The organism is Achromobacter sp. MYb9 (assembly GCF_002975275.1).
Taxonomy (GTDB): Bacteria; Pseudomonadota; Gammaproteobacteria; order Burkholderiales; family Burkholderiaceae_B; genus Achromobacter.
Genome location: NZ_PCOQ01000007.1, coordinates 168,844 through 225,198, shown reverse-complemented (window position 1 = coordinate 225,198; position 56,355 = coordinate 168,844). Strand labels below are relative to the sequence as shown.

The following is a 56,355-nucleotide window of genomic DNA, read 5'->3' as shown; positions in this document are numbered from 1 at the left end:
CCGGCATTGAAGGGCTTCAACTTCGTCGGCGGGCTGACGCTGTCGCCGGAATTTGTCGCCTTGTTCCTGGGCCTGACCGTCTACACCTCGGCATTCATCGCCGAAGTGGTGCGCTCGGGCATCCAGGCGGTGAACAACGGCCAGTGGGAAGCCGCCGGTTCGTTGGGCCTGCCACGCGCCAAAGTACTGCGCCTGGTCGTGCTGCCGCAGGCCTTGCGCGTGATCATTCCGCCGATGACCAGCCAATACCTGAACCTGCTGAAGAACAGTTCGCTGGCGGTCGCCATCGGCTACCCGGACATCGTGTCGGTGGTGAACACCACGCTTAACCAGACCGGCCAGGCCATCGAGGGCATCCTCATCATCATGGGCGCCTACCTGACGGTCAGCCTGTCGATCTCGATATTCATGAATTGGTACAACAAGCGCATCGCGCTGGTGGAGCGTTGAGATGAGCAGCACTACGCATTCCTTCACCGACGCCCTGCCCCCACCCAGCACGCAGGTGGGCGCGTGGGCCTGGGTACGGTCCCGCCTGCTTTCGTCGCCGCTGAACATCCTGATCACGGTACTGCTGGCGTGGTTTCTCCTGATGTCCTTGCCGGCGCTGGTGGAATGGGCTTTCCTGAAAGCCAACTTCACCGCCACGAATGCCATGGAATGCCGCGCTTCCGTCGGCGGCGCCTGCTGGGCGTTCATCGTTGAAAAGCATCGGCTGATCCTGTTCGGCACCTATCCGTTCGACGAACAATGGCGGCCGTTGATCGCAACGCTGATCCTGGTTGGCGTGATCGCGTGCAGCGGCATGCGACGCTTCTGGAACGGCAAGCTGGCCCTGATCTGGACCGCGGGCCTGACGGCCGTGGCGCTGCTGATGTGGGGCGGCGTGTTCGGTCTGACCTATGTCGAGAACTCGCGCTGGGGCGGCCTGCCGTTGACGCTGATCCTGGCCACCTTCGGCATTGCCTTTGCCTTCCCGATCGGCGTGATGCTGGCCCTGGGCCGGCGGTCGAAAATGCCCGCCATCAAGGCGCTGTGCGTCGTGTACATCGAACTGATACGCGGCGTGCCGCTGATCAGCCTGCTGTTCATGTCGTCGGTGATGCTGCCCTTGTTCCTGCCGGAAGGCTTCACCATCGACAAGCTGCTGCGCGCGCAGATCGCCATCATCATGTTCGCCGCGGCCTACATCGCGGAAACGGTGCGCGGCGGCTTGCAGGCCATCCCGAAGGGGCAGTACGAAGGCGCCGATTCGCTGGGCCTGAACTACTGGCAGCAGATGCGCAAGATCATCCTGCCGCAAGCGCTAAAGATCGTGATTCCGCCCCTCGTCGGTATTTTCATCAGCCTGTTCAAGGACACGTCGCTGGTCGTCATCATCGGCATTTTCGATTTGACGCTGGCGGCCAAGGCGGCCTTGTCCGACGCGGCGTGGCGGGGTTTCGGGGTAGAGGCTTATCTCTTTATCTCGCTGATCTACTTCGTCTTTTGCTATTCCATGTCCAAATACAGCCAGGCGCTGGAAAAGCGCCTGGCCACCGGGCACGCGCGCTGATCGCGCGGCGTCAACCCGGTAACCCTTACGGAGACCAAGCATGCCGGATTCCATTATCCGATTGCAGGGCGTGAACAAGTGGTACGGCCAGTTCCACGTGCTGCGCAACATCAACCTGGACGTCGCGCCCGGTGAGCGCATCGTGGTGTGCGGCCCGTCGGGCTCGGGCAAGTCCACGATGATCCGCTGCATCAATCGGCTGGAAGAGCACCAGCAGGGGCAGATCATTGTCGACGGCACCGAGCTGACCAACGACCTGAAACACATCGAGACCATCCGCCGCGAGGTCGGCATGGTGTTCCAGCACTTCAATCTGTTTCCCCACCTGACCGTGCTGGAAAATCTGACGCTGGGCCCCATGTGGGTGCTGAAGCAGCCGCGCGCCGAAGCCGAGGCCACGGCGATGAAATACCTGGAACGCGTGCGCATCCCCGATCAGGCCAAGAAGTTTCCGGGCCAACTGTCGGGCGGCCAGCAGCAGCGCGTGGCCATCGCACGCTCGCTTTGCATGAACCCCAAGGTCATGCTGTTCGACGAACCAACATCCGCGCTGGATCCGGAGATGGTCAAGGAAGTACTGGACGTGATGGTGACGCTAGCCCAGGAAAGCGGCATGACGATGATCTGCGTGACCCACGAAATGGGCTTCGCGCGCAAAGTCGCCAACCGCGTGATCTTCATGGACCGCGGCGAGATCATTGAACAGAACAACCCGGACGCGTTCTTCGATAACCCGCAGAACGAGCGGACACAGCTGTTCCTGAGCCAGATCCTGCATTGATGCGAAGACGCCGCCTTCGCATCAATGCAGGCGGCGTGCCCCGGCGCGACGCGCGGGCGGCGATATCCATGTATGCCCATATACATATGTGATATCAGTATTTTCCAGGCGGACGCGGGTCTTCTAGGATGCCCGCATTGTCCTTCCCTTCCGCTGGAATCGCCTTGCCCCGCCTGAGTCCCTTCGATCCCGCCAAGCTGGATCCCGCCACTTCCGTCCTTTTCAATCAACTGCTTCAGGACTACGGCCCCTACGCCAACATGCTCAGCGCGTTCGCGCCGCGCCCGCCGGCGTTGAAGCACTTTTTCTCGTATCTGGTGCAGTCGCGCGAAGACGGGTTGATCTCGCCGCGCCACCTGGAAATCGCGTTGCTGACGGCATCCAAGGCCCACGCCTGCCACTATTGCGTCACGCTGCACACGCCGAAGCTGGCCTCGCACGGGATTTCCCAAGCATCGATCGATCGCCTGCTTGAACCCGAGGTGCCGGGCCTGGACGAGAAAGACCTGGTCGTGCGCGACTACGCGGTGCGGGTCACCCTGACCCCGTCCCAGGTCAGCGACGCGTTCTACCGCCGGCTGCAAACCTTCTTCAATGAAGAACAGATCGTCGAGCTGACCATCCGCATCGCGCTGTGCAGCTTTTTCAAGCGTTTCAATGAAGCGCTGGAAGTGCCCCACGAAGACGTGGTGGCGCTGGAACTGGACCCTGGCGCGGCCTAGCGCGGCGTGACACGTTTATCGTCATGAGCCTCGCCCCCGCTTTAAAGCTGGAGATCCGCAACCTCTCCAAGCGCTTCGACACCACGACCGGCCCTGTCCAGGTGCTGGACGACATCAGCCTCAATGCCGCCAGCGGCGAGTTCATCAGCATCATCGGACCGTCCGGCTGCGGAAAGTCCACCTTGTTCAACATCCTGACCGGCCTGCTCGACCACGATGCCGGCACGATCCTGCTGGACGGCAAGACGCTGCCAAACCTGCGCGGACGCGTCGGCTACATGCTGCAGCGCGACTTGCTCATGCCCTGGCGCACCGTGCTGGACAACGTGCTTGTCGGCCTGGAGTTGCGCGGCACGCCACGCGCTGAAGCCGTGGAACGCGCGCGCGACTACCTGAACACCTTCGGCCTGCTGCCGTTTCAGGATAGCTACCCCAAGGCGCTGTCCGGGGGCATGCGGCAGCGCGTCGCGCTGGCCCGTACCTTGTTGCCCGATCCGGACGTGCTGCTGCTGGATGAACCGTTTTCCGCCCTGGACTACCAGACCCGCCTGTTCCTGGAATCCATGCTGGCCGACACCGTCAGCCAGAAGGGAAAAACGGTCGTGCTCGTGACCCATGACATCGATGAAGCCATCGCCTTGTCCGAGCGCATCTTCGTATTGAGCGCCCGTCCTGGCCGCCTGAAGAGCGTGCACGACATCGCGCTGGGCACGCGCTCTCCGCTGGAAGCGCGCCACGACAGCCGCTTTCCCGCCTACTTCGACCTGCTTTGCCAGGAACTCGACATACAGACCGGCCGCAAGGACGGGACCCACGCATGAACCCGCCTTCCGCTTCCGTCGCCCAACCCCTTCCCGCCAACAGGGCGTCCGCCGCGCGCACGGCGGGATTTCGCCTCCCCGTGCTGGCGACCCAGCTACTGATCCTTGCCGTGATGTTCGGCGCGTGGGAGGCCGGTGTCCGGTCCGGCGCGGTGTCGGGCTTCTTGTTCGGATCGCCCGCCGGGGTGCTGGAAGCCGCCTGGAAGATGATCCAGTCAGGCGAACTGTGGGAACACGCCAACTACACGCTGTGGGCATCCGCCGTGGGCTTCGTGGCCGGCACCCTGCTGGGCACCGCGCCCGGCCTGGCGCTGTGGTATTCGCCCTATGCCGCCCGCGTCATCGAGCCTTTCCTGGTGGCGATCAACAGCGTGCCCAAGATCGCCTTCGCGCCGCTGGTCATCCTGTGGTTTGGCACCGGGGTCATCTCCAAGGTGGCCCTGTCCGTGTCGCTGACCTCCATCGTGGCGCTGCTGGCAGCGTTCCAGGCCGCCAAGGACGCCGACCCCGACATCCAGAAGATGATGGTGTCGCTCGGTGCGAGCCGCCGGCAGATCTTTCGCAAAGTCGTCGTGCCGTCGGCACTGCCCGCCATCATCAGCACGTTCCGCATCAACATCGGCTTTGCGCTGGTGGGCACGGTGGTCGGGGAGTTCATTTCGTCCAAGTATGGCCTGGGGCATGTGATCTTCGTCGCCTCGTCGCTGTATGACCTGAACACCGTCTGGGTCGGCATCTTTTCGCTGATGCTCCTGGGCTTTGTCTTGTACGCCGGCGTGGATATCGCCGAAAAACGCCTGCTGCGCTGGAAAGATCAGACGTACGCCACCCAATTCAAACTCTGACGGCGCGCGCGCCCCTGTCTCTCTCATGAAAACAACGCTCTCCATCCGGCTTGCCACTGCCGCCGCCGCCTCGCTGCTCTCCATTACGGCCGTCGCCGCCAACGACAAGGCCGTCGTGTCGGCCGCATTCAAATCCGTCTTCTACCTGCCGGTCTATTTCGCCCAGGAACATGGCTACTTCCAGGACGAGGGGCTGGACGTGCGCATCGATGTCGCTTCCTCGTCGACGAACGCGCTGGCCGCCGTCATTTCCCGCAGCGCGGACTTCTCGCTGCACGGCCCCGAGTGGACCGCGATTTCGTTCGGCCGCGGCGCTCCCGTCAAAGTGGTGGGCGGCACGCTCAATCGCCTGGGCGTCTGGCTGACCTGCAAGCCAAGCTTTGCGTTCGACGGGTTCAAGAGCCTGAAAGGCGCCACCGTGGCCACCGGCGCCATGCCCACGACCAGTTCGTCGGCCTTCTTGAAGCTGGTGAAGAACGCGGGTTTGGACCCCAAACGCGACCTGGACCTGCTGGAGGTGCCGCTGGGCAACGAGATCGGCCCACTGAGTTCCGGCAAGGCGGACTGCGCCGTGCTGTACGAGCCGGGCGCATCCCAAGCGCAAGCCCAGGGTTTCAAGGTCGTGTCCGCGTTCTCCCGAGAGATTGGCCCGTACACGTTCTCGGCGATCTCGACGCGCCAGGACATTGCGCCGCAGGTTTCCCGGAAGTTCGTGTCCGGCATCGACCGTGCCCTGAAAACGATCCGCAAGGACCCGGCAGCAGCCGTCGCAAGCGGGCTCAAGTTGTTTCCCAACCTGGAGCCGGCCGTGGTGCGCGCCTCGGTGCAGCGCCTGATCGATGACGGCGTGTTCGCCGATTCCGTCGCGGTGCCCGAACAGGCGCTCCGGGACGCGTTGCAAACGCAGATCGACCTGGGCAACCTGGACCGCATCCCCCAGGATCCGAAGTGGCTGGACCTGGGATACGCCCAGCAGATATCCGGCAAGGCGTACTAGGCGCCGTGCGGCGGGTGGGACACGGGGTTACGCAAGAAGGGATGTGCCAAGCCGGTATATAGTCACCCCTCAGCCCACCCGGAGTCCCCGATGTCCAGAGGCCGCACCATGGCATTTTGTCTCAGCATGCTTGCCGCCCCCGCAAGCGCGTCCGTGATCTACGACAGCCATGGCCTCGTGGTGGACGTCACGACCGGCGGCCGCAGCGACTGGAACACCGGCCAGCGCCAGAACACCCGCACAACGACCATCACGTTCCAGGGCAACAAGCTCTGCGGCCGGGACGTCGGCCAGCTGCTGTACCCGGACGGCAAGGACCCCGCCGCCAATACCTTCTTCTGCGCGGGGCCCGCCAAGGCGTTGGAAACCGACGCGGTGCTGGCCTTCTTCAACAGTTCAAGCACGGATCCCGTGCTGGCTCACCTGCAGGTCGTCAACGGCGCCCTGCGCGTGGAGCGGCTGGCGCTGTCCGCCACGCGCGACCGCGACCGCCCCAACGGCACCCGTTTCGAAGCGGCCCGGCTGCCGGGCTGGACACGGGTCGAGACCGCCTGGAACGAGACGGTGATGATCCGCCACGCGCCGCTCAAGGCCTTGAACCTGGGAGCCGGCAAGCTGCTGGATGTGGACGGCGATGTGGCCTATCTGGCCATTCCGCCCGGAAAGGACGCGGTCGAGGTGCAGCCCGCCACCCAAGTCAAAGACGCCCACGGCTACCCACAGTACGTACCCGCAATCACCAAGTTCGTGGATACGCCCGTTGCGTTTCGTGCCGTGCGGCTGCGCGACGGACGCGAATTGGCACGGCTGGACGTCAAGGACAACTGCCTGGGTCTGCCATTGCTGCAATTCAATCAGCCCGACCCGCTGTATCCGTCTTCGACTCGCCCTGAGGTTGCCTTCGACGACGTGCCGGCATGGCGCGCCCGCACCCTGGAACTGGTCCAGGGCCAAGGGCGCGCCACGCTGCGATTGCAGCCGGGCGTGACCTTGCCGACGCGGGCAAACTGCAAACCGGGCTGACGGCCGGCTTGGCGCTTAAATCAGAAACTGCCGATACGCCTCGTTGTCGGTTTCCTCGAAGTGCGCGTAGCCCAGTTGCAGCAGGAAGGCGTCCAGCGCCGCGCTGTCGGCCAGCGGCGCCTGAATGCCCACCAGCGCCGAACTGAAGTCCGCCCCCTGGTTGCGATAGTGGAACAGGCTGATGTTCCAGTTGGGCGCCATTTCGGACAGGAACTTCATCAGCGCGCCGGGCCGTTCGGGGAATTCGAAGCGGAACAGGCGTTCGCCGCCCGCCAAGGGCGAACGCCCGCCCACCATGTAGCGGATGTGCTGCTTGGACACCTCGTTGTGCGTCAGGTCGTTGACCGAGAACCCCTGTTCCTCCAGGGCGGCCATGATGTCGGCCGCCTCGCCGCGACGCGCGATCTGCATGCTGACGAAGATGTGCGCGGTGCGCGCGTCGGCGATGCGGTAATTGAATTCGGTCACGCTGCGCGGTCCCAGGACACGGCAGAAGCGGCGGAAGCTGCCGCGCTCTTCGGGCACCGTCACGGCAAACACGGCTTCGCGCGCTTCGCCGACCTCGGCGCGGTCGGCCACGAAGCGCATGCGATCGAAGTTCATGTTGGCGCCGGACGTCACGGCCACCAGCGACAGGCCCTGCACGCCTTCGCGTTCCACGTATTTCTTCAGCCCCGCCACCGCCAGCGCGCCGGCCGGCTCCAGCACGCTGCGCGTATCCAGGAACATATCCTTTATTGCCGCGCATACCGCGTCCGTGTCCACCAGGATGACTTCGTCCAGATACTCGCGGCACAGGCGGAACGTTTCCTCGCCCACCAGCTTGACCGCCGTCCCGTCCGAAAATAGCCCCACTTCCGGCAGATTCACGCGTTCGCCCGCCCGGATCGATTGCGCCATCGCGCAGGAATCCTCGGTTTGCACGCCAATGACCTTTACCTCTGGATTCACCGTCTTCACGTACGCCGATACGCCCGCCGCCAGGCTGCCCCCACCGATCGGCACGAAAATCGCATGCAAGGCGCCGCGGTGCTGGCGCAGGATTTCCATGCCGACGGTGCCCTGCCCCGCGATCACATACGGATCGTCGAAGGCGGGAATGAAGGTCAGGTCCTGTTGCTGCGCCAGCGTTTGCGCATGCGCGTAGGCGTCGCTGTAGGAGTCGCCCGCCTGCACCACCGTGACGGTCGGACCGCCATGCGAACGCACGGCGTCCACCTTGACCTGCGGCGCCGTCTGCGGCACGACGATAATGGCCCGCACGCCCAGTTTCGCCGCCGAAATGGCCACGCCTTGCGCATGGTTGCCGGCCGACGCGGTGATCACCCCGCGGTCCAGCGCCGCTTGCGGCGTGTTGCGCATCTTGTTGTAGGCCCCGCGCACTTTGAACGAGAAGACGGGCTGGTTGTCTTCCCGCTTCAGATGCACCGCATTGTTCAGCCGGGCCGACAGGCCGCGCGCCGGGTCCAGTTCGGTCTCGCGGGCAATGTCATACACCCGGGCAGTCAGGATCTGGCGCAGGTATTCGATGGGCGAGGCGTTGCCGTCCTGGAAAGCGCGAGTGGCGGCGGGGGTGTCGGCAGTGGTGTCGACGGCGGCGGCGGGGGAGCAAGCGGACATGGGGTTCTCTGCGTTGGGATTTTGCCCTGCAGAGGCGGCCACAAAAAACCCGCCTCGTGGGGCGGGTGGCTGTGACTGACTGCGGTCGCGCGCTAACCCACCATTCCAGGAATGATGGTAATAATCAGCGAAATGCGGACGGCGCGGGAAGTCATGGGTCAGAGCTTGCGCCCGGCGCGCCGGTTTGTCAAATACGGGCGCCATGCCCTGGCCGGGTCCGTTGCCGAAATTCGGCCATCCCGCCATATCGAGGCCGTATTGATGCGATATCGAGCCCATAAGACAGACTTTGGCGGCTATTTCCGTGCACGCTGGCCGTATCGCGGTATTACAATGTTCGATTCGTGGCAGTCGCACCTCTCGGAATGCGCCGGGCAACCGGGCATCAAATAAAGGGCGGGCTCCTGCCAATTTGGACCGCTCCGGATCGTTGATCCGGGTCAGCCCATACGAACCCACTCTCGATAACATCTACCGGCGTACGCCGCTTAGCATGTTCGGGTTTGCGCCAAAAGCGCCTCAGCCGAACAGATTCAAGGATCATGTCTCTTACTCCGAAGATTATCTATACCCTCACCGATGAAGCTCCGGCGCTTGCAACCCGTTCGCTGCTTCCCATCGTCCAGGCTTTCGCCAAGCCCGCAGGCATCACGGTCGAGACGCGCGACATCTCCCTGGCCGGCCGCATCATCGCCCTCTTCCCGGATTATCTCGAAGACAGCCAGAAGCTCTCCGACGCGCTGGCCGAACTGGGCGCCCTGGCCGTCAAGCCCGAAGCCAACATCATCAAGCTGCCGAACATCAGCGCCTCGATGCCCCAACTGAAGGCGGCCATCAAGGAACTGCAGGAACAGGGCTACAAGCTGCCCGACTATCCGGACGCCCCCGCCAACGACACCGAACGCGACGTGAAAGCGCGCTACGACAAGGTCAAGGGCAGCGCCGTGAACCCGGTCCTGCGTGAAGGCAACTCCGACCGCCGCGCGCCGCTGTCGGTGAAGAACTACGCCCGCAAGCACCCGCACAAGATGGGCGCCTGGTCGGCCGACTCGAAGTCGCATGTGGCCCACATGTCCGAGGGCGATTTCTACGGCACCGAAAAATCGGCGCTGATCGCCGAAGCCGGCGACGTCAAGATCGAACTGACCGCCACTGACGGTACCAAGACGGTCCTGAAGGAAAAGACCCCGGTCAAGGCCGGCGAGATCATCGACGCCGCCGTGCTGTCGACCGCCAAGCTGAAGTCGTTCCTGCAAGCCCAGATCGACGACGCCAAGACCACCGGCGTGCTGTTCTCGGTGCACCTGAAAGCCACGATGATGAAGGTCTCGGACCCCGTCATCTTCGGCCACGTCGTGTCCGTGTTCTACAAGGACGTGCTGGCCAAGCATGCCGCCGTGCTCAAGCAAGCCGGCTTCGACGCCAACAACGGTATCGGCGACCTGTACGCCAAGATCCAATCGCTGCCCGCTGACCAGCAAGCCGCGATCACCGCCGACATCGACGCCGCCTACAAGACGCTGCCGCAACTGGCCATGGTGAATTCCGATCGCGGCATCACCAACCTGCACGTGCCCAGCGACGTCATCGTCGACGCGTCCATGCCCGCCATGATTCGCGACTCGGGCAAGATGTGGAACGCCGAAGGCCAACTGCAAGACACCAAGGCCGTCATCCCCGACCGCAGCTACGCCGGCGTCTACCAGGCCGTCATCGACGACTGCAAGAAGAATGGCGCCTTCAATCCGGTCACGATGGGCAGCGTGCCCAACGTCGGCCTGATGGCGCAAGCCGCCGAAGAATACGGTTCGCACAACAAGACCTTCGTCGTCCCGGCCTCGGGCACCGTGCGCGTCACCGACGCGTCGGGCAAGGTCCTGCTGGAACAAGCCGTGGAAGCCGGCGACCTCTGGCGCATGTGCCAGACCAAGGACGCCGCGATCCAGGATTGGGTCAAGCTGGCCGTTGCCCGCGCCCGCGCCAGCAAGACGCCCGCCGTCTTCTGGCTGGACGAAAAGCGTGCCCACGACGCCCAGGTCATTGCCAAGGTGAAGCAGTACCTGAACGACCACGACACCAGCGGCCTGGACCTGCGCATCCTGGATCCGGTTGAAGCCACCAAGTTCTCGGTCAAGCGCATCCGCGAAGGCCTGGACACGATCTCGGTTACCGGCAACGTGCTGCGCGACTACCTGACCGATCTCTTCCCCATCATGGAACTGGGCACCAGCGCCAAGATGCTGTCGATCGTTCCGCTGGTCGCCGGCGGCGGCCTGTTCGAAACGGGCGCCGGCGGTTCGGCGCCGAAGCACGTGCAGCAGTTCCTGGAAGAAGGCTTCCTGCGCTGGGATTCGCTGGGCGAATTCATGGCGTTGGCCGAATCCCTGGACCACCTGGGCCGCACGTACAAGAACCCGACCGCCCAGATCCTGGCCAAAACGCTGGATCAGGCAACCGCCAAGTTCCTGGACGAAAACAAGTCGCCCGACCGCAAGGTCGGCGGCCTGGACAACCGCGGCAGCCACTTCTACCTGGCCATGTACTGGGCCCAGGCCGTGGCCGCGCAAACCGACGACCGCGCACTGGCAGCCCAGTTTGCCGGCGCCGCTGGCGCGCTCGCTGAAAGCGAAGCCAAGATCGTTGAAGAACTGAAGGCGGCCCAAGGCAAGCCGGTCGACATTGGCGGTTACTACCAGCCGAACGAAGCCCGCGCCAGCCAGGCCATGCGCCCCAGCGCCACGCTGAACCAGGTGCTGGCCTCCATCGGCTAAGCCCTGGCTTGGCGGCCGCTGGCCGCCAGGACGAAAAACCGGCGTCCCCAAAGGGCGGCCGGTTTTTTTTCAGCCTTTCCCAGCACGGCATCAACAGATGTACGGGGGGGTTCTCAGGCCACGCCCGTCCGGCATCTTGCCGCCCATGGCTGGCAGGCGGACAGCGCCACGACGCTGAGTATCAGCACCGTGCCGCCAAGCACGCCAGGGCCGGTGCCGAAGACCGCGCTGACCCCCATCGCCATCAGTGCGGCGCTGCCGATTTGAAAGAACCCCACCAATCCCGATGCGGTCGCCGCATGTCCGTGCTCGCTGGCAATGGCCCCAGACACGGCCAGCGACAACGACGAACCATTGGCAAGGCTGACCAGGCACATGGGCAGCACCACCGCGGCCGGGCCATGCAGCCCCAGCAGCAGCACGACCATGAATGCGACGCCGCCAAGCACGAAGCACAGAATGCCGGCCGCCAGGATGCGGTCATAGGGCCAGCGATCAAGCAAGCGTTTCGCCAACAGGTTGGCGCCGATGATGCCCGCCGTCAGCGGCAGGTACATCCAGCCGCTCTGCTCCTCGCTCAAGCCGAGGCGCGCGAAAAGAAACGGCGATTGGGTCAAATAGACGAACCAGGCGCAATAGATCGTGCAGACCACCAAGGTATAGCGGCGAAAGGTGCGGTCACGCAGGACATGATAGAAACCCGCAAAGGGAGAGGTCCGGGCGCGGGCAGCGAGGGCAAGCGTTTCCGGTAGCAGCGTCACGGCCATCAGCAATGCCACCACACCGAACGCTGCGACGAACAGGAAATCGGCCCGCCAGCCGTAGGCCGCTGCCAGGTGCCCGCCGATGGCCGGCGCCAGGGCCGGCGACAGCGACACCAGCGGGTAGATCACCGCATAAACCTTGGCCGAGGTGCGCTTGTCGCAGGTATCGGCGATCAAGGCGCGCCCAATGACAAGGCCCGCAGCCGCGCCGACCGCCTCCAGCATGCGCCACGCCAGGAACCCGTTGTAGCTATCGGCGGTGGCGCAGCCCACCGAGCCGACGATGTAGAGGACGATGCCGGCCAGCAATACGGGCTTGCGGCCATGGCGATCCGACAGCGGCCCGTAGGCCAACTGGGCAATGGCCAGGGCCAGCAGGTAGAACGAGATCGTCTGCGGCATCTGCCAATCGGCGACACCAAACTCCGTGGTCATGCTGGGCATGGCCGGCAGATAGACATCCGAAGCGATCAGGCCGAAGGCGCTGAGCATGGCAACGGTCAGAATGAACGATAAGCGAGGCATGGCAGTTCCCGGCAGCCGGCGGGCTGCGCATCAAGGGTTCAGAAAGTTGAGCCATGCTACGGATACGCCTTCCATGTGAAAATGCATAAATTGGCAGCCAAGGGCTGCATTTTTGCAGCATTGGCAGGAGAGACAGCGATGAATTGGGACGACGTGCGGATATTCCTGACCATTCAGCGCGCCGGCACCTTGCGCGGGGCGGCACAGCAACTGGCCATCGACCAGACGACGGTAAGCCGGCGTCTGACGGGGCTGGAACGAGTGCTGGGCAGCCGGTTGTTCCTGCGCACCACGGGCGGCTTGGTGCTGACTGATACCGGCCAGGAAGTGCTGCGCATGGCCGAGGACATGGAACGCATGGCCGTCTCCTTCGAGCGCCGCGGCGAAGGCGCCGACGCGCGCGTGGCGGGTGACGTACGCGTGACCACCACCGACGCATTGGCGGTGGACTTCGTGGTTCCTGCCATTGAACGCCTGCGGGCCGCTCATCCCGAGGTGCGGGTGATCCTGAGCACCACGACGCGGCTGCTTGACCTGGCGCGACGAGAGGCCGACGTTGCGGTACGTACCTTGCGGCCAGAGCAACCGGACCTGATCGTACGGCAACTCGGCTGTTGGGAGGTGGGCCTGTACGCAACCCGAAGCTATCTGGACAAACATGGTGAACCGCAGCCCGGAACCGGCTTTGCCGGCCATGACATCGCGCTCTACCAGGAGGGCGTGACCGGCCGGCAGGACGACACGCTGGCGGGCGAATCCAGGGCACAGGGTCGCGTGGTGGCCGAACTGGATTCGAGCCTGATGCTCGCGACCTTCGTGCGCGCCGGCTTGGCGATCGGCGAGTTACCCGAGTACCTTGCCCGACGCGATCCCACGCTGGTGCGGCTATGGCCCGAGCGCCATCGGACCAAGCCCTACGAGGCATGGCTGGTGTTACACCAGGACCTGGCGCGCACGGCCCGGGTACGTGTCGTCGTGGAAGCCATCACCTCGGCTTTCGCCGATTGAACATCAGGCGTTTGCAAGCGGCGTCGTGGCTTTGGATGATTACCGCAACACGGGCGTGCCCGTGCACATCCGCCGGCGGAATGCCGCATCGATATCCAGGCGCCACACCGCTCTTCTTTCGCCGGCGATGCGCGCAGGCACGCCGTTGATGGCGGGATAGCGCGAGGCATCGTCGTCCCGGCCCCAGATCCAGAAGCGCGCGCCGTCGGCCGCCGCGCACAGGCGTGCGGTCAAATCGGCGTTGTCGACCAGCACGCGCTTGCCCGCGACGGGGTCGAACTGCGCCGCGTCGTACAGCTCTTTGCGCCAGTTGTCCCGGGTGGGAATCTCGGGGTCTTGCCAGTTGTCGACGATCCAGGCGGGCGCCGAGGCCTGGGTGTAGAAACCCAGGTCGAACGGCAGCGCATGCAAGGCCACCTGCCCGTCTTGCGGCCGCATTTCGCTGCGCAATGCCTGCATGGCCGGGCCGGCGCTGCCGCGCGGATGGGTCGATGCCGCAATGACCGCCCCCACGCAAATGACTGCCGCGACGGCCACCGCGATGACGGTGCCCCGACGTCTGCCAGCCGCCCAGGCGGGCGCGATACGCTCGCTGATCAGTAACGCCAACGGCGGAAACACCGGCAGCACGTAGCCGATCAGCTTGGACTGCGGAATGGAGAAGAACACGACCACCACGGCGATCCACATCGCCATCAGCCGCCGCACGCCGTGCGGATCGGCTTCGCGCCAGAATGCCGGCGTAAGGAGCGGCACGCCCCAAAGCGACCACGGCAACGCCAGCCCGACCACGATGGGAAGATAGAACCAGAAAGGCTGCGCATTGTTGAAGCCGCTTTGCGCGAACCGCTCAAAGTGCTGGTAGACAAAGAAATAATGGAAGAAGCCCGGAAACTTCACCTGCATCATCCAGAACCACGGCACCGCCACGGCCGCGAACGCCAGCAAGGCCGGCACCCAAAGCAAGGCGCGCATGCCGCGCCAATCCCGCCGCAACAGCAGCCAGGCCAGCACGATGGCGCCGGGCAACGCCAGGCCGATCAAGCCCTTGGCCAGCACGGCCAGCGCCGCCAGGACGCCGGTGGCGACCGACATGGCGCGAAACGGCCGCCCCTGCCCTCGCCGCAACGCCGTATCAGCGGCGGCCAGCACGCATAGCGTGATCATGCTGGCGACCAGCATGTCCATATTGGCGAACTGCGCCGCGCCGAAAAACAACGGCGTCAACCCCAGGATGGCGACGGCCCAACGCGCCTGCGCCACATTCCGGTAGCGCGACACAAAGGCATAGAGCCCCGCCCCGGCGCTCCAGGCGCCGATCAGCGACGGGATGCGCGCGCTGAACTCGTTCACGCCGAATAGCGAAAAGCTGATCTGTGCCAGCCAGTAGTAAAGCGGCGGCTTATGGAAATACGGCATCCCATCCAGCAGCGGCACCATGGGAGAACGGCTGCGCAGCATCTCCCAGGCCACGCCGGCATAGCGCCCTTCGTCGGGCAGCGTCAGCCAGCGCGCCCACGCCAGGGCCGCCAGCCACAGGGCCAGGCACAACAGGACTTGCCAGGCGGGCACGGCGTGTTGCCGGCTGGCAGGCCGAACGGCGGCGGACGTCATGACGGCGCTCATGCGCGGCGCACCGGATTGCCGGGCGTGGCGATAAAGCCGGCCAGAGGGGACGCAAGGGTCAAGCAAGACTCGAAAGGCATCGGCTGGGGCAGGAAAGGCATTCAAAAGAATGGAAAGTTGGGGCCATTATGGAAAGCCCCGCGTCGATTTCTCATGAAATTTCGTGCCCAACCCCACCTATTTCAGCCCTGGAGGGGCTACCGGGGCCTTTATTTGGCCACCGCCAGCATCGAATGCGCGGGCGCGGACGCCGGTTCCGCCGCTTCGGCCTTCACCCAATCGATGAACGCCTGCACTTCCGGGCGGGCCACGGCGTCCGGCCGGCTGACGATGTAGTACGCAAAGCGCGCGGGCCAGGGCCGGTCCAGCGCCAGCGCCAGCCGGCCCGATTCGATGTCTTCGCGGGCATGCGTGTCTTGCACCAGCGCGATGCCCTGCCCGGTGCCGGCGGCACGCAGCAACAACAGGTCGTCTTCAAAGCTGGGGCCGCGTTGCGCGTCGGCCCCGGCGTCCACCCCGTGCGCCTGCAGCCACAGCGCCCAATCGGCGCGGTCGGAATCCTGCAGCAGCGGGTACTTCAGGCAATCTTCGGCCGATCGGATGGCCGGGCCTTGCGCCAACAGGGCCGGACTGGCCACCGGCAACAGCACGGGAGTCATCAGCCTGAACGTCGACAAGCCCGGGTAATGCCCCAGGCCATGGCGCAACGCCACGTCGATGCGGTCGCGTTTGAAGTCCACCAGGTTGGACGACGCCTCGACCCTGACTTCGATATCGGGATGCAACGCCGAAAACCGGCCGATGCGCGGCACCAGCCACGACGACGCGAACGACGGCACCGTGCTGACGGTCAGCGTGCGCTGGGCGCCGTGCGACTCCAGCAGCGACAACGACTTTTCGATCTGGTCGAAGGCACGCAGCAAGCCCGGATAGGCGCTGGCGCCGGCGGGCGTCAGGCGCACGCCGTGGCGCTCGCGCACGAACAAGGCCAGCCCCAGCCGGTCTTCCAGCAAGCGGATCTGCTGGCTGACGGCGCCCGGCGTCACGCCCAGGGCCTCGGCGGCGGCTTTGAGGCTGCCCAGGCGCGCGCTCTCGGTAAAGGCTCGCAAGGCAAGCAAAGGCAGCACGGCACCCATGGCACATTCCTTTAGAAAAACTAATCTCTGATTTTGGCAAGAATATCATGGCCACAGCAGAAATAAACCCAAGCTCTTGCACCGGGTTGCTGGAGTCAGAATAGTTTTTCTAAAAATAAAACAGCCCGCTCGAAGGCGGGCTGCTTTCCGTGATGCCGGGCCGTGCAACGGCCACGCAATCAGAGCATATGCGCCAGGAATTCCCGGCTACGCGCATGCTGCGGGGCGCGGAAGAAGTCCGCGGACGGCGCTTCCTCGACGATGCGGCCTTCGTCCATGAAAATGACGCGGTGCGCCACTTCGCGGGCGAAGCCCATTTCGTGCGTGACGACCAGCATGGTCATGCGCTCGTCGGCCAACTGCTTCATCGTGCGCAGCACCTCGCCCGTCAGTTCAGGGTCCAGCGCGGACGTGGGTTCGTCGAACAACATGATGTCCGGCTCCATCGCCAGCGCACGGGCGATCGCCACGCGCTGCTTCTGGCCGCCCGACAGGCGCGTGGGGTAGTTGTCGCGCTTGTTGAGCAGGCCCACCTTGCGCAGCAGCTCTTCCGCTTTCGGGATGATCTGGGCCTTGGACATGCCCTTGACCGTCAACGGCGCTTCGATGATGTTCTGCAGCACCGTCATGTGCGGGAACAGGTTGAACGACTGGAACACCATGCCCATCTTGCGGCAGATGCGGCGCACGTCGGCGTCGCTGGCGTACTGGCTGCGACCGCCCTCGACGGCGCGGGCCATGGTCTCGCCTTCGATGTCGATGCTGCCTTCGTCGATGGTCTCCAGATGGTTCAGGCAGCGCAGGAACGTGCTCTTGCCCGACCCCGACGGACCAATCACCGCCACGACCTCGCCCTGGCCCAGGGTCAGCGACACCTGGTCCAGCACGCGGTTGGTACCGAACGACTTGATGATGCCGCGGGCCTGGATCATGACGGGACGCGCGGCCGCGTCGGCGCCGGACGTCGGATCACTGATCATATTTGGCATAGCGCTTTTCCATGTGCTGGAAGAACCACGTCAACACCAGCGTCATGAGGAGATAGAAGGCGGCGGCGACCAGGAACGGCGTGGTCGTGAAGTCGCGCTGCACGATGCCGCGCGCCGTCCGCAGGATGTCGTTCAATGCCAGCACGTAGATCAGCGACGTATCCTTCACCAGCGTGATGGTCTCGTTGCTCATCGGCGGCAGCACGCGCTGCACCATCTGCGGCAGCACGATGCGGCGCAGCGTCTGCAGATAGGTCATGCCCAGCACCTTGCTGCCTTCGTACTGGCCGCGGTCCACCGACTGGATACCGGCGCGGAAGATCTCGGCGAAATACGCCGCGTAGTTCAGCGCGAACGCCACCACGGCCGCCGGGAAATCCGGCAAGCGCACGCCCACGACAGGCACGAACGGCAGCGCGAAATAGATGAACAGCATCTGCAGCATCAGCGGTGTGCCGCGCATCAGCCAGATGTAGCCATTGACCAGACTGCTTAGCAGCGGCCATTTCGAAATACGCGCCAGCGCCAGCACCAGCCCCAGGGGCACTGCCAGGGCCAAGGTGATGAAAAACAGCGTCAAGGTCACTTTCGCGCCTTCCGCCATGGGCCCCAACAGGGAGAGTACGTAGTCCATTCAGTAAGTCGCGCCGCTTGCCGCTTACTTGATGATGTTGGCGCCGAACCACTGGGTCGCGATGCGGCCGGCGGTGCCGTCCTGCTTCATCGAATCCAGCGTCTTGTCCAGCTTGCCCAGCAGTTCGGTGTCGTCCTTGCGCACGCCCACACCGTAGTCTTCGGTGCCGAAGTTTTCTTCCAGCACCCGGTATTCGCCCGCGCGCTTGCTGATCAGGTAGCGGCCCACCACTTCGTCGACGACGATGGCGTCCAGGCGGCCGGCGGCCAGGTCCATCAGCGCCGTGACGTTGTCGCCGAACTTCTTCACTTCCTTGATCTGGGCGGCAACCGGGTCCTTGGCGATGGCGTCGGTGGCGCTGCTGCCGTCCTGCGCGCCCACGGTCTTGCCCGCCAGATCGGCCTTCGCCTTCACGGGCGAGGCGTTGCCGACGATGATGATCTGGTGGTTGGCCATGTACGGCGCGGTGAAGCTGATGTTCTTCTTGCGCTCTTCGGTGATGGTCAGGCCGTTCCACAGAACGTCGACCCGCTTGCCGTTGAGTTCGGCTTCCTTGGCGCTCCAGTCGATCGGCTTGAATTCCACTTCCAGCCCCAAGCGCTTGCTGGCTTCCTTGGCCATGTCGATATCGAAGCCGACGATCTGGTTGCTCGTGTCACGAAAACCCATGGGCGGGAAATTGTCGTCCAGGCCCACCACGACCTTCTTGACGGCCGCGGGCGCTTGCGCGCCGGCGGTGGGCGCGTTGTCGCTGGGGCCGCAAGCGGTCAGCATCGTGGTTGCGGACACGAGGAAAACAGCAGTCAGTTTTTTCATAGTTATGGGTGCGCCGGGCGCAATAATGAAGAAGCCGGAGGGGCTGGGCATTCAGCCGAGAGCCGACATTTTAGCGTCACTGCGGAACCTGCCCATGGAAGGCCGCCCTGCCCCCGGCCGCCTGGCCTCCATGCGCGGCGAATCGCCCGCTACAGGGCGGGATGGAAGCGTTCGAGCAAGCGCAGGAACAGTTCGACGGCACGCGTGCCCGGCCGCGACACCTCGGTAATGGCGCTGATGGTGTTTTCATAGACGGGCCCGTCCGGCAACGGCGTCAAGGCATGCCGCCGAGACACCGAATCGGCATAGTGCTGGGGCAGCATCCCCAGGTAATGGCCGGACGACACCAGCATGGCGATGGCCTCCAAACCCGTGGCCTCCGGGCCGCGCGCGAACCCATATTCGCCCAGCGCATCGTGGACGAACGGGTGCGAGCGATACACCAGCGGCAGGTCGCGGGCGCGGTCCAGGCTGCCACGCGCCACGAACAGGCGATGCCGTTCCACGAACAGGCGCTGATAGTGGAAGCCGCTTTCGCGGCGATACATGCCCCGTACCGCGATCTGCACGCGCCGCTCGCGCAGCGCCTGATCCAGATCGTTGAAGGTCATCACCGTCATTTCCACTTTCACGTCGGGCGCCGCCTCGCGCATGGCGGCCAGCGCCAGGGGAATCTGGCAGTCGGCGTCGGTGATGACGTGTTCGACCATGCCGATGGACAACGTGCCTGACAGCACGCCCCGCACCGCATCGATCTCGGGGCGGATGCGCGCCAGCGATTTCAACGCGTCGCGGGCCAGTTCCAGCGCCACCTTTCCCGCCTGGGTCAGCTCGAAGCCCGACGGCCCGCGGTCGCACAGGCGCACGCCCAGCGTTTCCTCGACCTCGCGCACATGGCGGCTGATCGAGGCTTTGGACATATTCAGCTGCTTTTCCGCCGCGGCGAAACCGTTGGCCTGGGCCACGGCGCAGAAGATGCGCAGGGAGCGCAGGTCGCGCTCGGTGAACTCCGGACGGGCCAAGGTCGTTCCGTTTTGAAAGGTATTGAATTTTGAAACCATACCACTAAAAAAATCATTTTTCATGACCGATTCGGGGGAATACAGTTTCCCGAACCGCTGGCGCCAGGGAGCGCAGATTCCCGCGGCGGCCCGATCCGGGTCCGCCAGCCCGGCGGACGGAACATCACGATATTTCAAGGGAAAAATCATGCAGAACCTGTCCAGAAGGCGCTTTGTCACGACCACCCTCGCCGCCGGTGCCGTATTGGCCCTGCCCGCGCTGTCATTTGCCGAGGGCGGCTCGCTGGCCGATATCAAGAAGCGCGGCCGCCTCACCGTGGGCACCGAGGCGGCGTACGAGCCGTTCGAGTTCGTGGAAAACGGCAAGGTCGTGGGCTACGGCCATGATGTGCTGCAACTGATGGCTGCCAAACTGGGCGTGCAGCTGGAACAGATGAACCTGCCCTTCCAGGGCCTGCTGCCGGGCCTGATGTCGCGCAAGTTCGACCTGGTGGCCACCAGCGTGGGCATCACCCCCGAGCGCGCCAAGCGCTTTGCCTTCACCCAGCCGGTGGGCGTGGTGCGGTCCGTGCTGATGGTGCGGGCGGATGACGCGTCGATCAAGCAGGACAAGGACATCGCGGGCAAGATCATCGGCACGCAGATGGGATCGTCGTCGCAGCCGGTCGCCGAGGAATTCGAAAAGCGCCTGAAGGAGTCCGGCGCCAAGGGCTATGCCGACACCAAACTGTTCCAGGCCTACCCGGACGTCTCCAACGCGCTGGCCAACAAGACGGTGGACGTGGCGCTGATGCCTTCGAACATCGCCGCCGTGCAGATGCGCAAACAGCCCGGCGCGTTCCGCATCGCCGGCGAGATCGGGCAAGCCAAGCTGCTGGCCTGGGTCGCCAATCCGCAAGACCTTGAGATCCGCCAGTTCGTCAACGACACGTTCGATGAGCTGCGCGCATCCAGCCAGTTGCTGGAACTACAGAAGAAGTGGTTCGGCGCGCCCATGGACATCCCGCGCGCCAACTACCTGCCCGCCGGCGCGATCTGAGCCCGCCGCCATGCTGGACTGGTTGAATCAAAACGGCGCGCTGGCGCCGTTCCTGCACGGCGTTGTCTCGGGCACGGCCATCACGCTTGCGGCATCGGCGGCGGCCTTTGCCATCGGTATCGTGCTGGGCGTGGCCCTGCTGCTGGCACGGATGTCGCCGTATGCCCCGTTGCGCGGCGTCGTCATGCTGTGGGTCAGCGCCATCCGCGGCACGCCCGCGCTGATCCACATGCTGATCGCCTACTACGTGGTGCCGCCGCTGCTGGGCATTTCCGTATCGCCCATCGCCGCGGGCATCGGGGCGTTGGCGTGCAACACCAGCGCCTACATCGTCGAGATCCTGCGCGGCGCGCTGGGCACGCTGTCGGGCGGACAGGTGGCCGCCGCCCGTGCCCTGGGGCTGCGGCGCCGGCAGATATGGCGCCATGTGCTGCTGCCCCAGGTGTTCTACCGGGCGATCCCGCCGCTGACCAGCGAGCTGACCATCCTGCTGAAAGCGTCGTCGCTGATGTCCATCATCGCCGTGCCCGAATTGGCCACGGTCGCGCGCAACGCCACGCTGCAAAGCGATCTGCCCCTGCAGGTGTTCACGGTGACGGCGGTGGTCTATTTCATCATTCTGTTCTGCCTGTCGGCCGTTTCCAGGCTGTGCGAACGCCGCGTGTCGAGGATGCTGCCCCATGCCCATTGATCTTTCCATCGTCGGGGAATCCATCCCCGTGTTGCTCAAGGGCCTGCGGATCACGGCGTTGGTCAGCTTGATCGGTATCCCGCTGGGCATGCTGATCGGCACGCTGGCCGCCTACGCGGCGCAGTCGCGCACGCCCTTGCGCCCGCTGGCGCTGGGCTACGTGGAGCTGGTGCGCAACATCCCGTACCTGATCCTCGTCTACCTGTCGTTCTTCGGCCTGCCCAAGCTGGGCGTGCCGGCCTCCGCGATGACGGTGGCCATCGGTTGCACGGCGTTCTACACCGGCGGCTATTTCTGCGAAATCCTGCGCGCCGCCCTACAGAGCGTGCCGCGCGGGCAGACCAGCGCGTCGCTATCGCTGGGCATGACGTACTGGCAGACGCAGCGCCACATCGTCGTGCCTCAATTGTTCGGCTACCTGATTCCGCCCGCCACCAGCCTGGTCATCATGATGTTCAAGGACTCGGCGATTTTCTCGGTGATGAGCCTGCCCGAAATGACCTACCAGAGCAATCTGCTGACGGCCAACACCTTCGCGTATCTGGAGGTGCTGGGCGCCACCGCGCTGATCTATTGGCTGTGCAGCGTGCTGATGGCCGGCATTGGCCGCCGGTTGGAAGCCGCGGCGCGTCGCGCAGCTGCGCCGAAGGCCCAGGCCTGATCCCCCTTAACCGTCCTTTGAAGGAACCCCCGACATGACCCCCTACACCGTCCCTCCCCGCACCGGCCACCCGACCCTGCTGTATTCCACGCTGGCGCTGGACCTGGACCACCTGCAGGCGGATATCGCGGTGCTGGGCATGCCCTACGGCTCGCCCTATTCCGCCGCCGATTTCAGCAATGACCAGACGAACGCGCCCACCGCCATCCGCCAGGCGACCGACCGCGTCGTGCGCCGGCCCGGACACTATGACTTCGACATCGACGGCCCGCTGCTGCAAGGCCGCGACGACATCCGTTTCGTCGACTGCGGCGACATCATCCCCGACCTGTCCAAGCCGCGCGGCGAACATTACGAGCGCGCCGAAGCCGCCGTGCGCCGCATTGCCGCCGCCGGCGCCGTGCCCATCGTGCTGGGCGGCGACCACGGCATCACCACCCCCATCCTGCGCGGCCTGGACCAGAAAGGCCCCATCACGCTGGTGCACATCGACGCCCACCTGGACTGGCGCGACGACGTCAACGGCGTGCGCGACGGCTTGTCCAGCCCCATCCGCCGCGCATCCGAAATGGCCCACGTGGACCGCATCATCCAGATCGGCCTGCGTGCCCAGGGCAGCGGCCGGCCGGAAGAACTGGTGGCGGCCCGCGCCTATGGCGCCGAACTCGTCACGGCCTACGAGCTGCACGACGTGGGCATGGACGCCGTGCTGGACCGCATTCCCGACGGCGGCAATTACTACCTGACCATCGATGCCGACGGCATGGACCCCGCCACCATGCCCGCCGTGGCCGGCCCGGCGCCCGGCGGCGTCACCTTCGTCCAGGCCCGCAAACTGATCCATGGCCTGGTGCGCAAGGGCCGCGTGGTGGGCATGGACATCGTCGAGATCCAACCAGAGAAAGACCTGAACCAGATCTCCTGCATCACCGCAGGCCGCCTGATCCTGAACCTGATCGGCGCCTCGATCCGCGCGGGGCATTACGACAAATGAACACGTCCGCACCCATCATCGACATCCGCGGAGTGGACAAATACTACGGCAGCCACCACGTGCTCAAGCAGTGCTCCACCCGCGTTTCCAAGGGCGAGATCGTGGTGGTGTGCGGCCCGTCCGGTTCCGGCAAGTCCACCCTGATCAAGACCGTCAACGCGCTGGAACCCATTCAGAACGGCGACATCCTGATCGACGGCGATTCGGTCACCGCGTCCCGCGACCTGCCCACGCTGCGGACCAAGGTCGGCATGGTGTTCCAGCACTTCGAGCTGTTCCCGCACCTGGACATCACGCGCAACCTGACGCTGGCCCAGCAGATCGTGCTGGGGCGCGACATCGACACTGCCCGCGCCAAGGCCGCCGCGTTGCTGGCGCGCGTGGGCCTGTCGGCCCATGCCCACAAGCATCCCGGCCAGTTGTCCGGCGGGCAGCAGCAGCGCGTGGCCATCGCGCGGGCGCTATCCATGGACCCGATGGCCATGCTGTTCGACGAGCCCACGTCGGCGTTGGACCCCGAGATGGTCAACGAAGTGCTGGACGTGATGGTGGAACTGGCCGAAGAAGGCATGACGATGATGGTGGTGACGCACGAGATGGGCTTTGCCCGGCGCGTGGCCAACCGCGTGGTCTTCATGGAAGACGGCGCCATCATCGAGGACAGCCCCACCGATCGTTTCTTCCGCGACGCCGCCAGTCCGCAGGCGCAGCGGTTCCTTTCCAAGATTCTTCCCCACTGACCCCGCGCGGCGCCCCGCGCGCCCGCCTTACGACAAGACACCCATCATGGCGCACACCCGCATCCGCAAATTCAATACCCGCGACACTTACCCCGAACAACAACTGGACAACGATCTATGCCAAGCCGTGGTGGCCGGCAACCTCGTGTTCCTGCGAGGACAGATCGGCCAGGACCTGGATTCCCGCGAATCGGTCGGCGTGGGCGACGTGGCCGCGCAGGCCGAAAAAGCCATGGCCAACGTCGCCATGCTGCTTGCGGAATGCGGCAGCGAACTCTCGCACATCTGCAAGCTGACCGTCTATCTTGTCGACGTGCGCTACCGCGAAACCGTCTACCGCGTGGTGGGACGCTGGCTCAAGGGCGTATTTCCGGTGTCCACCGGCATCGTCGTGTCGGCGCTGGCCCGGCCGGAATGGCTGGTCGAGATCGACGTCACCGCAGTCATTCCCGGCTGAAAGGACGGCTGGACGCCGGGGGCGGAAATCCTGCCTTGCGACGCGGCATGATAGGCTTTCCCGTTAACTCGGGAAGGCAGCATGCAACTGAAGATCAATGACCGCGACGCACCCTCCATCCATCTGGCCGGAGCGAGCGCATGATGCCCGCCCTGCGCCTGGGCCCGCTCGTCATCCCCGCTGACTTCGCCCTGCTGATCGCGGCCGCCGCCGCGGGCCTGCTTGCGGCGCGCCTCTTGAACCGCCAGCGCGATCTGGCCGCCGACCTGGGCACCGCCTTGTGGCGGGCGCTGTTGATCGGCTTGCTGGTGGCCCGGCTGAGTTTCGTCTGGCAGTACCGCGAGCACTACCTGCCCGACCCGATCAGGGTGCTGGACCTGCGCGATGGCGGCTGGCATGGATGGGCGGGCCTGGCCGCCGCCTGGGCCTACACCCTGTTCGCCGCGCTGCGGCGGCATGCCCCGCGTGCCGCGCTGGTAGGCGCGCTGGCGCTGGCAAGCGCCGTCTGGGTGGGCGGCGGACGCTGGCTGGCGCCCACGCCGCAAGCGCAACCCGAACTGGCCGCCTTGGCCGTGCAGCGCATCGACGGCGCGCCCGCCGCGCTGTCCACCTTCCACGGCAAACCCACGGTCATCAATCTATGGGCCAGTTGGTGCCCGCCGTGCCGGCGCGAAATGCCGGCTTTCGCGAAAGCGCAGGCGGCCAATCCCGACGTCAATTTCGTGTTCCTGAATCAGGGCGAGGCGCCGCCCGACGTGGCGAAATTCCTGGAGCAGCATGCGCCCTCCCTGCGCAACGTGCTGCTGGATCCGGCAGGCGATGCCTCGCGCAATTTCAGCAACCGCGGCTTGCCTGCCACGCTGTTCCTGGACGCGCAGGGTCGTCTGGTCGACTTGCGCGTGGGCGAGCTGTCCACGGCGTCGCTCGCGCAGCGCCTGGAAGCCATTCAGAAAGCGGACGGCGGCTGACGCCGCCTCAGTGCGGCGTTGCGCGTGCCCAGGGCAACGCCCGCCCCTGCATCGTCCGCGCAAAGAGATGCAGGCGCTGGCCGGCATGGGAGGGCGGCGCGTCCAGCCGCACCACCATCTGGGGGCCGTCAGGCAAGGCGCGCACGGTGGCGATAACGGCGGACGCCGCGTCGCCCGGCCTGGCAGGCATCTCGGTCCACGCCAGCAATTCGGCAGCTTGCACCGCGATTTCTCGCGCCTGGTTCTGATCCTGTCCGCAGGCCGGGCACCACAAGCGCGCGGGATACACGCGATGACCGCATGCCTGGCATTCAAAGACGTTCACGCTCATGCTTCCTCCGCTGCAAGCACCGCGGCATTGGCACACATGCCGTAGCGCAGCTGCACCATGCCGTAGCCGGTGACGACGCCATGCCGCAAGCTGCGCGGCCCGCGCAATTGGCGCCCGCCAGCCTGACCCAGCAACTGCCGCGATACCTCGACCAGACCGTGCATGCCGCCCGCCGTGCCCGCCTGCCCCGCAGACAGCTGGCCCCCCGCCGTATTGACGGGCAAGGAACGCGTGGCAATGCGCCGGGCGACAAACCCCGGCAGGTCATCCGCGTCGGCAAACCCCAGATCGCACAATTGCGCCAGCGCCATGGCGGGATAGTCGTCGTATACGCTGACGACGTCCATGTCTTCCGGCCCCACGCCCGCACGGCGCCACAGCGCCGGCGCGAACTCGGCGATGCCGGTTTGCAGACCATCCCCTTCCTGCTGATCGGCGTTATAGCGCCCATCGCTGGCGATCAACCGCACGCTGATGCCTTGCGGCCGAGCGCGCAGCACCAGCGCGCTGGCCCCGCTGACGACGGGCACGCAATCCAGCCGGCCCAGCGGCGGCGCCACGAGCGGCGCATCCAGGTATTGCGCCAGCGTCAGCGGCTGGCGGTATGCGGCGTTCGGGTTGTCGGCCGCCCACTGCCGTTGCGCCACGCACAGGGCGCCATAGTCTTCGCGGCGCAAACCCGTGCGCGCCATTTGCCGCTGCGTCAGCATGGCGAAAAGCGGGTTCGGCCCTTCGCAGCCCAGCGGGCTCAGATAATCTTGCGCGCTGCGGTTGTAGCCGCGCACCAGCCCCGCGAAATTCGCGCCGGTGAAGTGGTCGCCCGACACCAGCACGATGGTGTCGGCCTGCCCGGCTTCCAACGCCAGCCACGCCTGGCGCAGCAGATTGATGGCGCTGGCGCCGCCCATTTCGTCCTGCATGCACCAGTTCAGGCGCAACCCCAGCCGCCAGGCCAGGTCAATGGCCCGGTCGGGGCGCAGCGTGAACGACGCCACGCCCAATCCGTCCACCTCCGCCGGGGCCAGACCCGCGCTACGCAAGGCGCAGCCGATGGCCTCGGCCATCAGGCCGGCGGTGCTGCACGCGGCATCGGGATGGCGCAGCGACGGCGTTTCGCCCACGCTGACGATGCCGGGACCACGGGCCACGCTCATTCCGCGTCCTCGCGGGGCGGCTCGCGCGTCAGCAGCAAGGTAATCACCGTGATGGCGGCCATGCCCATCAGGAACCACGCCACGGGCGTGGCGGATTCATACTTGCGCAACAGCGCCATCGCGATCAACGGCGACAAGCCGCCCGCGAACACCGAGGCCAGTTCATGCCCCAGCGCCAGGCCGGTGTAGCGGACCTCGGCCGGGAACAGTTCCGCGAAGTACGCGGGCTGCGTGCCGATCATGGCGGCGTGGCAGACCGTGTTGCCCAGGAAGAAGGCCAGGAATATCCAGATCGGTTCCTTCGTCTGCACCAGCCAGAAGAAGGGAAACGCCACCAGCACCAGACCGGCCGAACCGATCAGGTACACCGCGCGGCGCCCGATGCGGTCGGATAAGTGCCCGAACCACACCAACGTGCCCAACTCGATGAACATGGACGCCAGCACGCCGCCCAGCATGACGTCATTGGGGATGCCCAGGAATTTGCCATAGGCCAGCGCAAACGCCAGGAAGATGTATGAACCGCCGTTCTCGGCCACGCGCAACCCCATCGCGGTCAGCACCTGGCGCGGATAGCGGCGGAAGACTTCCACGGCGGGCATGCCGCGCTTGGCCGTTTTCTTGGCCTGCACGAATTCTTCGCTTTCGGGAATGTGCTTGCGGATGTACAGGCCCACGCCGAAGATCAGCACGCTAAGCAGGAACGGCAAGCGCCATCCCCAGCTCATGAACGACTCTTGCGGCAATTGCTGGGCCAGCATGAAGACGGCCGACGACAGCACGAAGCCGCCCGCCACGCCCAGTTGGCTGAACGACGAGAAGTACCCGCGCCGCTTGCCGCCCACCGCCTCGCTGATCAGCAACACGCCGCCGCCCCATTCCCCGCCCGCGGCCGCGCCCTGCAGGATGCGCAGGACCACCATCGCCACCGGCGCCCAGAACCCGACCTGGTCGTATGTTGGCAGCAGGCCGATCAGGAACGTCGCCGCGCCCATCAGCCCCAGCGTCCATTCCAGCGCCAGCTTGCGGCCATAGCGGTCGCCGATGTGGCCAAACACCACGCCGCCCAGGGGCCGCGCCAAAAAGCCCACCGCGAACCCCGCGAACGCGCCCATCGTGCCAAGCAACGGGTCGGTGCCCTTGGGAAAGAAGAGTTCTCCGAACACCAGCGCCGCCGCCGTGCCATAGATGAAAAAGTCGTACCACTCCATCGCGTTGCCCGCGACGGAGGCCATCACCACGCGCCGGGTTCGCTTTCTTTTCGCCTCGTCGCCCGCGGACAACGCCGCCCCTTTGTATGCCATCGTCATTGCCGCCCCTTGGATTTTTGAATGGATCAATGGCGCGAGAAGCGCCGGTTAGCGCTATCGCGCCACGCGATAGCCCGCGGCGTCCCGGTCCCAGGTGTCGCCGGTGATGCCCTCTTCCCGCAAGCGGAACTTGCGGACCTTGCCGTTCTCGGTACGCGGCAAATCGCCCAGCACGCGCAGATAGCGCGGCACGGCGAAATACGGCATGCGGGGCTGGCAGAAATCCAGCAGCGCCGCATGCGTCAATGACTGGCCGGGCTTGTAGACCACCGCCGCCATGACTTCGTCTTCGGCCAGCTCGGAGCGCACCGCATAGACCGCTACGACGGCCACGGCCGGATGCGCCAGCAGCACCTGTTCCACCTCGTAGGACGAGATGTTCTCGCCGCGGCGGCGGATAGCGTCCTTCATGCGGTCCAGGAATCTGAAATAGCCGTCGGCGTCGCGGACCACGCGGTCGCCCGTGTGGAACCACAGGTTGCGCCAGGCTTCGACCGTCTTGTCGTCCATGCCGAAGTAGCCAGTCGCCACCGCGAACGGCGGCCTGGCGCGCAACAGCAGTTCGCCCGCCTCGCCATCCGGCACCGGCGCGTCGTCCTCGTCGGCCACCATCGCATCGAATTCCGGGGCAACGCGGCCCATCGTGCCGGGCCGCTGTTCGGCCAGCGTCCCGCCCAGGGCGAAATTGGTTTCGGTGGACCCGTAGCCCTCCAGCAGCGCAATGCCGGTACGCTCGGTGAAGGCGCCATGGAAGCGCTCAGGCACGCCGGGCGCCAAGGCGATGCGCGTGCGATGCCGGCGCTCTGCCGCCGCGGGTTCATGCGCCAGCAGCATCGGCACCATCGCCCCCAACAGATACGTCACGGTGGCGCCGGTGGCTTCCAGCCGGTCGAAGTAGCGGCTGGCCGAGAAACGCTCGTCGCAAATGATCGAAACGCCCGTCACCAGCGCCTGGAAACAGGCGTTCAACGCGTTGGTGTGAAACAGCGGCAGGCTGGTGTAGAGCACGTCGGCGTCGGAGATTTCCAGATTGCGCGCCGCGATCGCGCCCCACCAATAGAACTGCGCGTGCGGGCAGCACACGCCCTTGGACAGGCCCGATGTGCCCGAGGTGTAGAGGATCGCCAGCATGTCGCCGGGGCGGATGTCGGCGGCCGGCGGCAGCGGCGCGTCGGGCGGCGGCGGCAGCGCACTGGCCGGCGCGGGCAGGCCGGCAAGCGGTGGGGCATCGTCCAGCATCCAGATGGCGCGCAGCGCCAGGCCAGCGAGGGGTTCCGTGGCGGACAATGCCGACAAGGCGGCACAGGACGCCGCGTCCGCCACCAGCAGCACGCATCCGCTATTGGCCAGGATGTGCCGAAGCTGCATGCCGCGCGACGCGGTGTTGATGGGCACCACCACCGCGCCCAGCCAGCCGCAACCCAGCACCACGGACAGGAACTCGTGCCGGTTGCCCGCCATCAGGCCCACGCGGTCGCCACGCCCCACGCCCGCCGATGCCAGGCGCGCGGCCCAGCTTGCGGCGTGGGCCGGCGCATCGCCAAAGCGCAAGACGCCGCCCGGCGCCTGCACCCACACACGATGCCCCAGACGGGCGCCCTGCTCAACCAACAACGACGGCAATGTCAACGCATGCATGCGACGATTTCCCCGGGGGTGCGGCCGTTGCCAAGGCGGCGCGGCTCTGGGAAATTAGTCTAAGAATCAACTATTTATGTGTCAAATTTATGGGTATTATTTATCTTATAAATCAGATTGATATCAAGGGCATGCGTGGACTTCGACTTGAATCTCATGCGGGTTTTCCTGACCGTGCTGCACGAACGCAGCGTCACGCGCGCGGCGCAGCGCCTGAACCTGACGCAGCCTGCCGTCAGCTATGCGCTGGCCCGGCTGCGCGAGCGCTTCGACGACCCCTTGTTCGTGCGCACGGCCACGGGCATGCAGCCCACGCCAATCGCGTTCGCCCTGGCGGGCCCCATCGAACGCGGCATGAACAGCTTTGCCGAAGCGGTCAATCTGCGCCAGCGGTTCGACCCTGCCACCAGCACCCGCCGTTTCCGGCTGTCGATGTCCGACATCGGTGAAATGGTCTTCCTGCCGGTACTGATGGAACGCGTCCATGCCCTGGCCCCGCGCTTGCGGGTCGAAGTGGTCGAGATCGCGCTGGAACAGTTGCCGCAGGCGCTGAAGGACGGCGAGGTCGATCTGGCCATCGGCAACCTGGCGGGCCTGGGCCGCCACACCCGCCACGCCGACCTGTTCAGCGAGCGCTATGCCTGCATGGGCCGGCGCGGCCACCCGGTGTTGTCGGCCGGCCTGACGCGCGGCCAGTTCAAGCGCCTGGACCATATCCTGGTGGCCGCGCGCGGCAGTGCGCATCGCCTGCTGGACGACGTGCTGGGCGAAGCCGGCCTGCACCGTCAGCCCTATTTGACGCTGCCGCACTTCTCCGCCGCCGCCGAGATCGTGCGCCGCACCGACCTGACGGTCACGCTGCCCTACCGAGCCGCCCTCTGGTTCAACCGCGACAACGCCTTCGAGATCCGCGCCCTGCCCATCGCGCTGCCGCCCTTGTGCGTCACGGTGCACTGGCATCCGCGCTTCGAAAGCGATCCCGGCACGATGTGGCTGCGCAATCTGGTCGAAACGACCCTGGCCGACGCGAAACCCGGTTGATATGACCGATATATGCAACAGACTCAGCCGTTGCGGGGGATAGATCCGAACGGATCGTGCAACTAGACTGGCTCCCCTTCCCCCCCTTTTCGTCCGAGAGCCCGCCATGCCCCTTCTTGCTTCCCTGCGCCGCCTGCTACAAACCGCCACGTTCGCCACGCTGATCGCCCCGGTCCACGCCGCGGGCACCAACCTTGCGCTGACCCATTTCAATCCCGGCAACGAGGCCATTTTCCAGGTGTCGTCGGTACTGGTCAGTGGTCAGCGTGAAGCCATCCTGATCGACGCTCAGTTCGGCAAATCGCAAGCCGAAAAAGTCGTCGAGATGGTGCGCGCCAGCGGCAAGAAGCTGACCACCATCTACATCAGCCACGGCGACCCCGACTTTTATTTCGGCCTGGACACCGTGCTGGCGGCCTTCCCCGACGCCCGCGTCGTGGCCACCGAACCGACCGTGCGGCACATCAAGGAAACCGTGGACGGCAAGCTCGCGTTCTGGGGCCCGAAGCTGGGCGCCGACGCGCCTTCCAAGGCCGTCATCCCGCAGGTGCTGCCCGGCCGCACGCTGACGCTCGAAGGCAAGACGCTGGAGATCACCGGACTCGACGGCCCGCAACCGGACCGCAGTTTCGTATGGATCCCGTCGCTCAAGGCCGTGGTGGGTGGCGTGGTGGTGTTCGGCAACCTGCACGTCTGGATGGCCGACACGCAAACGCCGCAATCGCACCAGGACTGGCTGGCCACACTGGCCCGCATTGAAAAGCTGGCCCCCGTTACCGTCATACCCGGCCACTATGCGCCGGGCGCCCCGCTGAACCTGGAATCGGTCCGCTACACGCAAGGCTATATCCGCGCCTTCGACCAGCAAACCGCCAAGGCCGCCGACGGCGCCGCGCTGATCGCCGCGATGAAGGCGCAATATCCCCAGTCCGGCGCGGCCGCATCGCTGGACATCAGCGCCAAGGTCGCCAAGGGCGAAATGAAATGGTGATACGCCGCGCCCGAGGCGATGGAAGCCCGTCCTTTTACGCCTGACGCGAGGGTTCCCACTTTGCGCACGACGCCTGCCCTCGGCAGGCGTTTTTCAATTCGGCGGCGTCATGAACGCGGTCCGCCTGCCGCAGGACAAGACTATGCGGCCAGCATCAGGTCCAGGTTCTGCACTGCCGCGCCGGACGCACCCTTGCCCAGGTTGTCGAACACCGCGGTCAGCAGCACCTGGCCGTGCGCCTCGTTACCGTAGACGGCCAGGCGCAAGTCGTTGGTGCCATTGAGCGCCTGCGGATCCAGATGGGTGTGGCCCTGGGCTTCCTGGTTGTCCACGACCTGCACGTGCGACGTGCCGGCGTAGTGCCGTTGCAGGCAATCATGCAGCCGCTGGCGCGTGACGCCTGCCGGCAACAGGCGCAAATGCAGCGCAATCGTCAGCACGATGCCTTGGCGGAACGCCCCGTACGCCGGCACGAACACGGGCCGTTGCGTCAGCCCGGCGTGCGCCTCGATCTCCGGCGTGTGCTTGTGCGCCAGGCCCAGCCCGTACAGCTGGAAGGCCGGACCTTTCGCGCCGTCCGGTCCTTCATAAGCCTCCACGCTGGCGCGGCCGCCGCCCGAATAGCCCGATACCGCATGCACCACGGCCGGGTAGTCGGCCGGCACCAGGCCGGCGTGGATCAACGGGCGCAGCAAGGCAATGGCCCCGGTCGGATAGCACCCCGGGTTGGTGACGCGCTTGGCCTGGGCGATCTTGTCCGCTTGCGCGGCGTCCATTTCCGGAAAACCATACACCCAGCCCGGCGTCGTGCGATGCGCCGAACTGGCGTCAATCACGCGCACCGAGGGGTTGACGACGGAGGCTGCCGCCTGGCGCGCCGCCTCGTCGGGCAGGCACAGGATGGCTACGTCGCTGGCGTTGATCGCTTCGGCGCGGCGCTGCGGGTCCTTGCGTTCGGCCTCGGGCAGCGTCAGCAGGCGCAGATCGGTCCGGCCGTGCAACCGTTCATGAATCTGCAGGCCTGTCGTGCCTTGGTCGCCGTCGATGAAAACAAGAGGATGGGTCATGGCGTGCTCCGTCCCGTTCGGGAGGTGAGGATGGGGGGTGACAAGTCGGTATCATCGGGCGGAGCCAAACATAAGAAAAGTCGAATATCATGACCATCAACTTCATGTTTACTGAACGATAAGCCGATGCGCGAAATCAGCCTGGACCGCTTGCGCACCCTGGTGGCCATTGCCGACCTGGGCTCTTTCGCGGACGCCGCCCGCGCGCTGCATCTGGCGCCCCCCACCGTCAGCCTGCACGTGGCCGACCTGGAGGCACGCATCGGCGCCCCGCTGCTGACCCGCAAGCGGGGCCAGGTGCGGCCCACCTCCATCGGCGACACGCTGCTGGAACGCGCGCGCCGCCTGTTGGCCGAGGCCGACCAGGCCCTGGACGACGTGCAGCGGCAGGTGCAGGGGCTAGCCGGCCGCGTGCGGCTGGGCGCGTCCACTGGCGCCATCGCCCATCTGCTGCCCCAGGCGCTGGAGTCGCTGGGCCGCCATCACCCCGGCATCGACGTGCAAGTGGCGGTGCTGACCTCCCAGGAAACGTTGCAGCGGCTGCATGACGGCACGCTGGACGTGGGGCTGGTGGCGCTGCCGCAACCGCCCCTGGACGGCCTGGTGCTCAAGCCCTGGCGCCGCGACCCGGTCATGGCTTTCCTGCCCGCCAGTTGGCCCGCGCCGGCGCGCGTCACGCCGGCCTGGCTGGCGGACCGCCCGTTGATCCTGAACGACGCCACGACACGGCTGTCGCGCCAGACCGGCGAATGGTTCGCCGGCGCCGGCCTGAACCCGCGTGCCCGCATCCAGTTGAACTACAACGACGCGATCAAGAGCCTGGTGGCCGCCGGCTACGGGGCCACGCTGCTGCCGCACGAGGCCACCGCGCCGCAACCCGATCCGCGCATCGTGATGCGCCCGCTGCGGCCCGCGCTATGGCGCCCGCTGGGCATCGCGCACCGTGCGGAAAAGGTGGAACAGGCGACCCGCCACGTGCTGGACGTGCTGTGGGAGCTACGGGCGGCAAGCGGCGGCGGATAACGCCAACGCCGTCACGAGGCGCGGCGGATATATGCCATGCGCTGGCTTTCGTCGCGCAGCCGGCGCGCGCGCCTGCGCCAGCGTGCGTAGATACGGAAATTCAAGAAAACAACACGAAGAAAGCGCCTGGGCTTGCGCCAGATCATTTATATCGTATCAAGACATATATTAGAATCGGCGAGTGAAAATCTCTCCGTCCCCCACTCCGCTGTCGCCCGCTGATTACGAACTGCTGGCCGACTTCCGCTACGCGTTGCGCACGTTCGCGGCCTTCAGTGAAGGCGCCGCCGCGGAAGTGGCATTGACCCCGCAGCAGCACCAGACCTTGCTGGCCATCAAGGGCACCCGCAAAAGCCCGTCTGGCCGGCGCGGCCTGTACGTGGGCGAAATTGCGGACCGCCTGTTGATCCGCCCGCACACGGCGGCTGAACTGGTCGGCCGCCTGGCCCGCCAGGATCTCGTCAGCCGCGAGACCGATCCTGAAGACGGCCGGCGCGTTGAAGTCGTGCTGACCCCCAAAGCCGAACGCGTGCTGGAAAGCCTGTCCGCCTCGCATCTGGAAGAACTGCGCGCCATGCGGCCCTTGCTGGCGCGCTTGCTGACTCGCATCGGCGACGACCCCGCCTGAATCCCCCCGCCCACAACTCGCGGCGCGCCACCGCCGCGTGATAAATTGTCGTCCCCCGACATATTTAAGGCATGCAAGGAGATCGTTTTGGGTGTGGCAATCAAGCGCTGGCTGAGCGCGTTCGCGCCGGCGCCTGTCGGCGTCAACCGGCGCGAGAAGCTGTATGGCGCCGTGGGCGCGCTTGTCGGGCTGTTCTGCACGGAATGGGTGGGCCGCCACGCGCTGGGCAGCGCCAACCCGTGGTTCATTGCCCCGATGGGCGCATCCGCCGTGCTGCTGTTCGCCGCGCCCGCCAGCCCGCTGGCCCAACCGTGGTCCATCCTGGCGGGCAATCTGGTGTCCGCCCTGATCGGCGTGTCCTGCGCGCAGATGATTCCGGTGCCGGGCGTGGCTGCCGCCGTCGCGGTGGCACTGGCCATCGGCGCCATGTTCAGCTTGCGGTGCCTGCATCCGCCCAGCGGCGCCGTCGCGTTGACCGCGGTGTTGGGCGGCCCCTCCGTCGCCAGCCTGGGCTACGGCTTCGCGCTGTGGCCGGTGGGATTGAATTCCCTGATCCTGTTGTGCATCGCCGTGGCGTTCAATGGCGCGCTCAAGCGCAACTACCCCCGCCGCCACGCCGATCCGGCCCCCGGCCACCACACCCGCGACGCCGTCCCCAGCGCCAGGCTGGGCTTCAGCCGCGCCGATCTGGACGACGCCCTGTCCCAACGCGGCGAACTGCTGGACATCAGCAAGGAAGACCTGGAAGACATCGTGCTGGCCGCCGAGCTGCGCGCCAGCGTGCGCCGCTTCGGCGACGTCTCTTGTGCCGACATCATGTCGCGCGATGTCGTCACCGTGCAGGAGCAAGATCCGCTGGACTACGCGATCCGCCTGTTCGACAAACACCGGCTGCAGGCGCTGCCGGTGCTGGATCCTGCCGGCCGCTATGCCGGCATGCTTGCGCAGGGCGACGTGCTGGCGCGCAAGAGCCGGCTCGTGACCGCCACCGTCGATGGCGTTCCGACCTTCGACCTGCGGGTGGCGGACTGCATGCGCAGCGAAGTGCCTTTCGCCACGCCCGGATTGCCCGTGATCGAACTGGCGCGCCCCATGTCCGACAGCCTGCACTGCGTGCCGGTGCTGGACGCGTCGCGCACCTTGCAAGGGCTGATCACCCAGTCCGATCTGGTGGCGGCGCTGTACCAGATGGCGGTATCCGCCAGCTCGCAGGCGGCTGCGGGCACGGACCCGGGCAAGCGCGTCGCCTGATCCCTCCGTAGCCCTACGGATTCCTGTCCGCGCTGGCCGCAGGGCATAATTTCACGCGTGAACCTCTTATCGCGCACGCGCGCCCTCTTCTGCTGGCTGTTCCTGTTCTGCCTGGGCGCCATCTGGATCGCCCGCCAGGAATACGTCGACCAGTACGACCGCTTCTTCCAAAGCTCCAGCATCGCCCAACGCATGCTGAGCCAAAAAACGGTGCAGCACGAAGCCGTGTTGGCCACGTTGGCGGCCTTGTCGCATCCGCCCTTGCCCGAGCGCCTGTACCCCAGCCTGCAGCCCGCCTTGCCGCAATTGCTGGGCCTGGGCTATCTGGCCGACGGCGCCTGGTCCGGCAGCACGGCCGCGCCCCCCGGCTGGGCCGCGGCGCGGGAACGCGCACGCCAATCCGGGCGGCCCGTCACCTTGCCGGTGGACATCGCGCAGTACTGGTTGATCGCGCCGTCCAGTTGGAGCCTGCTGCTGGACGCCCGCCAACTGGTGCCCGCCGCCGATTTCCCGCCTGGCCTGTCCAACCTGAGCCTGACGGTGGACCGCATTCCCTTGCCGTTGCTGGACAAGCAGCCGGCTGACGCGTTCGGATTGACGATACGTCTGCAGAAACCGCTGGGCGCGGCCAGCCAGCCGTTCCAGATGCGCAGCACCCGCACACTGACGCCCGGCTACTGGCCTTGGCTGGCCTGGCTGGCGTGGGCCGTGGCCAGCGGGCTGCTCGTGGCCGGCGCGGCGGCGTGGCAACGCTCGCGCGCCGACGCGCGCCGGCAGCAGGAACAGGCGCGGCTGGCGGCCATGGCCCGATTGAGCACGCTGGGCGAAATGGCCGCGGGCATCGCCCATGAACTGAACCAACCCCTGACGGCCATCCTGGCGCATACGCGCGCGGCGGGACGCCTGCTGGACGACGACGACGAACGGCCCGCCGTGCGCCATGCCCTGCTGGCCAGTTCAGAACAAGCCAAACGCGCCGCCGACATCATCAGCCGCATGCGCGCCCTGGTGCAGCCCAGTTCGCCCGCGCGGCGCGAAGCGCTGGATCCGGACGCGCTGGTGGCGTCCTTGCGCTTCCTGCGCGAACCGGACCTGGCCCGGCAAGGCATCCGCCTCGGGTGGCACAACGCCAGCCCCGGCGCGCGGCCGCTGGGCGACCGCGTGGCGCTGGAGCAAATCCTGCACAATCTGGTCCAGAACGCCGCCGATGCGCTGGCGGATACCGACGGCCCACGCCACATCCAGATCGAAGGCCGCGCCGAAGGCGACGAATACCTGTTCATCGTCAGCGATACCGGGGCGGGCATCGCCGCCGAAGCGCTGCCGCGGCTGTTCGCGCCGTTCTACACCACGCGGCCGCAGGGCATGGGCTTGGGCCTGGCGCTGTGCGACACGCTGGCCGGCTCCATGGACGGCCGCATCGCCGCCCGCAACCTCCACCCTTGCGGCGCCTGCTTCACCGTCAGCCTGCCGCGTTCAGGAGCCTCCCCATGACCGCCACAGACGCGCGCACCCTGGCGCTTTCGCCGCAGGTCTATCTGGTCGACGACGACGACGCCGTGCGGGACGGGCTGGCGCTGCTGTTGCGCAGCGTCGGCCTGCGCAGCGCCGGTTTCGGCGATCCGTTGGCCTTTTTGGCGCAGTTGGTTCCCAGCGCCATCGGCTGCGTCGTGCTGGATATCCGCATGCCCGGCATCAGCGGACTGGACGTGCTGAGCCGGCTGGCCGAACAATCCGACTTGCCCGTGGTCATGCTGACCGGCCACGCCAACGTCGACCTGTGCCGTCGCGCCTTCAAGGGCGGCGCCATGGAATTCCTGCAAAAGCCCGTGGATGACGACGTGTTCCTGGACGCCGTGCAGGCCGCCGTGCGCACCCACATCGCCAGCCGCGAGCGCCTGGCCGTGACGCAAGCCGCCGCCGAACGGCTGGCGCGGCTGTCGGGGCGCGAACACGAGGTGCTGGAACGCGTCGTGCAAGGCATGAGCAACAAAGAGATCGCGCGCGAGTTCGACTTGTCGCCGCGCACGGTGGAAACCTACCGCGCCAACGTCTTCGCCAAGCTGGAAGCCGATTCGCTGGCGCAACTGATCCGCCAGTACGCCACGTTGCTGGACCCCGGTCCTCCGTAGCGCTACGGAGACGCCCGCGTATTCGGGCGTATACCGCCCACCGCGGGTTTTGGCCACACTGACTGCTCCTACCGAATGTTCCCGAAAAGGACGCAGACCATGACCCGTTTCTCGCTTGCCACCTTGATGTCCACCCTGGCTTTCGCCGGCGCCGCCAATGCCGCCGTGCTGAACGAAAGCAACCTGTCGATGGCCGATGCGCAAAAGCTGGCCACCGCCACCGTGGCCGCGTGCCAGGCCAAGGGCTACAACGTCAGCGCCTCGGTCGTGGACCGCGCCGGCCTGCTCAAGGCCTTTGCACGCGCCGATAACGCCGGCCCGCACACCATCGAAGCCAGCCGCGCCAAGGCCTTCACCGCCGTCTCGGCCAAGACCCCGACGCTGACCATGATGGAAAACGCGCAGAAGAATCCGGGCGCAGCCAATCTGACCGACATCCCCGGTTTCCTGCTGCTGGGCGGCGGCGTGCCGGTCAAGGCCGGCACCAGCGTCATCGGCGCGATCGGCGTGGCAGGCGCCCCGGGCGGCAATCTGGACGCGCAATGCGCCGACGCCGTGCTGGAAGAAAACGCAGCGATGTTCAAGTAACGCGTGACGCGGCGGGCTTGCGGCCCGGCGCTCAAGCCGTGATCGCGCATTGCGCTACCCGTCAGCCGATGCCCGCTTCATGCGACACTGCGGTCATTGCCTGACCGCCAATGCTCGCCCATGCCGCTGCCGCCCTCCCCACCGTTGCTGGACACGATTCTCCGCACCGTTGCGCGCCGCTACCGCGTGCCGTCCACGCCCGAGGCGGCAACGCAAGCACCGAATGCCGGTCCGGCTACCCTGCTTGCCACGACGGTCGAGCACGCACGCCAGGCGCTGGCTCGAGGCGTTGCCCCGGACGCCGCGACCCGGCAGGACTTCCTGCGCGCGTTGGCCCAGCTGATCCACGAGGCCATGCGCGCGAAAGAAGGAGACCCGGCCTTCCAGGCCATCGTGCTGCGGCATCGCGCGCCGCAGGTGCGTGAATTCGCGTCGCTGTCCGCCGTCGCCGACCAGGACCGCCGCCAAATCCATGCCGCGGCCAACGCGATCGCCCATCCCGCCAAGCTGCAACGCATGGCGCCGGGCCCGGACCGAGATGCCCTGGCGCCGCTGCAAGCGGCAGTCTCCACGGCGTCCTGGACGGCGTTGCGTGACGCTGCGCGCCGACTGCGCGCCGTGCCGGACAAGGTGGTTGATCCCTCCGTCCAGCGAGCGCTGGCCCGGCTGCTGGATGATCAGGCGCTGGAGCGCCTGCAGCGCCTGGACGCCTTGGCGCCGGATGCGCAGGTGCGGCAATATCAATCTCTCTGGGACCGCCACGGCCCGCGCTCGGGAAGCCCCGGCGCCGCCGCGCAAGGCTCAGCGGCCCAGCGCCGTGGCGCCGCCGTCGAAGCCTTGGCCACGCAAGCGCTGGACGCCTTGGCCCAGCGCTTGAACCACGCCGAAGGCGACCCTGCGCGTTATCGCGTGGTGACGGCGATGCTGGTGCCCTCGTCCATCCCCGCCAGCTCGGAACGCGCCAAGAGCGAATGGGACGCCGTGCTGCTGCGCCAGACTTGCACGGCCGCCGCCACGCCGGTCTGGGACGTCTGTCTGCTGATTGAAGCCAAGGCGTCGGTGGATGCCGCCACCGCCGACCTGCCCCGGCTTCAGCGCGGCTTGCGGCTGCTTGCGCACGCCGAATCACACATCGTCTATCCGTTCCAGACCCGGCAAGGAATCGTGAACCTGCGCGGCGCATCGCTTCGCGCCCTGCCGACCGATTCGCCCGGGCTGAATGGCACGGTGCTCTATTGCTGCGATGCGCCGGCCGACGCCGCGCCGCGTCTGCTTAGCGCCGCCAGCCGGATGCAATTGCTTTCGGCGCCTGCCAGCGTGGACTATGCGTGCAGGCTGGAGGCTGGGCAGCAGCCAGATCCCTCGGCACTGGAACCCGTCTGGCGGCAATTGCTGGAATCCCCTCAGTGGGCGCCGGTGCTGCACCAGTATCCAATGCTGCGCCAGGTTCGCGATTTGATGGTCCACGTCGACGACCTGCTGGCCATGGTGTAGCCCTTCGGCAGCCGCGGACACGCATCAGCCGGCCGAGCGTCCGATCCCGTCCAAGGCCTGAATTTCCGCTGCCGGCAGCACCAGGGTCGCCGCAGCCAGGTTCTCGCGCAGGTGGGCCACGGACGACGTACCGGGGATGACCAGGATATTCGGCGCGCGCTGCAACAACCACGCGATCGCCACCTGCATGGGCGTCGCGCCCACCCGCTGCGCCACCTCGGTCAACGTGGCGGATTGCAATGGGCTGAAGCCGCCCAACGGAAAGTACGGCACATAGGCGATGCCGTCCCGTGCCAGCGCGTCGATCAGCGCGTCGTCGTGGCGATGCGCCAGGTTGTACTGATTCTGCACGCAGACGATGTCGCACAGCCCACCGCCTTCCTGGACCTGCGCGGGCGTGACGTTGCTTAAGCCGATATGCCGCACCAGGCCGCGTTGCTGAAGCTTGATCAGCGCCGACAATGGCTCGGCGATCGACCCTTCCTCGGGCCCGTGCACGCCGAACATGATGCGCATATTCACCACCTCCAGCACGTCCAGCCCCAGATTGCGCAGATTGTCCTCGACCGCGCTTTCCAGATCGGCCGCGCCATCCGCGCGTATCCAGGAGGCATCCTCGCCGCGCCGGGCCCCGATCTTGGTCACCAGCACCAGGTCATCCGAGTAAGGCGACAACGCCTCGCGAATAATCTGGTTGGTGACGTGCGGCCCATAGAAGTCGCTGGTGTCGATGTGATTGACGCCGTTGGCCACGGCTTCGCGCAGCACGGCCAGCGCCGCGTCGCGGTCGCGCGGCGGGCCAAAGACGCCCGGGCCGGCCAGTTGCATCGCGCCGTAGCCCATGCGTCTGACCGATTTGGTCCCCAGCGTGCAGGTGTCTTGGCGATGACCTTCGTTGTGTAGCGGTGGCATGTCGGATCTCCTGGCGAAAAGGAAAGATTAGCCCTTTCCGCGACCGTGGATAATCAGGCAAAAAACCCGGCGCGCCGGCGCGCGCGCGGGCTGGCCACCGGGTCGCCCGCCCATGCCCTACGCCGCCGCGATCAGGCGGATGCCGCCGCTGCCCTCGCGCTCAAGCTGCGCCACCAGCCCCAGCTCCCAATCCAGGTAGTCACGGAACCCTTGGTCGCGGGCCGACAGGTCATCGAACAGATATGGGCTGATGCTTTGATCGTCGTCGCCGGTCAACACGCCCTCGGCCCCCGCCGCCAGCGTCAGGCCCTGCGCCTTCCAGGCACGCGTGCCGCCCAGCAGATACCGGACCGGGTGCTTGCCGCGCCAGGCCAGCTCGGCCGCCACGGCGCCCGCCAGCACGCCGTCGGACGACGTCAACACAATGACGCGCGGGTCGTCCGGTGACAGGAACTCCGCCAGGCGCTCCGGCGCCGCGAACCGTGCGCCAGGCACGTGGCCGCGCTCATAGGCCACGCGCGATTCCACGTCGAACACGATGGCCTCGTCCGCCTGCAGCGCGTCGTTCAGCGCGGCCGGGCGCACGCCCGCGGCGTCCGGGCGATGGCGCAACACGCGACGCGGTTCGGGGCCGCTTTGCACGGGAGCCAGCGCGGGCGGCTGGTACAGGTAGACCTCGACGGCGCCCAATTGCGCCAGCCAAGCGCCGGTCGTCAGCGCGCGCACGCCATCCCAGTCGGCCAGCACAACGCGGGCGCGGCGTGTCGCCAGGTATTCGTCCGTCGCCTGCACCAGTTGGCCGCCCGGCGCCCAACGCCAGCCTTCCAGATGCCCGGATTCATATTCCTCGCGGGTGCGCACGTCAAACTTGTAGAGCGTGCGCGCCGCCTGTTCCGCCTCGAACGCTGCGAGCGTCGCCGTGTCGATGTACCCGATGCCGGCGCGTTGCGCCACGTCGCGGGCCTGTTCGCGCGCGGCGGCCAACGCCGCTTCGCCCGGCTCCGGCAAGGCCGCGTGGCGGCCATAAGCCAGTTCCCGGCCCGACAGCAGCCATTCCATCGTCCCGTTGCGCAAGGAGGCGACGCGGTTGGGGATGCCGGCGTCGATCAGCGTCTGCGCGCCGACGATGCTGCGGGTGCGGCCGGCGCAATTGACCACGACAAAGGTCTTGGGATCAGGCGCCAGCTCGCGAATGCGGTAGACCAGTTCCGCCCCCGGCAGGCTGTGCGAAAACGGCAGCGTGAAGTTGTGGAATTCTTCAGGCGTGCGGCTGTCGACAACGACGATATCGTCGCCGCGCGCCACGCGCTCGTGCAGTTCTTCCACGTCGATCCATGGCGTGTGCTTCTCATGTTCGATGACCTCGCCGAACGCCTTGCTGGGCACGTTCGTGCCCGAGAACAGTTCCAGGCCCGCGCGTTCCCAATCGTCCGTTCCGCCGGCCAGCACCGACACGTCGGTCCAACCCAGGCGGGTCAACTTGAAAGCGGCCTGATGGGCCTGGGTCTCGTCGTCGTCCACCAGCACGATGCGGGTGTCGCGGCGCGGTACCAGCCGGTCGGCCAGCAGTTCCAGCCGCCACAGCGGCGCAGGCACCGCATGCAGCAGGTGGCGGCGGGCGTAGCGACCGGCTTCCCGCACGTCCAGCACGGCGATCTCGGCCTCGCCGCGCAGTTCGTCCTGCAGCGCCTGCGGCGACAGGCGCGCGTGGTAGATGGCTGCGGGCGGCGAAAACGTCCGGTACGTGCCGCCCGCGGTGCTTTCGAAGACCACGCGGCCGTGCAGCCGGTCCAGCGCCAGGCCGTAGAAATGCAGATGCGCGCCCGGTTCGTCGCCCACCAGTTCGATGGTGTGCACGTCGCCTGGGCCCAGCACGATCGAACTGCCGGGGCCGACGTCCACGCGCCGCACATGGGTCAAGGTGTCGCGCAGCGGATCCTGGGTGGACGCGCGCGCATAGACCTCGTTGCGCTCGTTGCCGTTCACCCCCGCGATAATGGCCCACGTCGTATGGTCATGCGGCGGCTGTGCCTTGCCCGGTTCGCCCAGCGACAGGTACAGCGCGTAGCCGCCGTCGATCTCCTCGGCCAGGCGGTAGATGGAAGTCGGGCGTCCCGGCACCACGGCAAAGGCGTCGGCGGAAAACAGGTCGCGACGTTGCCCCAGCGCTTCCAGCAGCGTTGCCACCCGGGCCAGTTGCGCGGGTGTGGCTTGCGCCGCATCAGGCGCCAATTGCCGGACCTGGGCGATGAAGGCGCGCACGGCCTGTGCGCGTTCGGTGTGCTTGCTGAGGGCCGGCGCGGCCGTTTGGGCAGAGGTGCTCATGGGATGACCTGGACTTCCTGAAATGAAGAGAAGCCCAGGCTACGTGCGCGCCCCGGACGCGGCAACGTAGAAATGCGTCTATGGATATGCGGCGGGCGGTTCGGCCGCTGCCTGCGCGAGCGCGCCGATGCCCCTCAGGCCTCGCCCTTCAATTCCCGGTCCACCACGTCGCGCGTCAGCGTCGGCACGAACATCTCGATGAAGTGGAAGGCGTAGCCACGCAGCCAGGCGCCGCGGCGAATGGCCAGCCGCGTCAGGTTGATCTCGAACAGGTGACGCGCATCGATGGCGGTCAAGCGCGTGTCGCGCTCCGCGTCCCAGGCCACCGCGGCCACGATGCCCACGCCCAGTTCCAGTTCCACATAGGTCTTGATCACGTCCGCGTCCATCGCGGTCATGACGATATCGGGCGTGATGCCGGCGCGGGCGAAGGCCTCGTCGATATGCGCCCGACCGGTATAGCCGCGCCCATACGTGATGAGCGGATAGCGCGACAGCTGCGACAGGCTGATGCCGTCATGTTCGCGTTCCAGCGGGTGGCCGCGCGGCACGATGATGCTGTGGCTCCAGCGGTAGCAAGGCAGGTTCACCAGCCCGGGATAGTCCGCCACCGCCTCGGTTGCCACGCCGATGTCCGCCTCGCCTTCCAGCAGCATTTCAGAAACCTGCTTGGGCGACCCCTGGTGCAGATGCAGCACCACATCGGGGTAACGCTGCCGGAATTCCTTGACGACGGGTGGCAAGGCGTAGCGGGCCTGCGAATGCGTGGCGGCAATGGAGAGCACACCCTTGCGACTGTCCGCGTACTCGGCGCCCGCGTGGCGGATGTTGTCGGCGCATTGCAGGATCTGTTCGACCAGCGGCAGGATAAGCTCGCCGGGCGGCGTCAAGCCGATCAGCCGCTTGCCCGAGCGCACGAAGATGTCCACCCCCACCTCTTCTTCCAACTCGCGGATTTGACGGCTGACACCGGGCTGGGACGTATGCAGGCTTTCGGAGACGTCGGTCAGGTTGAAGTCCTGGCGCACGGCTTCGCGCACCGACCGGAGTTGCTGGAAGTTCATCGCGCGCCTTCAGCCCAGAAAGGCCAGTTGATTGCCAGACGGGTCCTTCACGTACATGACGCGCGGCTGCGCGTCGGGCAGCGAACAGACGGGGTGATGCCCCGCCTGGCGCAAACGCGCCAGCAGGTCATCGTAGGCCGGCGTCTTGAGGGCCAGGTAATCGGGTTTGACGGCCCGGCTCCCTTCCGCCACCGGCGACAACGACAGCGTTGCCCCGCCCAGGGAAAAAAGCAGGCGCTGACCGTCGGCGCCCGCCAACTCTTGCAGGCCGATCACGCGGTGATAAAAATCCCGCACCGCTTCCGTCCGGCGCGACAAGAACGGAAGTTGTACCGATTCGATCGAAAGAAATGGAGTCATGCCCTGCTGCCAACCATAGAACAAGGCAAATTCTAGTACCCGCGGGTACAACCGGACAAAGAGGTTGTAATTGCTTCTACATAGCCAGAAACCCTAAAGCGCGGGGCTTATTTGCATATGCGTCAGGCGCTGCGGCGCAAGGCGTCGCGCGTGACGGCGAACGCGTGATCCAGGTCGCCGATCAGGTCCAGCGGGCTTTCCAAGCCAATGTGCAAGCGCACGACGGATGGCTTGCCGGCGCCCTGCTGCCAGAAGCTATGTTCGGCCAGGCGCTCCGGCGCTGCCTCCAGCGCCAGGCTTTCATAGCCGCCCCACGACGCGCCGATCGAGAAGTAGCGCAGCGCGTCGATGAAGCGCGACGCGGCCGCCGGATCCGGGTTGCCGAAGGCAAACGAGACCAGCCCGCTTGCGCCGCTGAAGTCGCGCCGCCACCGTGCATGGCCGGGGTCTTGTGGCAGCGCCGGGTAGTACACCCGCGCCACGTCCGCATGCCGCGCCAGGTATTCCGCCACGGCCAGCGCGTTTTCGTGATGGCGCGCCAATCGCACGTCCAACGTGCGCAGGCCCCGCAATGTCAGGTAGGCATCGTCCGCGCCCACCGACAAGCCCAGCGCGTCGTAAGCCACGCCGATCTTCTGCGCCAGCTCGGCGCTGTCCACGGTGACGACCCCCATCATCACGTCCGAATGGCCCGCCAGGTACTTGGTGGCGGCCTGGATAGACACGTTCGCGCCCAGCGCCAGCGGCTGGTAGTACAGGCCGCCGCTCCAGGTATTGTCGGCCGCGACCAGCACGCCGTGGCGTCGCGCCGTGGCGGCCAGGGCGGGCAGGTCCAGCACTTCGAACAACAGCGAACTGGGGGACTCCAGGTACAGCAGCCGCGTATTGGACCGGATGCGCGATTCCAGCGTGTCCTGCGCGGGCGAAAAATACTCTACCTCGATGCCGTAGCGTTGCAGTAGCGATTTATCCACCTTGCGCACGGGCGAATAGACGCTGTCGGCCACCAGCGCGTGGTCGCCCGGCGCCAGCGTCGCCAGCAGCACCAACGCAATCGCCGACAAGCCCGACGGCGCCAGCACCGCGCGGTAGCCGCCTTCCAGCGACGCCACCGCTTCCTCCAGCGCCTGGTGGGTATCCAGCCCATGCCGGCCATAGGTGGCCACGCGATCGCCTGCGGCGCGCTGCTTGTTCAACGCCGCATGGGTCGCGGTGTCGGCGAAACGCACGGTGCTGGTACGCACGACCGGCACGTTCACGGGCCCGGAACCGTTTTTCAGCGCTGGCGACCCCGCATGCACCAGCCGGGTCTGCACCTGCGCGTGACGCAGGTCGGCGCTCATGCGCGCACCTCTTGGCCGGGCTTCATCTGCGTGGCGTTGTAATTCAGGATCTGGCCGGTGGCCAGGTCGATGCCGATGCGGCCTGACAGCGTTTCCAGCGGCTGACCATAAAGATGGAAGTGCAGCGTCGGCGTGTCCCCGGTGACGTGGATGCTATGGATATCGTCGGGCAGGAACGACACGGATTGTCCTGGCTGCACCACCACCTCGCGCACTTGCTCCAGCGTGGCGCGGCCTTCCTGCGAACCATCGTCGCTGCGGCGGTAGACGCGGTTCAGTTCCTGGCCCGACAGCGCCACGATGACCGCCCACGTCGTATGGTTGTGCGGCAAGGTCGTCTTGCCCGGGTTGATCGAATTCAAATACAGCGCCGGCGCGTCCGGCGCATCGTCGGGGTTCAAGCGGTAGCGCGTCGATGCGCCCACGCCCTGCCCGGCCGTGGGCGGCTGGAAATCCGACACGGGAAACAGTTCACGGCGCTGGGCCAACTGCTCAAGGCGCGCGGTGACCGCGGCCAGTTGCTCGCGCGTCACGGAGCCGGTCGCGGGACCGGCACGCAACAAGGCTTGGATATCGGACAGCGCCGCCTGAACGTGTTGGCGGCGTTCGATGGCGATTGCGGATTCAGTGCTCATGGTCAGGCTCCAATGGAAATCACACCGCCAGACGTAGCGGATCAAAGGTCAGATAGCTTGCGATGGGGTCGGGCGCAGCATGCCGGGCGGCCGGCGCGCCGGACGACCGCTGCAGGAAAGCGCGCGTGCGTTCGCTTTGCGGCGAACCGAAGATGCGCGCCGGCGGTCCGGACTCGACGATGCGGCCAGCCTCGGTGAAATACACGGTGTCGCTGACCTCTTCGGCAAAGCGCATTTCGTGCGTCACCAGCACGCAGGTCATGCCGTCCTGCACCAGGTCGCGGATCACGGTCAACACTTCGCCCACCATCTCGGGGTCCAGCGCCGACGTCACTTCGTCGAACAGGATCAGCTCGGGTTGCAGCGTCAGCGCGCGGGCGATGGCTACCCGCTGCTGCTGGCCGCCCGACAATTCGCCGGGGTAGGCGCCCGCCTTGTGGTCCATCCGTACCTTGGCCAGCAGTTCGCGCGCCCGGGCCTCGGCCTGCGCGCGCGCCTGGCCGCCCACTTTGATCGGCGAGATCACCAGGTTTTCGAGCACGCTCAAGTGCGGAAACAAGTTGTACTGCTGGAACACGAAGCCCACGCGCTTGCGCAGCGCGATGAAATCCGATTCCGTCTTCAGCGCGTCCACGCGGACGTTGCCCACCTGGATCGCACCGCGCTGCGGACGCAGCAGCCCGGTGATGCAGCGCAGGATGGTCGATTTGCCCGAACCGGACGGGCCGATGATGGACACCGCCTGCCCCTGCTTGACCTCCACGTAGATGCCCTTCAGCACCTCCGTATCGCCAAAAGCCAGATGCACGTCGCGCAGGCTGACCAGCGGCGAAGAATCAATAATGTTCATGGCGTCGTTCCAGATATCGCGTCCAACGCGCGATGGGGTAGCAATAGGCGAAGAAAAGCGCCAACAGGGTGAAATAGACCAGCACGGTGAAGTCGCTGCGGGCCACGGTATTGCTGGCGACGGTGGCGGTGTCGACCAGATCGTGCACGCCGACCAGCGAGGCCAGCGATGTGCTCATGGTGATACTGGCCATCAGGTTCATCCACGACGGCAACATGCGCCGCACGCACTGCGGCAGCACGATCATCCGGAAGATCTGCGACCGCCTGAACGCCAGGGATTGCGCGGCCTCCCATTGCGCGCTGGGAATCGACTGGATCGCCCCGCGGAAGATCTCGGCCACATTGGCGCTGGCCGGCAGTCCCAGCCCGATCACCACCTTGATCCAGTCCGGAAACGGCAAATACCACCCCGCCACATGGACTTCGAACGGGAAGACGTAGGTCGTGAAATACACCAGCACCAGAATGGGCGCGTTGCGGAACAACAGCACATAGGCGCGCGTCACGCGCCGCAGCAGCCGCGACGGCGACAAGGACAGCGCGCCCACCACCAGCCCCACGACCGTGCCCAGCGCCATCGCCAGCACGCTGATCTGGATGTTCATGCCCAGGCCACGCAGCAATGCCGGTGACCAGTGCCACAGCGCCAGCACGGCAGCGGGCGTCGTCCCCGTCGCGGCCCAGCCGGCAGCCAGCGCCGCAAGCGCCAGCAACAGGCCAAACCACGGATCGCGCAGCAGCGCGGGCAGGAACCGTCCGGACGCCGGGGCGCGGCCGGGTTGCAATGCCAGGTCATTGGCCATAGCCGGGCATCCTCAAGCGATCTTCCAGCCAACGCCCCGCCAGACTGACCAGCCAGGTCAGCAGGCCGAAGTAAAGCAGGATCAACAGCAGCAGTTCCAGCACGTTGTCGCGATGCGACCAGATCATGATGGACTCGTAGGTCACGTCGCCCACCGCGATGGCCGACGCGATCGCAGTCATCTTCACCAGGTCGACCAGGTTGTTGACCAGTGCCGGCAAGGCGAAGCGCACCGCCAGCGGCAGTTGCACCTGCGTAAGTATCTGGCGCCTTGAAAAAGCCAGCGAACGCGCCGCTTCCATCGTCACCTGCGGCACCGCCTCGATCCCGGCGCGCAACGCTTCGGCGTGGAACACGCCCTTGTGCAGCGCCACCACGATGACCACCCAGGCGAACGGGGTGATGGGATTGCCGCCGCCCAGCTTCTGCGTGATCAACATGTTCAACACCAGGAACGCGCAGTACAGCTGCACCAGCGTGGGCGTATTGCGGGTGAGCTCCACAAAGGCCTGCAACGGCCGCGCCAGCCACGGCCGGCCGCTGGTGAGCGCCGCCGCGATCAGCACGCCGAACAGCAGGCTGACCGGGATGGTCCAGGCGCACAGCTGCAACGTGACCAGCAGGCCATGCCCGAACGCCGAGAGTTCCCCAGCGTCTTGCACGAAGCTGTAGTTCAGGCCCAGGGGCTTGAAGAATGCGACCCAGGCGTGCAACACCGAATCGATCATGCGATGGCCTCCCGCGGCAGCGGCAGCGACAATGCCGCCACCGCGCGACCGACACGCGCAAGCGCCGCGTCGATATTCGCGTCCGACGCGGCGAACGACAGCCGCAGATACGGCGACAAACCATATGCCGCGCCGCGTACCACCGCCACTCCTTCGGACGCCAGCAGCCAGTCCACGACATCGCCGTCGTCTTCGATGCGCCGGCCGTCCGGACGCACCGCGCCGATCAACCCGCCCACGCCGATCCAGGCGAAAAACGACCCCTGCGGGGCGTGCACCTGCACACCGGGCACCGCCGCCAGTCCGTCCACGACCCGTTGCGCGCGGCGCCCGTAGGCGGCGCGGGCGGTCAGCACGAAATCGTCCGCCACGCCCTGCAGGGCCGCCAACGCCGCCGCCTGCCCCACCGAACTGGGGCCCGACGACACTTGCGACTGCACGGCCTCCAGCGCGTGGATCAGGGCCTCCGGGCCCACGCCCCAGCCGATCCGCCACCCCGTCATGGCGTAGGCCTTGGACACGCCGTTCACCACCAGCGTGCGGCCGGCCAGGTCGGGCGCGACGCGCAGCCAGTGCGCGGGCGCCTGGCCGAACCAGATTTCTTCGTACATCTCGTCCCACAGCACCAGCACATGCGGCGCGCCGCGCAGCACGTCGGCCAGCGCCAGCAGTTCATCGGCCGTGTAGACCGCTCCGGTCGGATTGCTGGGCGAGTTCAGGATCAGCCACTTGGTGCGCGGCGTGATCGCGTCGCGCAACGCCTGGGGCGTCAACTTGAAGCCGTTTTCCGCTTGCGTGCCGACAATGACGGGCACGCCGCCGTTGATCCGCACCGCATCCGGGAACGTGGGCCAGTACGGCGCCGGCACGATGACTTCGTCGCCGTCGTCCAGGGTGGCGTTCAACGCCAGGTAGATCACCTGCTTGCCGCCATTGGAAACGATCACGCCGGACGGGTCGACGTCCAGGCCATGACGTTGCCGATAGCCGTCGGCCACGGCGCCGCGCAGCGCTGCCGTGCCCGCGGTGGGTGTGTACTTGGTCTGGCCGCGCTCCAGCGCCGCGCGGGCGGCATCCTTGATCGGGGCCGGCGTGTCGAAGTCGGGTTCGCCGGAGGTCAGCACGATGATCGAGCGGCCCTCGGCCGCCAGCCGCGCCGCCCGGGCGCCGGCAGCGGCGATGGGAGACAGCTCGGCGCTGCGTGCGCGCCGCGACAACACGCCGGGAAACAGGGTTGAGGTCATCTTGGCGGTCATGGCTTGGCCTGCGCCTCGGCCGGCGCGCTATCGAACTTGCCGGCTTGCGCCTGCGCGGTTGCTTGCTTCAGATAGTCCCCTGGCACCCCGAAGCGATCGGCTTCCTTCACCAACAGGCCTGTCTTCAGCCAATCCCGGATCACGCCGTCGACGAAGGCGCGCGTGTCGGCTTCATTGCGGCGCGTCCAGATGACCGTGGGCGACGGGATCAACGGGTCGGACGTGGCCAGTTCGAAGTCGTTCCATTCCTTGCCGTTCGGACCGTGCAGCGTTTCATACAGTGCTGGCTGGATGTGCACCGACGCGTCGCAACTGCCGCCCTTCAACGCCAGCAACGATTCGGGGATGTTGCGCAAGCCCTTGACCACCGCGCCATAGGTGTCCTGCAAGGGCTTGGCGAAATTGCTGCCCTGCGACACGCAAGCCACCTTGCCCTTCAGGTCTTCCCAGCGTTTGATGCCGCTTTGCTTGGACACCATCGCCGCGCCGCCCACCAGGTTATAGGGCGTGGGCGCATAGCTCAGGATCTCGCTGCGCTCTTGCGTCCACTGGATGTTGGCAATCAACAGGTCGACCTTGCCCGCCTGCAGGAACTGCACGCGCGTGGACGCGGTGACCGGCACGGTTTCCAGCGTTACGCCCAGGCGGCGGGCGATGTCTTCGCCCAGTTCGGTCTGAAAGCCGCCGACTTTGCCGGTTGCCGGATCCAGGATGCCGAATGGCGGGCTGGCCCCGTCCACGCCGATCACGATCTTGCCGCGCTGCTTGACCTTGTCCAGGGTCGCGTCCGCCTGTGCGGCGCCCGAGGCCAATCCGGCCAGGACGGCCAAGGCGGCCGCCGCTTTCATTCCCATCTTCATTACTGTTTCCTTCCCGATTGCTGCGCGCAGATAAGCGCCATGTCTTCTTTCCGTTCCCGGCCCGGCTCAGCTGCCTTGCTTGAATTTCGCGTTGAGTTCCTGCAGCAGGGGCTGCGCCGGCTCGATCCCCAGGCGCTTTTCGGTGGCGATCAGCCAGCCCGTGCGATGCCAGTCCTGCACCACCTTGTCGACGGCGGCGATGGTGTCGGCCTCGCCCTTGCGGGTCCACACAACGGAATTGGCCGGCAGCACCTCGGTCGCGATGGGCGCGTGATAATCGGCCCATTCGGGATTGCTGCGCAGCAACGGATGGATCAGGGTGGAATCGTGCACGGCTGCCACGCATTGGCCGCCCCGCAACGCCAGCAAGGAATCCGACGAACTTTTATAGCCCTTGACCACCGCGCCGTAGTCGGCCGACAGCGGCCGGGCGAAGCTGCTGCCCTGCGATACGCACACGGGCTTGCCACGCAGGTCCTCCCACGTCGCGATGCCGCTCGTCTTCAAGGTCGCGGCGGCGCCGCCCACGCGGAAGAACGGCGTGGGGGCATAGCCCAGAATGTCCGCACGCTCCGGATTCAGCTCCATCGACGCGATCAGCAGATCCACCTTGCCGGAAATCAGGAACTGCGTTCGGGTGGCGGTCTGCACCTGCACCAGCTCGGCCTTCACGCCCAGGCCCCGGGCCAGCTCGCGCGCCAGCTCCGGGTTCCAGCCCACCAGTTGCTGCGTGGCGGGGTCCAGCGAACCGAACACCCCGCCGTTGGCCAGCACGCCAATCGTGACAGTGCCGCGCGCTTTGATCTTGTCCAGCGTGGCGTCGGCGTGGGCGGCGCCGGCGGCGCATGCCAGCGCCAGCGCGATTGCGGTGCGGGCGTGGCCCGATGTCTTGCGGATTGCCATGTTGTCGTCTTGTCGTGTGCATTGAACGGAGGTCCATGCTGCGGGCCGCGGGCCGGCAAGACAAAGAAGACTTTCAGATATCAATATGCGGCGCGTCGTTTCCCCGGGGGAAGACGCGCCCGCGCCTATAACGATATGACACGGAACCGCACTACTTAAGCTTCACTTCGGCAGAAGCGATCACCCGCCGGTACGTCGCGATGTCGTCCCGCACGGTCTGGTCGACGGCTTCGGGCGTGGTCGCCGCGATGGTGAAGCCCTGGTTCTCCAGCAGCGCCGCGGTCTCGGGTTCGCGCAGCACCGCCACCACGTCCCGGTTGATCCGGTCCACAATGGCGCGCGGCGTCGAAGCCGGCACCGAAAACCCTTGCCAGCTTTCGACCCCGTAGCCGGGTATCCCCGCTTCCTGGATCGTCGGCACCTGCGGCAACGCCTTGGAGCGGTACGGCGTGGTGACGGCCAGCGCCACGAGCTTGCCGTTGCGGACGTTCTCGGTGGCCGCGGCCAGCGTGATCAGCATGGCGTCCACATGGCCGCCCAGCACGTCCAGCGTGGCCGGCCCGCCCCCCGGATACGGGATTTGATTGGTTTTGGCTCCGATGCGCTCGTTCAGCAGTTCCACCGCCAGATGCTGCAAACTGCCGGTGCCGCCGGGCAACCCCAGCGATATCTCGCCCGGACGCCGCTTGACCAGCGCCACGAATTCCTGGAATGACGTCACGCCCAACCCGGGCCGCACCACCAGCAGTTGCGGGTTCACCACCGCCTTGGTCACCCCCTGCAGGTCCTTCACCGGGTCATAGGGCAGCTTGCCCGGCTGCAAGGCGTTCAGCGACAGGGCGTCGCCGCTCAGCAGCAAGGTGTAGCCGTCACCCCGCGCATGCGCGACCGCGGCATTGCCGATGGCGCTGCTGGCGCCGGGCTGATTCTCGACCACCACGCTTTGATGCCACTTTTCGCTGAGTTTCTGCGCCACCGTGCGCGCCAGCTTGTCGGCGCTACCGCCGGCCGACACCGGCACGATGATCTTGACCGGACGGTTCGGATACCGGTTGGCGCCTTCACCCGGCACCGGCGCGGAGCCAGCAAAATTGCTTAACAGCCCTGCCCCCAGCACCACGCCCGCCAGCAACCCCGCGCCCGCCCGCCATCCGGACGGGCGGAACAACTTGCGAATCACGCTCATGCCGCGGCTCCCGCGTCGGCCCGATAAATGAAATCGCCGGGCAGCGGCAGGATGTCCCGCCGCGTGTGTACCATCGTGCTCATATGCCGCCCCTGTCTGTTCGGTAAAAACAGAATAGGTGCGGCGCAGGGCCTCAACAAATACCGATAGGCAATGTGGAAATAGCCGGTGTGCCGGGGAAACGCAGCCGCTACGCGCGGGATGGCGCGGCGGGTTGCTTCAGGAACGCCAGCATGCGATGCGCCAGTTCACGAGGCTGCTCTTCGGGCAGATAGTGGCCGCAATCGTCCAGCACACCGCCCTGCAAATCGCGCGCCAATGGCTTCAGTGCCTGGTGCAAGTCGGGCGCGCTGCCCTGCGCCCCGCCCAGCGCCAGCACCGGCACCGTCAGCGGGGTTGCGCGCAACGCCCGGTTCTGCGCCGCGTCTTCAACCACCGCGCGGTAGTACCCCAACATGCCCCGCAGGCCGCCCAGGGTTTGATAGACGCGTTCGTATTCATCGATGTCGGCCCGGCTGAAGACCCCCGGCTTGTTGGCGGTCTTGCGGGAGAAGAACCATTCGATCAGGACGCGTTCCCGCCCGGCCAGCAAGGCTTCAGGCAGATCGGGCACGCTATTGAACAAAAAGTGCCAGCTTCTCCAGTTGTCTGGCCCCAGTTCGATGGCAGGCGGAAGCGTCACCCCCGGGATGTTGGCGTCCAGGAGCACCACGCGTTCAACCTCGGGGGCATAGCGCGCCGCGTAGGGATACGCGATCCAGGCCCCGATGTCATGCCCCGCCAGCGCATAGCGTGTCAGGCCCATGGCATGGAACAAGGCGCGCAACCGTTCACCGGCCGTGCGCGTATCGTAGCCATCCAGCGGCTTGTCCGAATCGCCTTGCCCCGGCAGGTCCACGGCGAACACGCGGAAATGCGGCGCCAGCAACGGCATGACCCGGCGCCACGCGTACCAGCTCTGCGGAAAGCCCGCCAACAGAATCAGCGCGGGGCCCGTGCCCCCTTCCACCACGTGATAACCCAAGCCGCCCGCCGATACCCGCCGATGGCGGAACGCCACGCCGTCCAACGAAAACGCGTCCGCGCTTGCCAGTGTTTCCATCATCGTTTCTCCTTGTCAGTGCAGCGCGCCGCCGCTCAGCTTGACGTCCTGCGTCACGGTCAGCGAGGTCGCCACCATGATCTTCACGCCGTGCAGCAGCACCTCCAGCGCCAGGCTGGGCGCGCCGGGATGGCGGGTGGCCATTTCGGGCAGGTACGGCACATGCACGAATCCGCCGCGCAAGGTCGGCCGTTCCGTCGCGATGAAATGGGCCAACCCATAAAAAATGGTGTTGCAGTTGTACGTGCCCGCCGTCAGCGACACCGACGCCGGCACGCCGCCTGCCCGCAAATCCCGCACGATGGCCTTGATGGGCAGCGACGAGAAGTACGCGGCGGGGCCGCCCTGCACGACAGGTTCATCGATGGGCTGATGGCCCTCGTTATCGGGGATGCGCGCATCCACCACGTTGATCGCCACGCGTTCGACGGTGACGTCGCTGCGTCCGCCCGCCTGTCCCAGGCAAATCACCAGATCCGGCCGCACCTCGTCGATCGCCTGCCGCAACACGTCCACCACCTTGCCGATCACGCAGGGCAACTGGCGCGCCACCACGCGCGCGCCGCCGATTTCCAACCCATCCATATGGCGCGCGGCCTCCCATGACGGGTTGAGCGATTCGCCATCGAAGGGTTCGATGCCGGTGATCAGGACGGTGGGCATGGCGGTTTCCTTTTTTGGTTCCATGCCGGTCATGGTAGAAGCGCACCATCGAATTGTTGAAATCGATAATCACTATTCGTACTATTGACCACATGAATTTATCCGCCGTAGACCTGAACCTGCTGGTCGCCTTCGAAGCGCTGTACGACACCCGCAATGTCACGCTGGCCGGTCAGCGCATTCACCGTGCCCAGCCCTCGGTCAGCAGCGCGCTGAACCGGCTGCGCCGCGTCTTCAACGACGAGCTCTTCGTGCGCACCGCCGACGGCATGCAGCCCACCGACCATGCCGTGGCGCTGATGCCGGCCATCCGCAACGCGCTGGACCAGATTCGCCGCGCGCTGGCGCAAGGCGCCGGTTTCGACCCGGCGGCCGCCGATGGCCGTCGCTTCACGCTCGCCGCCAGCGACTATGCCGACGTCGTCCTGGTGCCGCACATCGTCGCCCGGCTGCGGCGCGAAGCGCCCGAGGCAGACCTGCGCGTGACCCGGCTGGACCGCGCCTCCATTTATGAACAACTGGACAACGGCACCGTGGATATCGCCATCGGCGGCCACCTGACGCCGCCCAAACGCATGCGCGTTGCCCGTCTATACGAAGAATCGTTCGTCTGCATCGCCGACAAGCAGCATCCGGCCCTGCGCGGCCGCAAGCTGGACCTGGACCGCTATGTGGCCCTGCCGCATGCGCTGTTCGCGCCCAGCGATGACGGGTCGGCGCGCGGCGTGGTGGATACCGGCCTGGCGCGGCTGGGCCGCAAGCGCCGCGTCGCCTGCACCTTCGCCCATATCGTCGCGTTGCCGCACGCGGTGGCGGGCACGGACCTGATCGCCACCCTGGCGCGCCGTGCCGCCTTGCGGTTGGCGGGCCAGAACCTGAGCCTGCGTCCCTTGCCGCCCGAGGTGGACCCCGGCCCCTTTGGCATCGACATGGTATGCAGCCGGCGCGCGCCCGCCGACGCTGCCCTGGCGTGGTTGCAGGGCCTGGTCGAAAACGCGGTCAAGGACCTGACGGGCTGATCCGGCGTCCTAGTCGACGCCGGAAAAGAAGGCGCACTGCCCCGGGTACCCCGGCCGCGCATCGCAGGCCTTCAGGCAACCGGGCTTGCCGCCCGGAAAGCTGGCCGCAACCGACATCCCGAACCCATATGTCGGCGTCGTGACATCGAAGCGGCTTTCGCACACCGTTTTCGGGCTGTAGGCAAACGTCATGCCTTCGCGCCGGCCGTTGATGGCAAACGCAACCTGAAAGCTGTTCATGCTGCTCCATCCCGGCCGCGGCAGCACCACGAAGCGATAGTGCGTGGCGTCCAGGCGTTCGCCAAAAATCTTCAGCTGCGCGGCGGTCGTCCGAATGGCGGGCGACGGGTATGGCAAGGCCAGCAGCGCCCGGGGGTCGCCCAGCACGCCCAGATCGAAACCCACGCCCTTCTGGTAGAACGGCACGTCCAGGCTGGGATAGCCGGAATATTCCAGCCGTTTGGTTTCCGACCCGTACTCGTTCGTCTTCGG

Annotated in this window: 56 protein-coding genes (2 of these 56 cut by a window edge); 27 read left to right on the top strand and 29 right to left on the bottom strand. The window is 66.4% G+C overall.

The genetic code is table 11. The features are described from left to right. From CQ050_RS13400 to CQ050_RS13365, 8 genes are all read left to right on the top strand, one after another. Positions 1–450, top strand: partial view of an amino acid ABC transporter permease gene (locus CQ050_RS13400; RefSeq protein ID WP_199196811.1) — the end only. It extends 714 nt beyond the left edge of the window; only the last 450 of its 1,164 coding nucleotides appear in the window; its start codon lies beyond the left edge, outside the window; it ends in the stop codon at positions 448–450. 1 nt (position 451) lies between these two features. Beyond that, entirely contained in the window at positions 452–1,555 is a 1,104-nt protein-coding gene (locus CQ050_RS13395) for an amino acid ABC transporter permease (protein ID WP_105557310.1), read from the top strand. A gap of 40 nt (positions 1,556–1,595) precedes the next feature. Beyond that, positions 1,596–2,336, top strand: coding sequence for an amino acid ABC transporter ATP-binding protein (locus tag CQ050_RS13390; protein WP_105557309.1), 741 nt, complete (start codon positions 1,596–1,598; stop codon positions 2,334–2,336). 164 nt (positions 2,337–2,500) lie between these two features. After that, a complete protein-coding gene (locus CQ050_RS13385; protein WP_105557308.1) occupies positions 2,501–3,058 on the top strand; it encodes a carboxymuconolactone decarboxylase family protein in 558 nt (185 codons plus the stop codon). 23 nt (positions 3,059–3,081) lie between these two features. Further along, complete coding sequence (locus CQ050_RS13380) at positions 3,082–3,879, top strand: ABC transporter ATP-binding protein (RefSeq protein WP_105557307.1); 798 nt, start codon at positions 3,082–3,084, stop codon at positions 3,877–3,879. Then, positions 3,876–4,724 (top strand): ABC transporter permease, encoded by an 849-nt coding sequence (locus tag CQ050_RS13375; RefSeq protein WP_105557306.1) that lies wholly within the window; start codon positions 3,876–3,878, stop codon positions 4,722–4,724. Before CQ050_RS13380 ends, CQ050_RS13375 begins: the two co-directional genes overlap by 4 nt. 25 nt (positions 4,725–4,749) lie before the next feature. After that, positions 4,750–5,721, top strand: coding sequence for an ABC transporter substrate-binding protein (locus tag CQ050_RS13370; protein WP_105557305.1), 972 nt, complete (start codon positions 4,750–4,752; stop codon positions 5,719–5,721). Positions 5,722–5,847: 126 nt separating this feature from the next. Continuing rightward, positions 5,848–6,744 (top strand): hypothetical protein, encoded by an 897-nt coding sequence (locus CQ050_RS13365; RefSeq protein ID WP_233214020.1) that lies wholly within the window; start codon positions 5,848–5,850, stop codon positions 6,742–6,744. 15 nt (positions 6,745–6,759) lie between these two features. On the opposite strand, the gene ilvA is transcribed toward CQ050_RS13365, so the two are convergent. Then, on the bottom strand, positions 6,760–8,364 hold the full coding sequence (gene ilvA, locus CQ050_RS13360) for a threonine ammonia-lyase, biosynthetic (RefSeq protein ID WP_233214019.1): 1,605 nt from the start codon (positions 8,362–8,364) through the stop codon (positions 6,760–6,762). 542 nt (positions 8,365–8,906) lie between these two features. On the opposite strand from ilvA, the gene CQ050_RS13355 reads away from it, so the two are divergent. Next, entirely contained in the window at positions 8,907–11,135 is a 2,229-nt protein-coding gene (locus CQ050_RS13355; protein ID WP_105557302.1) for an NADP-dependent isocitrate dehydrogenase, read from the top strand. Positions 11,136–11,248: 113 nt separating this feature from the next. Here CQ050_RS13355 and CQ050_RS13350 read toward each other — a convergent pair whose 3' ends face one another. Beyond that, positions 11,249–12,424, bottom strand: a complete 1,176-nt coding sequence (locus CQ050_RS13350; RefSeq protein ID WP_105557301.1) for a multidrug effflux MFS transporter — start codon at positions 12,422–12,424, stop codon at positions 11,249–11,251. A gap of 138 nt (positions 12,425–12,562) precedes the next feature. Between CQ050_RS13350 and CQ050_RS13345 the strand changes: the two genes are divergently transcribed. Further along, complete coding sequence (locus tag CQ050_RS13345) at positions 12,563–13,432, top strand: LysR family transcriptional regulator (RefSeq protein ID WP_105557300.1); 870 nt, start codon at positions 12,563–12,565, stop codon at positions 13,430–13,432. Positions 13,433–13,471: 39 nt separating this feature from the next. On the opposite strand, the gene CQ050_RS13340 is transcribed toward CQ050_RS13345, so the two are convergent. From CQ050_RS13340 to CQ050_RS13315, 6 genes are all read right to left on the bottom strand, one after another. Next, entirely contained in the window at positions 13,472–15,046 is a 1,575-nt protein-coding gene (locus CQ050_RS13340; RefSeq protein WP_105557355.1) for a glycosyltransferase family 39 protein, read from the bottom strand. Positions 15,047–15,267: 221 nt separating this feature from the next. Further along, on the bottom strand, positions 15,268–16,194 hold the full coding sequence (gene gcvA, locus CQ050_RS13335) for a transcriptional regulator GcvA (protein ID WP_105557299.1): 927 nt from the start codon (positions 16,192–16,194) through the stop codon (positions 15,268–15,270). Between the two features lie 179 nt (positions 16,195–16,373). Then, positions 16,374–17,126, bottom strand: a complete 753-nt coding sequence (locus tag CQ050_RS13330; protein ID WP_105557354.1) for an amino acid ABC transporter ATP-binding protein — start codon at positions 17,124–17,126, stop codon at positions 16,374–16,376. Between the two features lie 37 nt (positions 17,127–17,163). Then, entirely contained in the window at positions 17,164–17,817 is a 654-nt protein-coding gene (locus CQ050_RS13325; RefSeq protein WP_006223039.1) for an amino acid ABC transporter permease, read from the bottom strand. Positions 17,818–17,841: 24 nt separating this feature from the next. Beyond that, a complete protein-coding gene (locus CQ050_RS13320; protein WP_105557298.1) occupies positions 17,842–18,633 on the bottom strand; it encodes an amino acid ABC transporter substrate-binding protein in 792 nt (263 codons plus the stop codon). Positions 18,634–18,782: 149 nt separating this feature from the next. Continuing rightward, on the bottom strand, positions 18,783–19,694 hold the full coding sequence (locus CQ050_RS13315) for a LysR family transcriptional regulator (protein WP_105557297.1): 912 nt from the start codon (positions 19,692–19,694) through the stop codon (positions 18,783–18,785). Positions 19,695–19,842: 148 nt separating this feature from the next. Here CQ050_RS13315 and CQ050_RS13310 point away from each other — a divergent pair, with 148 nt between their 5' ends. From CQ050_RS13310 to CQ050_RS13280, 7 genes are all read left to right on the top strand, one after another. Then, a complete protein-coding gene (locus CQ050_RS13310) occupies positions 19,843–20,694 on the top strand; it encodes a transporter substrate-binding domain-containing protein (protein WP_105557296.1) in 852 nt (283 codons plus the stop codon). Between the two features lie 10 nt (positions 20,695–20,704). After that, the gene (locus CQ050_RS13305; RefSeq protein WP_105557295.1) at positions 20,705–21,385 is read left to right on the top strand and encodes an amino acid ABC transporter permease; all 681 of its coding nucleotides are present in this window, start codon (positions 20,705–20,707) and stop codon (positions 21,383–21,385) included. Further along, a complete protein-coding gene (locus CQ050_RS13300; RefSeq protein ID WP_105557294.1) occupies positions 21,375–22,046 on the top strand; it encodes an amino acid ABC transporter permease in 672 nt (223 codons plus the stop codon). Before CQ050_RS13305 ends, CQ050_RS13300 begins: the two co-directional genes overlap by 11 nt. Positions 22,047–22,080: 34 nt before the next feature. Continuing rightward, entirely contained in the window at positions 22,081–23,040 is a 960-nt protein-coding gene (locus tag CQ050_RS13295) for an agmatinase (protein WP_105557293.1), read from the top strand. Positions 23,041–23,054: 14 nt separating this feature from the next. Then, positions 23,055–23,780: an amino acid ABC transporter ATP-binding protein gene (locus CQ050_RS13290; protein WP_146121024.1), complete on the top strand. Its 726-nt coding sequence runs from the start codon at positions 23,055–23,057 to the stop codon at positions 23,778–23,780. Between the two features lie 46 nt (positions 23,781–23,826). Further along, positions 23,827–24,237, top strand: a complete 411-nt coding sequence (locus CQ050_RS13285; RefSeq protein WP_105557291.1) for a RidA family protein — start codon at positions 23,827–23,829, stop codon at positions 24,235–24,237. A gap of 140 nt (positions 24,238–24,377) precedes the next feature. Next, positions 24,378–25,205 (top strand): TlpA disulfide reductase family protein, encoded by an 828-nt coding sequence (locus CQ050_RS13280; protein WP_105557290.1) that lies wholly within the window; start codon positions 24,378–24,380, stop codon positions 25,203–25,205. Between the two features lie 7 nt (positions 25,206–25,212). Here the strand turns inward: CQ050_RS13280 and CQ050_RS13275 are convergent, their stop codons facing one another. Genes CQ050_RS13275 through CQ050_RS13260 form a run of 4 tightly spaced genes read right to left on the bottom strand, consistent with a single transcriptional unit; the run spans position 25,213 to position 29,638 of the window. Then, entirely contained in the window at positions 25,213–25,536 is a 324-nt protein-coding gene (locus CQ050_RS13275) for a zinc ribbon domain-containing protein (RefSeq protein ID WP_105557289.1), read from the bottom strand. Next, complete coding sequence (locus tag CQ050_RS13270) at positions 25,533–26,690, bottom strand: thiolase family protein (RefSeq protein ID WP_105557288.1); 1,158 nt, start codon at positions 26,688–26,690, stop codon at positions 25,533–25,535. The genes CQ050_RS13275 and CQ050_RS13270 overlap by 4 nt, the downstream gene beginning before the upstream one ends. Beyond that, positions 26,687–28,000 carry an MFS transporter gene (locus CQ050_RS13265; protein WP_105557287.1) on the bottom strand — a complete coding sequence of 438 codons (1,314 nt, stop codon included), beginning with the start codon at positions 27,998–28,000 and terminating at the stop codon, positions 26,687–26,689. The genes CQ050_RS13270 and CQ050_RS13265 overlap by 4 nt, the downstream gene beginning before the upstream one ends. Before the next feature lie 54 nt (positions 28,001–28,054). Then, complete coding sequence (locus CQ050_RS13260) at positions 28,055–29,638, bottom strand: ATP-dependent acyl-CoA ligase (RefSeq protein ID WP_105557286.1); 1,584 nt, start codon at positions 29,636–29,638, stop codon at positions 28,055–28,057. A 156-nt stretch (positions 29,639–29,794) separates the two neighbouring features. Between CQ050_RS13260 and CQ050_RS13255 the strand changes: the two genes are divergently transcribed. Both CQ050_RS13255 and CQ050_RS13250 read left to right on the top strand, forming a co-directional pair. Beyond that, on the top strand, positions 29,795–30,679 hold the full coding sequence (locus CQ050_RS13255) for a LysR family transcriptional regulator (RefSeq protein ID WP_105557285.1): 885 nt from the start codon (positions 29,795–29,797) through the stop codon (positions 30,677–30,679). Between the two features lie 106 nt (positions 30,680–30,785). Continuing rightward, entirely contained in the window at positions 30,786–31,670 is an 885-nt protein-coding gene (locus CQ050_RS13250; protein ID WP_105557284.1) for an MBL fold metallo-hydrolase, read from the top strand. 140 nt (positions 31,671–31,810) lie between these two features. Here the strand turns inward: CQ050_RS13250 and argC are convergent, their stop codons facing one another. Then, positions 31,811–32,737, bottom strand: a complete 927-nt coding sequence (gene argC, locus CQ050_RS13245; RefSeq protein WP_105557283.1) for an N-acetyl-gamma-glutamyl-phosphate reductase — start codon at positions 32,735–32,737, stop codon at positions 31,811–31,813. Between the two features lie 126 nt (positions 32,738–32,863). Here argC and CQ050_RS13240 point away from each other — a divergent pair, with 126 nt between their 5' ends. The 7 genes from CQ050_RS13240 to CQ050_RS13210 all read left to right on the top strand — a co-directional run bounded on the left by CQ050_RS13240 (position 32,864) and on the right by CQ050_RS13210 (position 39,853). Continuing rightward, positions 32,864–33,760, top strand: a complete 897-nt coding sequence (locus tag CQ050_RS13240; protein WP_105557282.1) for a LysR family transcriptional regulator — start codon at positions 32,864–32,866, stop codon at positions 33,758–33,760. Positions 33,761–33,941: 181 nt separating this feature from the next. After that, positions 33,942–34,388, top strand: coding sequence for a MarR family winged helix-turn-helix transcriptional regulator (locus CQ050_RS13235; RefSeq protein ID WP_105557281.1), 447 nt, complete (start codon positions 33,942–33,944; stop codon positions 34,386–34,388). A gap of 87 nt (positions 34,389–34,475) precedes the next feature. Further along, positions 34,476–35,639, top strand: a complete 1,164-nt coding sequence (locus tag CQ050_RS13230) for an HPP family protein (protein WP_105557280.1) — start codon at positions 34,476–34,478, stop codon at positions 35,637–35,639. Positions 35,640–35,696: 57 nt separating this feature from the next. Further along, the gene (locus CQ050_RS13225; RefSeq protein WP_105557279.1) at positions 35,697–37,133 is read left to right on the top strand and encodes a sensor histidine kinase; all 1,437 of its coding nucleotides are present in this window, start codon (positions 35,697–35,699) and stop codon (positions 37,131–37,133) included. Next, complete coding sequence (locus CQ050_RS13220) at positions 37,130–37,771, top strand: response regulator transcription factor (RefSeq protein WP_105557278.1); 642 nt, start codon at positions 37,130–37,132, stop codon at positions 37,769–37,771. The genes CQ050_RS13225 and CQ050_RS13220 overlap by 4 nt, the downstream gene beginning before the upstream one ends. 99 nt (positions 37,772–37,870) lie before the next feature. Next, on the top strand, positions 37,871–38,359 hold the full coding sequence (locus tag CQ050_RS13215) for a heme-binding protein (RefSeq protein WP_105557277.1): 489 nt from the start codon (positions 37,871–37,873) through the stop codon (positions 38,357–38,359). A 120-nt stretch (positions 38,360–38,479) separates the two neighbouring features. Further along, positions 38,480–39,853 (top strand): 3-deoxy-D-arabino-heptulosonate 7-phosphate synthase, encoded by a 1,374-nt coding sequence (locus tag CQ050_RS13210; protein WP_105557276.1) that lies wholly within the window; start codon positions 38,480–38,482, stop codon positions 39,851–39,853. A gap of 24 nt (positions 39,854–39,877) precedes the next feature. On the opposite strand, the gene CQ050_RS13205 is transcribed toward CQ050_RS13210, so the two are convergent. From CQ050_RS13205 to pcp, 15 genes are all read right to left on the bottom strand, one after another. Next, the gene (locus CQ050_RS13205) at positions 39,878–40,765 is read right to left on the bottom strand and encodes an aldo/keto reductase family oxidoreductase (RefSeq protein WP_105557275.1); all 888 of its coding nucleotides are present in this window, start codon (positions 40,763–40,765) and stop codon (positions 39,878–39,880) included. 117 nt (positions 40,766–40,882) lie between these two features. Then, on the bottom strand, positions 40,883–43,090 hold the full coding sequence (locus CQ050_RS13200; RefSeq protein WP_105557274.1) for a rhodanese-like domain-containing protein: 2,208 nt from the start codon (positions 43,088–43,090) through the stop codon (positions 40,883–40,885). A gap of 134 nt (positions 43,091–43,224) precedes the next feature. Beyond that, positions 43,225–44,154 carry a CysB family HTH-type transcriptional regulator gene (locus CQ050_RS13195; RefSeq protein ID WP_105557273.1) on the bottom strand — a complete coding sequence of 310 codons (930 nt, stop codon included), beginning with the start codon at positions 44,152–44,154 and terminating at the stop codon, positions 43,225–43,227. A gap of 9 nt (positions 44,155–44,163) precedes the next feature. Next, positions 44,164–44,514 (bottom strand): VOC family protein, encoded by a 351-nt coding sequence (locus CQ050_RS13190; protein ID WP_105557353.1) that lies wholly within the window; start codon positions 44,512–44,514, stop codon positions 44,164–44,166. Between the two features lie 122 nt (positions 44,515–44,636). Continuing rightward, positions 44,637–45,857, bottom strand: coding sequence for a cystathionine beta-lyase (gene metC / locus CQ050_RS13185; RefSeq protein ID WP_105557272.1), 1,221 nt, complete (start codon positions 45,855–45,857; stop codon positions 44,637–44,639). After that, positions 45,854–46,492: a cysteine dioxygenase family protein gene (locus tag CQ050_RS13180; RefSeq protein ID WP_105557271.1), complete on the bottom strand. Its 639-nt coding sequence runs from the start codon at positions 46,490–46,492 to the stop codon at positions 45,854–45,856. The genes metC and CQ050_RS13180 overlap by 4 nt, the downstream gene beginning before the upstream one ends. Positions 46,493–46,511: 19 nt before the next feature. Continuing rightward, entirely contained in the window at positions 46,512–47,342 is an 831-nt protein-coding gene (locus CQ050_RS13175; protein ID WP_105557270.1) for an amino acid ABC transporter ATP-binding protein, read from the bottom strand. Continuing rightward, on the bottom strand, positions 47,329–48,147 hold the full coding sequence (locus CQ050_RS13170) for an amino acid ABC transporter permease (RefSeq protein WP_105557269.1): 819 nt from the start codon (positions 48,145–48,147) through the stop codon (positions 47,329–47,331). Before CQ050_RS13170 ends, CQ050_RS13175 begins: the two co-directional genes overlap by 14 nt. Next, positions 48,137–48,874: an amino acid ABC transporter permease gene (locus tag CQ050_RS13165; protein WP_105557268.1), complete on the bottom strand. Its 738-nt coding sequence runs from the start codon at positions 48,872–48,874 to the stop codon at positions 48,137–48,139. The genes CQ050_RS13170 and CQ050_RS13165 overlap by 11 nt, the downstream gene beginning before the upstream one ends. After that, on the bottom strand, positions 48,871–50,118 hold the full coding sequence (locus CQ050_RS13160) for an aminotransferase class I/II-fold pyridoxal phosphate-dependent enzyme (protein ID WP_105557352.1): 1,248 nt from the start codon (positions 50,116–50,118) through the stop codon (positions 48,871–48,873). Before CQ050_RS13160 ends, CQ050_RS13165 begins: the two co-directional genes overlap by 4 nt. Positions 50,119–50,126: 8 nt before the next feature. After that, a complete protein-coding gene (locus CQ050_RS13155; protein ID WP_105557267.1) occupies positions 50,127–50,990 on the bottom strand; it encodes a transporter substrate-binding domain-containing protein in 864 nt (287 codons plus the stop codon). Positions 50,991–51,056: 66 nt separating this feature from the next. Further along, positions 51,057–51,893 carry a transporter substrate-binding domain-containing protein gene (locus CQ050_RS13150; RefSeq protein ID WP_105557266.1) on the bottom strand — a complete coding sequence of 279 codons (837 nt, stop codon included), beginning with the start codon at positions 51,891–51,893 and terminating at the stop codon, positions 51,057–51,059. Positions 51,894–52,044: 151 nt separating this feature from the next. After that, positions 52,045–53,079 carry a tripartite tricarboxylate transporter substrate binding protein gene (locus CQ050_RS13145; protein ID WP_105557265.1) on the bottom strand — a complete coding sequence of 345 codons (1,035 nt, stop codon included), beginning with the start codon at positions 53,077–53,079 and terminating at the stop codon, positions 52,045–52,047. 190 nt (positions 53,080–53,269) lie between these two features. Beyond that, on the bottom strand, positions 53,270–54,181 hold the full coding sequence (locus CQ050_RS13140; protein WP_105557351.1) for an alpha/beta fold hydrolase: 912 nt from the start codon (positions 54,179–54,181) through the stop codon (positions 53,270–53,272). Between the two features lie 15 nt (positions 54,182–54,196). After that, positions 54,197–54,844 carry a pyroglutamyl-peptidase I gene (gene pcp, locus CQ050_RS13135; RefSeq protein ID WP_105557264.1) on the bottom strand — a complete coding sequence of 216 codons (648 nt, stop codon included), beginning with the start codon at positions 54,842–54,844 and terminating at the stop codon, positions 54,197–54,199. Positions 54,845–54,936: 92 nt separating this feature from the next. Between pcp and CQ050_RS13130 the strand changes: the two genes are divergently transcribed. Next, on the top strand, positions 54,937–55,863 hold the full coding sequence (locus CQ050_RS13130; RefSeq protein WP_105557263.1) for a LysR family transcriptional regulator: 927 nt from the start codon (positions 54,937–54,939) through the stop codon (positions 55,861–55,863). A 9-nt stretch (positions 55,864–55,872) separates the two neighbouring features. Here CQ050_RS13130 and CQ050_RS13125 read toward each other — a convergent pair whose 3' ends face one another. Then, positions 55,873–56,355, bottom strand: partial view of a hypothetical protein gene (locus CQ050_RS13125; RefSeq protein ID WP_105557262.1) — the 3' portion only. 171 nt of this gene lie beyond the right edge of the window; the window shows 483 of its 654 coding nt (coding positions 172–654); its start codon lies off the right edge, out of view — the gene reads right to left on this strand; it ends in the stop codon at positions 55,873–55,875.

Bases quoted from the DNA above. Each gene is read 5' to 3' on its own strand.
- CQ050_RS13395 (WP_105557310.1), top strand. From the start codon at position 452: ATGAGCAGCACTACGCATTCCTTCACCGACGCCCTGCCCCCACCCAGC.
- CQ050_RS13390 (WP_105557309.1), top strand. From the start codon at position 1,596: ATGCCGGATTCCATTATCCGATTGCAGGGCGTGAACAAGTGGTACGGC.
- CQ050_RS13380 (WP_105557307.1), top strand. From the start codon at position 3,082: ATGAGCCTCGCCCCCGCTTTAAAGCTGGAGATCCGCAACCTCTCCAAG.
- CQ050_RS13375 (WP_105557306.1), top strand. From the start codon at position 3,876: ATGAACCCGCCTTCCGCTTCCGTCGCCCAACCCCTTCCCGCCAACAGG.
- CQ050_RS13370 (WP_105557305.1), top strand. From the start codon at position 4,750: ATGAAAACAACGCTCTCCATCCGGCTTGCCACTGCCGCCGCCGCCTCG.
- CQ050_RS13365 (WP_233214020.1), top strand. From the start codon at position 5,848: ATGCTTGCCGCCCCCGCAAGCGCGTCCGTGATCTACGACAGCCATGGC.
- ilvA (WP_233214019.1), bottom strand. From the start codon at position 8,364: ATGTCCGCTTGCTCCCCCGCCGCCGCCGTCGACACCACTGCCGACACC.
- CQ050_RS13355 (WP_105557302.1), top strand. From the start codon at position 8,907: ATGTCTCTTACTCCGAAGATTATCTATACCCTCACCGATGAAGCTCCG.
- CQ050_RS13350 (WP_105557301.1), bottom strand. From the start codon at position 12,424: ATGCCTCGCTTATCGTTCATTCTGACCGTTGCCATGCTCAGCGCCTTC.
- CQ050_RS13345 (WP_105557300.1), top strand. From the start codon at position 12,563: ATGAATTGGGACGACGTGCGGATATTCCTGACCATTCAGCGCGCCGGC.
- CQ050_RS13340 (WP_105557355.1), bottom strand. From the start codon at position 15,046: ATGACGTCCGCCGCCGTTCGGCCTGCCAGCCGGCAACACGCCGTGCCC.
- gcvA (WP_105557299.1), bottom strand. From the start codon at position 16,194: ATGGGTGCCGTGCTGCCTTTGCTTGCCTTGCGAGCCTTTACCGAGAGC.
- CQ050_RS13330 (WP_105557354.1), bottom strand. From the start codon at position 17,126: ATGATCCAGGCCCGCGGCATCATCAAGTCGTTCGGTACCAACCGCGTG.
- CQ050_RS13325 (WP_006223039.1), bottom strand. From the start codon at position 17,817: ATGGACTACGTACTCTCCCTGTTGGGGCCCATGGCGGAAGGCGCGAAA.
- CQ050_RS13320 (WP_105557298.1), bottom strand. From the start codon at position 18,633: ATGAAAAAACTGACTGCTGTTTTCCTCGTGTCCGCAACCACGATGCTG.
- CQ050_RS13315 (WP_105557297.1), bottom strand. From the start codon at position 19,694: ATGGTTTCAAAATTCAATACCTTTCAAAACGGAACGACCTTGGCCCGT.
- CQ050_RS13310 (WP_105557296.1), top strand. From the start codon at position 19,843: ATGCAGAACCTGTCCAGAAGGCGCTTTGTCACGACCACCCTCGCCGCC.
- CQ050_RS13305 (WP_105557295.1), top strand. From the start codon at position 20,705: ATGCTGGACTGGTTGAATCAAAACGGCGCGCTGGCGCCGTTCCTGCAC.
- CQ050_RS13300 (WP_105557294.1), top strand. From the start codon at position 21,375: ATGCCCATTGATCTTTCCATCGTCGGGGAATCCATCCCCGTGTTGCTC.
- CQ050_RS13295 (WP_105557293.1), top strand. From the start codon at position 22,081: ATGACCCCCTACACCGTCCCTCCCCGCACCGGCCACCCGACCCTGCTG.
- CQ050_RS13285 (WP_105557291.1), top strand. From the start codon at position 23,827: ATGGCGCACACCCGCATCCGCAAATTCAATACCCGCGACACTTACCCC.
- CQ050_RS13280 (WP_105557290.1), top strand. From the start codon at position 24,378: ATGATGCCCGCCCTGCGCCTGGGCCCGCTCGTCATCCCCGCTGACTTC.
- CQ050_RS13275 (WP_105557289.1), bottom strand. From the start codon at position 25,536: ATGAGCGTGAACGTCTTTGAATGCCAGGCATGCGGTCATCGCGTGTAT.
- CQ050_RS13270 (WP_105557288.1), bottom strand. From the start codon at position 26,690: ATGAGCGTGGCCCGTGGTCCCGGCATCGTCAGCGTGGGCGAAACGCCG.
- CQ050_RS13265 (WP_105557287.1), bottom strand. From the start codon at position 28,000: ATGACGATGGCATACAAAGGGGCGGCGTTGTCCGCGGGCGACGAGGCG.
- CQ050_RS13260 (WP_105557286.1), bottom strand. From the start codon at position 29,638: ATGCATGCGTTGACATTGCCGTCGTTGTTGGTTGAGCAGGGCGCCCGT.
- CQ050_RS13255 (WP_105557285.1), top strand. From the start codon at position 29,795: ATGCGGGTTTTCCTGACCGTGCTGCACGAACGCAGCGTCACGCGCGCG.
- CQ050_RS13250 (WP_105557284.1), top strand. From the start codon at position 30,786: ATGCCCCTTCTTGCTTCCCTGCGCCGCCTGCTACAAACCGCCACGTTC.
- argC (WP_105557283.1), bottom strand. From the start codon at position 32,737: ATGACCCATCCTCTTGTTTTCATCGACGGCGACCAAGGCACGACAGGC.
- CQ050_RS13240 (WP_105557282.1), top strand. From the start codon at position 32,864: ATGCGCGAAATCAGCCTGGACCGCTTGCGCACCCTGGTGGCCATTGCC.
- CQ050_RS13220 (WP_105557278.1), top strand. From the start codon at position 37,130: ATGACCGCCACAGACGCGCGCACCCTGGCGCTTTCGCCGCAGGTCTAT.
- CQ050_RS13215 (WP_105557277.1), top strand. From the start codon at position 37,871: ATGACCCGTTTCTCGCTTGCCACCTTGATGTCCACCCTGGCTTTCGCC.
- CQ050_RS13210 (WP_105557276.1), top strand. From the start codon at position 38,480: ATGCCGCTGCCGCCCTCCCCACCGTTGCTGGACACGATTCTCCGCACC.
- CQ050_RS13205 (WP_105557275.1), bottom strand. From the start codon at position 40,765: ATGCCACCGCTACACAACGAAGGTCATCGCCAAGACACCTGCACGCTG.
- CQ050_RS13200 (WP_105557274.1), bottom strand. From the start codon at position 43,090: ATGAGCACCTCTGCCCAAACGGCCGCGCCGGCCCTCAGCAAGCACACC.
- CQ050_RS13195 (WP_105557273.1), bottom strand. From the start codon at position 44,154: ATGAACTTCCAGCAACTCCGGTCGGTGCGCGAAGCCGTGCGCCAGGAC.
- CQ050_RS13190 (WP_105557353.1), bottom strand. From the start codon at position 44,514: ATGACTCCATTTCTTTCGATCGAATCGGTACAACTTCCGTTCTTGTCG.
- metC (WP_105557272.1), bottom strand. From the start codon at position 45,857: ATGAGCGCCGACCTGCGTCACGCGCAGGTGCAGACCCGGCTGGTGCAT.
- CQ050_RS13180 (WP_105557271.1), bottom strand. From the start codon at position 46,492: ATGAGCACTGAATCCGCAATCGCCATCGAACGCCGCCAACACGTTCAG.
- CQ050_RS13175 (WP_105557270.1), bottom strand. From the start codon at position 47,342: ATGAACATTATTGATTCTTCGCCGCTGGTCAGCCTGCGCGACGTGCAT.
- CQ050_RS13170 (WP_105557269.1), bottom strand. From the start codon at position 48,147: ATGGCCAATGACCTGGCATTGCAACCCGGCCGCGCCCCGGCGTCCGGA.
- CQ050_RS13165 (WP_105557268.1), bottom strand. From the start codon at position 48,874: ATGATCGATTCGGTGTTGCACGCCTGGGTCGCATTCTTCAAGCCCCTG.
- CQ050_RS13160 (WP_105557352.1), bottom strand. From the start codon at position 50,118: ATGACCTCAACCCTGTTTCCCGGCGTGTTGTCGCGGCGCGCACGCAGC.
- CQ050_RS13155 (WP_105557267.1), bottom strand. From the start codon at position 50,990: ATGAAGATGGGAATGAAAGCGGCGGCCGCCTTGGCCGTCCTGGCCGGA.
- CQ050_RS13150 (WP_105557266.1), bottom strand. From the start codon at position 51,893: ATGGCAATCCGCAAGACATCGGGCCACGCCCGCACCGCAATCGCGCTG.
- CQ050_RS13145 (WP_105557265.1), bottom strand. From the start codon at position 53,079: ATGAGCGTGATTCGCAAGTTGTTCCGCCCGTCCGGATGGCGGGCGGGC.
- CQ050_RS13140 (WP_105557351.1), bottom strand. From the start codon at position 54,181: ATGGAAACACTGGCAAGCGCGGACGCGTTTTCGTTGGACGGCGTGGCG.
- pcp (WP_105557264.1), bottom strand. From the start codon at position 54,844: ATGCCCACCGTCCTGATCACCGGCATCGAACCCTTCGATGGCGAATCG.
- CQ050_RS13130 (WP_105557263.1), top strand. From the start codon at position 54,937: ATGAATTTATCCGCCGTAGACCTGAACCTGCTGGTCGCCTTCGAAGCG.